We start from the raw sequence: 57,671 nt of genomic DNA, 5'->3' as shown, positions 1-57,671 counted from the left end.
GATTGCCGATCCACACCGCTTTTTTCCCGTAATCGGCTAAAGATTTTTCAAAAGTTACGGTTATAGCTTTAGCAAACGGCGCCATCAGCTTATTGGCCAAGCCGGGAATTATGTCTTGCTGATGGATTAAAACCGGCACGCCGAGGAGCCAAGCCGCCCAGATCACGGGCACACTAATAAAACTGCCGGCGCTCATTACCAAATCCGGCCGTGATTTCAGCATGATGAATAACGCCTGAAAAAAACCCAGTTTAATTTTAATAATATCAACTAAATTTTTCAAAGAAAAATATCTGCGCCATTTTCCGCCGCTTATCGCCTTAAACTTAATACCAGCCTTTTCCACCATCTCACGTTCCGGACCGAATTTCGTACCCAGCCAGAAAAATTCAAAATCCCCAGACGTCGGACGTCTTTCAAGACGTCCGACGTCTTGATTTTTCAACTCCTCCACCACGGCCAAAAGCGGCGCCACCGACCCGCCGGTCCCACCGCCGGTTAATAAAATTTTATAAATTTTTTTATTTATATTATTCATAAAATATAAACCGAGTATTTATCTCTCAATAATCAAAAACTTTTCTTCGGGAATAACCCGCACTTCAAATTTTCCGCCATACCTTTTTAATCGCTCAAGTTTATCCGCTAGTTCTTCCGTGTAATGGCAAATAATTTTTAGCGGCAGAATGCCTAGACCTTTATCATAAGCGTCATCGTCGTTTTCATAATAATATTTTGCCAAAACCAACGCGCCGGCCGATGAACCGGCTACAATTTTATCTTTCCATAAATTTTCTAAATTTGATATTTTCTCTAAATATTTTTTTAAAATACTTGTGTTACCGCCGCACATATAAATTGCGTCAGCCTGTTTTATTTGTTCAATAAAAACGCTCGCATTTTCATCGGCTAAAATTAAATCAAAAGCCTTTTGCGGCGCGGCGGAGAAAAACCTATGTCTGTCTTTTCCTAACTCTTCCTGCCAACTGTCTTTTTCTTTGGCATAACAAACGATAAGAATATTATTAGAATCCGGCAAATTATTAGCTATTTCAAAGAAAAAATTTTTATTAGCTATGGTATCTTTCTTAGCGGCCCCGCCATGCAAAATATATTTTGTCATATAAAATTAATAAATCAGCATTATTGCGTCTAACCCCTGGATTCCCGCCTACGCGGGAATGACAAATAACGAGATTGCCTCGCTCAGTTTGAGAAAAATTATTTTTATCGCGCATACGAAATTGTAGCGACCGCAGGAAGCCCAAATTTCGTCTAAGCTGAAAAAATAATTTTTCTCAAACTGAGCATCAACCCTTTGACAAACACCTACCTCGTCTGCTTGCTGATATTAATCAATATGCCGACCGAAGCCAGGGCCACAAGCATGGCCGAACCGCCGTAGCTTACCATAGGCAAAGGCACACCGGTCATGGGCATAATATTAACCATGCCGCCAATATTTATCAAGGCCTGCATAACAATCCAGCTGACTATGCCGATGGCTAAAATCTTACCGAAATCATCCGGCGCTTTTTTAGCGATAACCACACCCCTAAAAAATAAAGCCAAATATAATAAAATCAAGCCTACGGAAAAAACAAAACCGATTTCTTCGCTGATAATCGGAAAAATAGCGTCGTTTTGCGCCTGCGGCAAATAAAAAAATTTCTGTCTGGAAGCGCCTAATCCCCGCCCCCAAAAACCACCGGAACCAACGGCGATTAAAGATTGATTGACCTGATAACAAATTTCCTCTTTGGAAAAAGACGGATCTAAAAGGCACTTAAACCGATTGGCCTGATAAGGATAAACGTTTACCATGATAATTAAAGCTAAGAGCCCCAGCAAAATTAAAACTATCAAATGTTTGATACTGCCGCCGCCGATAAAATAAACCGCCAGCGAGGCTAAAGCGATAATAGTTAAAGTGCCCATATCCGGCTGTAATATCATGAGCATTGCGATAACCCCCAAAATAACCACAAACGGCCCGATGCCGCGCGACACCTCGGCCAACTGTTTTTTCCGGCCCTCCAGCCAGGCCGCCAAATATAAAAGAAAAGTTATTTTAACGAATTCAGCGGGCTGCAAGGAAAAACCGAAAACATTAATCCAGCTCCGAGACGTACCCCAGGTGCCGGCCAGGCCGGGAATAAAAACCAAAAGCAAAAGGCCGATAGAAGCGATTAACATCCATAAAGCGTATTTGCGCCAAAGCTGATAATCAACGCGCGAAAAAAACCAAGCGGCCGCCAAGCCCAAAACCAGGCCGAAGAGCTGATGCTTAAAAAAATAATAGCTGTCCTGATGGGCGCTGTAAGCCATAACCGATGAAGCGCTGGAAAGCATAATCAGGCCGAAAATAACTATGGCGCCGACTATAAAAACAAGCGGCCTGTCTGATTCATGCTCGCCTTTGTAATTAATTAATTTATTTAATAGGCTTATTAATGAATTCATAATAATTGGTTGAGCTAAATTTTATAAATTTAGCTCAACCATCATGTTGTATATTTTTACATTGTCTTGTCCAATAAAAATACCACCAGCCCCATGGCCGCGCTGACGCCGGCGATCACCCAGAAGCGCATAACGATTTTAGGCTCGCTCCAGCCGATGGCTTCCAGATGATGATGAATCGGCGAAGAAATAAAGATTTTTTTTCCTCTGATTTTCTTGGATAATTGCTGGATGATGACGGAAAAAGATTCTATAACGAAAACCAAGCCGATAACCGGCAAAATCAAGGCCGAATTAGTCAGCATGGCGATGACGCCTAAAGTAATGCCTAAACTCATGGCGCCGGTATCGCCCATATAAAATCTGGCCGGGTTGATGTTAAACCATAAAAAAGCCAATAAAGCGCCGACGATCACGCCGCAAAAAGCGGCTAAATCATATTTACCGGTAGAAAAAGCAATCACGCCGAAAGCGGCGAAACAAAAAAGCAAAACGCCGCCGGCCAAACCATCAAGGCCGTCGGTTTCATTAACCGAAAAAGCCGTAGCCACTAAAACAAAAATAAAAATCAGCATATACGGCCAGCCCATTTGATAATCGCCGAGAAACGGCACATGAAAAACGTCCCAGCCCAATTTAAAATAAAACCATAAAGCGCCAAAGCAAGCGATAATGGTGTAAATCAATAAGCGATGCCTTACTTTCAAACCGCCGCCGCCCAGAATGCCTTTACCCCTAACGTCCAGCCAATCATCAACCAAGCCGATTAAGGCCGTCGCTACCAAAGCGCCTAAAGGCAAGAGCGTCTCCTTGCGGGACAGAAAATTAAGATAGCTGAAAATATCCGCGGAAAAAATTTTCGGCAGATAATAAAACATCAGCGCCAGAATTAAAACCGTCAGCCAAATTAAAATGCCGCCCATGGTCGGCGTGCCGTCTTTATGGGCATGCATTTTAGAATAAATCGGCGTCGAGCCGTTGGCTCTAATTTTCTTGCCCAGATTATATTTATACAAATAATGAGTCAGTAAAGGCGTCCAAAAAATAGCAACCACAAAAGCCAAGGCGGTTAAAAGCAAAACTTTGATAATATAAAAGTCAAACATAATTTTTATTGTTTTATCTGAAATTAACTGAATAAATAGCCAAAGTGCCGGCGATTAAAAATAAGTTAATCAGCAGAGAAAACCCCAGCAATAAATGAATTAAAAAATTATTTTTTCTAAAAATATTTAAAAGCAATATAAAATTAATAATGATAAAAGCCAGCCCTAAAGTCGGAATAATATAAATATCTTTAGCGTCGCCGATTAAATTTACGCCCAAATTCACATTATAATGTAAAACCACTAAATTTTGGCTTACATTATTATTAACATAAAAAGCCAGCAGCCAGTTAATAATATTTAAAGCCAGCAGAAACAGCAGATATATTTTGACAAACATAAAACTAACCAGGCCAAAAACTGCTTGGGCCAATTTTTCGCGGCTAAAATATATATAATTCAGTATTTTCTGGCCGTCAATCGCCATATATTTAACTTAACATACTTTTGCTTAAAAATAAATCCCTTATCCCGGACTATTGTTTACTTAATTTATAATTTTATGTTATAATATGATTAGACTAAATCTTCTTTGATTGCGCTACTTAACCTTTTTAAATAATTACATGCTGTCAAACCAACAACTAAAAAAAATACTGGAAAAATCCGATATCATGCCGCCGGAAGAATTTGAAAAATTTTCCGCGGAAGCGGAAAAATACGGCAAAACTCTGGAAAATTATTTAATTGAAAAAAAGATAACAACCGCCAGCTCTTTATATGAAGACGCGGCCAACTACTTTAAAGTGCCTTTTATCAATTTAAAAGACCAGATTATCAGAAAAGATGTTTTATTCAGCATCCCGGAGCCTATCGCTGCGACTCATCAAATAATCGCTTTCGCCTCTGATGATAAAGAAATAAAAATTGCCACTTTAGACCCGGAAAATATTGAAATTTTTGAATTTATCAGAAAAAAAACCAATTTAAAGCCGGTTATTTATTTAACCACCCCGGAAAGCCTTAAGGAAACCGTAAAGCAATACCATAAAAGCTTAAAGGCCGAATTCAAAGAATTGGCCGATACCAAAATAAACGACAGCGATGAAAATCTTAAAAAATTAGCGGAAAATCTGCCGATTGTCAGAATCGTTGATACGCTCTTGGAATACGCGATTTTCGAAGGCGCGTCGGATATTCATATTGAGCCGGAAGAAAAAGATATCATAGCGCGCTACCGCGTTGATGGCATTTTAAGAACGGTCATGACCTTGCCGAAAAACGTCCAGCCGGGAATTATCGCCCGCATAAAAATATTGGCTAACTTAAAAGTTGACGAACATCGCTTGCCGCAAGACGGTCGCTTTAAAATAAGCGCCAAAGAATATAAAGTTTCTTTCAGAGTTTCTATTATTCCGACTTTTGACGGAGAAAAAATCGTCATGCGCCTCTTAAGCGAAAAAGCCCAAGTTTTAACTTTAGAGCAATTAGGGCTTCAGCCTTCAGCTTTAGAATCTGTCAAAAGGAATATTGCCAAGCCGCATGGCATGATTTTAGTAACCGGGCCTACCGGTTCGGGAAAAACCACAACGCTTTACACGGTCATGAATATTTTAAACACGCCGGAAGTCAATATTATGACTATTGAAGATCCGATTGAATACCGCATGCCGCGCGTCAACCAATCCCAAGTCAACCCGAAAATCGGCTATACTTTCGCCGCCGGTTTAAGAGCTTTTTTAAGGCAAGACCCGAATATTATTATGGTCGGAGAAATCCGCGACCAGGAAACCGCCGAAATCGCCATCCATGCCGCCATGACCGGCCATTTAGTGCTGTCAACTTTGCATACTAACGACGCCGTAACCACCCTGCCCCGCCTCTCCGACATGGGCATACCGGCCTTTTTAGTGGCTTCAACCACTAACATCATAATCGCCCAAAGATTAGTCAGAAAAATCTGTCCCAATTGCATCCAAAGCTTTAAATTAGATAAGCAAACCGTAATTGAATTAAAGCAGCAGCTTGATCTGGAAAATATCATGCGGACGCTTGAAGAAAAGAAAATTATTGTTAACGCCAAGCAAGGCATAGAAGCTTTGCTGTTTTATCGGGGCAAAGGCTGCAAACAATGCTCCAACTCCGGCTATAAGGGCCGGCTTGGCATCTACGAAGTTTTAGAAGTCACCAAGGAAATGTCGGAATTGATTTTAAGAAAAGCTTCGCCGTCCGAGCTTAAAAAACAAGCGGAAAAGCAAAATATGCTTACTATCATTGAGGACGGATTTATTAAAGCCAAAAACGGCATTACCACGATTGAAGAAATTATGAGAGTAACTAAAGAATAAAGACTTTAAAACCTTTTTTAGAAAAAGGTTTTCCCCCTCCGGGGATAAATAATATTTTCAAAAAATATAATGTATCGAATAAAATTTTATAGCGAGCAAACCTGCCTGCCGGTAGGCAGGGCTCTACGGCCATAAAATTTTTATTCGATTATAATTTATGACCGTAATTTTACCCGAGCAAAACGAACCGGCCGATCAGCCGGAAAAAACCGCCGAAACCGCGCCGCCGACCAGCCGGGAGGAAAAGCCGATCGGCCAGAAAAAAAATATCATGGGAGCAATTAATCATTTTTTAGAAAAATTTTCTTCCATACCAATCTCTGAAAAATTATTTTTTGTCCAGCACTTAGGCATAATGCTTAAAGCCGGAATTTCTTTGTCGGTGGCGCTAAAAACTTTAACCAAGCAAACCAGCAATAAAAGATTCGCCAGAATAATAAGCGACGTTTCAAAAAACGTGGAAAAGGGCGTAAGCTTTACCGAGAGCTTAAGGCCGCACGAAAAAGTCTTCGGCCAGCTGTTCATCAGCATGATTGAATCCGGAGAAATTTCCGGAAAGCTGGAAGAGGTTTTAAAAAGATTATATATCCAATTTAAAAAAAATCACGAGCTGGTTTCCAAGGTTAAAGGAGCGCTTACTTATCCGGCGGTGATTTTATTCGCCATGTGCGGCATCGGCGTTTTTATGATGATTTTCGTAATCCCCAAAATCACCGCCATGTTTAAAGATTTTAACGCCGAACTGCCGTTAGCCACGAAATTATTGATTAAATTATCCGACAGCTTAGTCGCCAACGGCCCGCTTTACTTTATCGGCCTGGTTGTTTTCATATTAATTTTAGTCCAGTCGATAAAAACAAAAAAAGGCAAATATTTTTTCCACGGCCTACTTTTAAAATTGCCGATTATCTCTCCGATCATTAAAAAGGTAAACCTGGCCCGTTTCGCCCGGACTATCAGCTCGCTTTTAAGAACCGACATTATGATCATTAAAAGCTTCCAGATTACGGCCAATGTTTTAGGCAATGTCTATTACCGCGACGCCTTAAATGATATGAGCGACAAAATCAAAAAAGGCGGCACCATCAATGAAGTTATCGGCAATTATCAAAAATTATTTCCGCCCGTAGTCGTGCAAATGATCGCCGTGGGCGAAGAAACCGGCGAGCTTGATTATATTCTTGAAGAATTGGCCGAATTCTACGAAGGCGAAATCGACCAAACCATGGACAATCTGCCGGCGATAATTGAGCCGATTTTAATATTAACCCTCGGCATCGTCGTCGGCGGCATGGCCATAGCCGTAATTATGCCCATGTACTCTTTAACGTCAGCCATCTAAATGGCTAAGCCAAAATATATTATGCAACTACGCCGAGACAATAAAGGCACGATGCTCATGGATTTATTGGTTGTTATTGGCATTATCGCCCTGCTATCAACCATAGCCATGCCTTATTTAAGGAAATACCAGCCTAATTTAAAACTTAGCGCCACCGCCCGCGATTTAACCACAGACTTAAGATACGCCCAGCAGTTAACCGTAACCGAGCAAAAAATCCACCTTGTGGCTTTTAATATAATGAATGATAAGTATGAAATATTAAAAATAGACTCTGCTACCACCACGGTTAAAACCGTCATTCTTGATCCTGAAGTGAGTTTTAAACAAATCACTGATTTAACCAACAACCAAGTTGTTTTTAATTTTTACGGCGGCGTCAGCCAGTCCGGGCAGATAGTCTTAACCAATACCAATGGCGTCGATGCCACCATTAATATAAAACCGTCAGGCTATATCCAGCTTGGGCAATAAAGATATTCACCCTGGTAAATTTTCCGCTTATTTTTTCTGCCCGGATATAAATATAATAATAAAAAATACACATGGAAAACTTTAATTTTATTAAAATATCCAGCCGGAAAAATTTTAAACTGAAAAAAATATTCATTAACCAAGCCGGCATGAGCCTTTTAGAAATAATGGTGTCATTATCTATTTTAGTCGTCACCTTTATTGCTCTAATGCAATCATTTCCCATGGCTCTAACTATTAATAAAACCTCGGAAAATTCCACAAAAGCCTCATATTTAGCTCAAGAAAAACTTGAGGAGCTGAATTCGCTAGGCTATAGCGGCATCGCCGTCGGCACGATTGAAGCCAAACATCGCCTCTCCGATAGCCAAACTGATTATTTATACTATTTCCAAAGACAAACTATAGTTGATTATGTTGACAGCAATTTGCAAAAAAGCCTTTCGGACGCCGGCTTGAAAAGAATTTCCGTAACAATTTATTATACCAACGCCTTATCAAAAACTGAAAAAAGTTATTCAACGGTCACCTTAATAAGCCAGTGGTAAAAATAAAATTATGTATAATATGAAACGGGGCTTATCGGTTATAAATATAATAATCATCATCGGCTTGATATCTCTGGCCTATTTAAGCTACACGCGATATTTGGATAATAAAATTAAACAAATTTTAAATAATCCTGATTACCCGCCCAAACATGTAGCTTTAACGGATGCGGAATCAGCGACATCAACCGGTTCGCCCATTAAAACTCCAGCGATTCCCGCGAAAACCGCGCCGCCGAAAATTCAAACTCCCGAAGCGGGAGAAACCGCGCCGGCGGCGAAAAAAGGCTATTATGAAAATAATACTTATTTTTATCAAATCAGTTTTCCCGAAAACTGGCCCATAAGAGTCCGGGCGGAAAATAACGTTTCTCTCGGCACAGTGCCGCCGAAAAACGGCCAGGGCGCCATAACCATTGAAGTGTCGCAAGGCGGAAGCAATGAGCTTGAACAAGCTAAAGCAGAAGCTAAAAAGTATCCGGGAATAATATCAATAACCGAGGAACCGATTACTTTGGCCGGAATCAATGGTGAAAAAATCATCTTAAATAACCTTATGGCTAAAACCAAAAGTATTAATATTTTATTAAAAAAATCAAATTTAAATTATATTATCCAATACAGCGAGGAGTCGTCGGAATTTACCGCTCAAGTTAATAAAGCTTTAACAACATTTAAGTTCACTAAATAATGCATAAGCCAATAAAAAAAATCTCGACCGCCGGCTTTACTCTTTTGGAAATTATTGTCAGCATTTCTTTGTTTACTATTATTATTATTCTGGTAAGCGATATTTTTTTAGTAACTCAGCGCGCCTACAATAAAAATTCCGACATCGCCGAATTAACGCAAAACGCCCGAGTTTCTTTTGACAGAATCTCCCGCGAATTAAGGCAATCAGCTAATATTATTACCGCTCTGCCGGCAACCGACGACGATCCTGGCAATCCGCCGGTTAATCAAATTTTCTTCCAAGACGGCCATAATATAAACCAAATAACCTACCTTAGATATTATCTTAGCGGCGCTGATTTAATGCGTGAAAATAAGGCTTATTATTTTATTCAAGAACCATCGGTCTACGTTGCTTATAACAGCGTCGACCAAGGCGGCGCGGCGCCTTTGGAAACCATAATTGATGATCGGGTGGTTGGAGAATATTTTACCGAGCTAGAATTTTGGGGGGCTAACGGCTTAATTAACATTTCTTTAAATTTGGCAAAAAATCAAAATATATTTACCATAGAAACTTCAATTTTTTCAAGAAACCAATAAAATATGAGGGCCAGAATATCCAATAATATAAATAAATATTTTACCGTAAAACAAAGCCGAGGCATGGCTCTTATTTTAACCATTCTTTTAATGTCTTTGATTTTATTTTTATCTTTATATCTTCTAAGCTTCACCTTAACTGAAAACCGCATTGCCAAAAGCCAGTCGTGGGGGGCTAAAACCTATTATTTGGCCGAAGCCGGCATTCAAGAAATGGTCTGGCAATTAAAAAATAATTCCGCCTATAAGCAAAATTTTGAAACCAACCCCAGCTGGACAGCCAGCTTTACCCGAACCAACCCTTTTGGCTCCGATAACGGTTCTTACACTGTAAGCATAGCCAACAGCGGCTTGGCGCATGGCGTAATTACTTCTACCGGAACGATAAATATCGGCAGCGGCAAAACCAGCCAGCGCATAGTGAAAACTTATGTTTACCGAGCCATGGGGCAGACCGGCGTGCAAAATAATGCCGGCTACGCCGATGGCAACACCGATATTACGGCCAGCCAAATAAATATTCTAGAAGGCGGCTTGCATTCAAATATAAATGTGCTGGTTAAATTAATCAGCACGGTAAATATAGATGATAACTTGGATGTCGTGAATAATTATAATAAAAGCGATTTTTCAACCGTTAACGTCGGCGGAACCATACATTCCAAGGAATATCCTCCGGAAGCGGCGTCCATCGCCATGCCGGCGGTTGATTTTGATTCAACCAGCCCGAATTCGCTAAAAAACAGGGCTACAGTAGTTTACACTAAAGCGCAATTTGATAATTTAATCGCGGCTAACCCAAATTTAATCTTAAACGGACCGATCACCTATGTGGACGGAGACATTGAATTAAAATGTGATCGCGAAATAACGGTCAATGGCCTCTTAGTATCAAGCCGAGATATAAATATTGGCAAATTCTCATGGGGCTGCCTATTCCAGTGCGGCCAAAGCGACATTACGGTCAACCATGCGTCAGGAGTAGCTTCCGGCTTGCTGGCTAAAAGAAAAATAAATTTTGACCCTTGCACGGGCGAAGTAAACGTCAACGGAGTAGTTTATGCCAGCGACGAATTTAAAACTTTAAGCCTGCCGCAGGAATTCAATATTATTGGCGGCTTAATCGGCCGCAAATTAACCATGACCAGCATCTGGCAGCCGATAAATATAACCATTAATAACCAATATTTAAGCGAAGTTTTAGGCGTAACTGAATTTTCTCCGATTATTACTGTTGAGCACTGGGAAGAAGAATATTAGAATTTGCTGATTTATGCTATAATTTATATTAGAATTAAACAATTGATTATGCTATTGACTAGCAACTCAACCCGCCCAATCGGTTTAGATATTTCCGATTTATCATTAAAATTAGTCCAGCTTAATAACCGCCGGGGCAAAATAAAAATTCAAGCCTTAAGCAAATTAAACCTGGCTCAAGGCATTATTGTCAATGGCGAAATAAAAAACAAGCTTGAGCTTATTAAAGCAATTAAAAAAATAATATCCGATCCGCTCTACGGTAAAACTATCTCCGAAGAAGTTGTCGCCTGCCTGCCTGAATCAAAAACTTTTATTAAATTAATTGAGGTGGAAAAATCGCCTAATCCCCTGGCTGATATTATCGGCTCGGAAATTGAAAAACATGTTCCTCTGGCGCTTAACGAAATCTACTTTGACTGGCAGATTATTGAGGAACTGGCCGATAAATATTTTGTGCTAATCGGCGCCGCGCCTAAAAACATAGTCAACCAATATACTGACTTGCTTGATGAAGCTAAACTATCGCCCATCGCGCTGGAAATCGAGCCCCTAGCCATCTGCCGCTGCCTTTTAAAAGAAGAAACGTCAAATTTAAAAATAACAACCTTTGGAAATAATGCTAAAACAGACGCTAGCCTGAATTATGGCCTGATTGATATCGGCGCCAATCACACCTGCATGATTTTTTATTCCGGCAACGCCATACTTTTTACCGTCAGCATGCCTATTACCGGAGAAGAAATCACTTCTAAAATTTCGCGTTCTCTAAATCTAACCAAGGAACAAGCGGATAAAGCAAAAATTATTTGCGGCCTGGACGAAAATAAAGCTAACGGGGTAATTAAAGACATACTAGCGGATAATTTAAAAAATTTAGTTGAAAAAATAAAAGAAGCAATTTCCTTTTATGAAAATTATTTTCATCAGCGCGGGCCATTAAATAAAATCTTACTGTGCGGCGGCGGAGCCAATATACCTAATCTGGAAAAAATTATCGGTAAAGAGCTTCCCGTTGAAGTCAGGCTGGCCGACGCCTTAATTAATTTATCCGAGGCAAAAAATAAATTAGATGAAATCTTTACGGAAAAACATACCCTTGACCTTAAGTCGGCCAAATTTGATACTGGCGATAAACAAAAAAGTTTATCGGCCAAACAAAACTCCAGCTCTACTTTTACTACCGCCTTCGGGCTGGCTCTAAGAGGAATTTTCATAGATGAATTATAGCCAGGCAATTACAAAATTACTATGCTTACTCTAAACCTTATTTCAGAGGAATTAAAAAAAGAAATCAAGCTGCGGCATCTTTACTTATTTATAAAAAAAATCAATCTGACTTTGATTATTATTACCATTGTTATTGCCATTATCCTTTTAGCCGCTAAAACCATACTCCAGTTGAAATTCAATGACGTTGTTGACCAAACAACTTTAGTGACCCGAAACAACCAGGGCTATAATGATAAAATAAAAGGCATAAACAGCAAAATAGATTTTGTGGCAACCATACAAAACGGCTTTATCCCCTGGTCAAATCTATTGAAAACCGTGGCCGACATAACGCCTGAAGACGTTAGTTTATATTATCTTAAAATTAATTCTGAAGAAAAAACAATAAAAATTAACGGCCGAGCCGACCTGCGCGACAGTTTGCTTAATTTTAAGCAAAAAATGGAAACTACAACTATTTTTGAAAATATTGACCTACCCGTCAAAAATATCTTAGAAAAAGAAAATATTAATTTTGAAATTAACGCCAAAATAAATTTAGCAAACTTACTAAGCGCATATGGACAGCAGTAAATATTTAAAATTTAATCTAAAAAATAAAATCACCGCCAGCCTGGCCGGCTTTCTAATAGTAATTTTATCTTTGATTTATTTTATTGTCATCCCTACCGTCAGAGAAATTAAAGCCATGGGCCAGTCGATAGAAGCGCAAAGAGAAGATTTGGAAAAAAAATATATTAAAGGCCAAAGCTTAAAGCAATTAACTAAAAACTTAAATGAAATTGAGCCTAAGCTTGAATTATTAGATCAAATTTTTATCAATAAAAATCGCGAGCTGGAATTTATTACCAGCCTAGAGGATAAAGCCGAGAATAACCAAATAAGCCAGAAAATAAATTTAAGCCCGCCTCAAGCAACGAAAAGCCAAGATTTCCAAAAAATTGACCTCCAGCTTTCCACAACAGGCAAATTCACCAAACAACTAAAATATTTAATAGATTTGGAATCTTTAAATTATTATATAAATATGAAAACGTTGGAGTTGTCATCTTCGGGCGGCAGACAAACAGCGCCAAATATTAAAAATAACGGCCAAGAAACTCCAGCTCCCGAGAATGAACCCAATAACATTAATCTATTCGTCATCGCTGACACTTACTGGAAATAATATGATAATAATAAAACCGATTAAATTAACTCCTAAAAAATTATCCAGCCTAACGGCAACGGCGGTTATCATTATAACTTTAATAATTTTAACTTTTATATCATTATTTTTATATAAAAATTTTTATCAAACCATAACGCAAACTAAAGAAATTTTAATCCTTAAAGAGAAAGTGGCCATAGATACGGTTAATATAGACAAATTTAATATTATAATAAATAAATTAGCGGAAAAAACCGCGCCCAAAGAATTAAAAAATATTGTCAGCCCTTTCCGCTAGATAACTTCCTATAAAAAAACAGGCGCTTCGGCAATCCGCGGCGCCTATTTTTTATTATAATTCCGGCGCCATGCGCCTTAATTTCTCGATGAGCGGGGGCAGAATTTTCAAAGCCGCCGCTATTTCCGCCTCGGTATTATTTTTCCCAAAAGTAAATCTAATAGTGCTATGGGCGATTTCATCTTTTACGCCCATGGCTTTAAGCACGGGCGAAGCTTTTAGGCTGGCCGAAGCGCAGGCCGAGCCGGTAGAAACGGCCAAGCCTTCTAAATCCAAAGCGATTAAAATCGCTTCGCCCTCGGCTTGGGCAAATGAAATATTGGCGTGGGACGGAGTAGAATTTTTTATATCAGTATTAATAATGACTCCGGGGATCAGGCGCTTAACTCCGGCGATAAATTTATTTCTTAATTTCAGAATTTTCTTGTTATTTTTCTCGCGGTTTTCGGCGCAGATTTTAACCGCTTCGCCCAGGCCGACTATGCCGGGCACGTTAAGCGTGCCGCTTCTTAGATTTTTTTCATGGTGCCCGCCCAGTTGCCGGCCGTTAATCGGCGTTCCGGCTTTAACTAAAAGCGCGCCTATGCCTTTAGGGCCGTAAATTTTATGGCCGGACAGGGATAATAAATCAACGCGCAAATATTTCAAACCGCAATTTAAAAAATTTAAGGCCTGCACCGCGTCGGTGTGAAAATATATTTTATTCTTATTATTATCTTTTATTCTGGCGCTATTTATTTTTTTAATAATCTCTCCTATTTGCCTAATCGGCTGGATAGCGCCGACTTCGGAATTAACGTACATTATGGAAACAAAAACCGTATTGTCTTTCACCGCTTTTTTAAAAATTTCCAAATTTATTACGCCGTTTTTCCCGACCGGCAGATAAGTAACTTCAATGCCCTTGGCTTCAAGCTGATGGAAAGGCTCTAAAACCGCCGGGTGCTCTATGGCCGAGGTGATAACATGCAATTTTTTGCCTTGATTATTTCGGCTTAAAGCGCCGACCACGCCGAAAATAGCCAGATTGTCCGCCTCGGTCGCGCCGGAAGTGAAAATTATTTCTCTCGGCGCGCAATTTAAAACTTCGGCCGTTTGTTCCCTGGCCTTATCAACCGCGGCTAAAGCCGCCTGGCCGAAGCTATGGAGCGAAGAAGGGTTGCCGTAAGTTTGGCTGAAATACGGCAGCATGGCTTTTAAGACCGCTTTATCCACCGGCGTTGTGGCGCTATGATCGAGATAGATCGGTTTTGCTCTTTTATTCATAAAATCATAAAAATTAATTAAATTTAATTTTACATTTGAACGGCTTTAACCTCTTTTACCTCTTTCACCGCCTTCGTGATTTCCGCCTCAATCCCCTGCTTTAAGGTTATGGAGGACATGGGACAATGAGCGCAATGGCCCATTAATTCCACTTTTAAAACGCCTGATTTAACGTCAAAATCAACGAAATGCACATCGCCGCCGTCCATCTGCAAAGACGGCCGGATTGTTTCTAAAACTTTTTTAATTTCATCTTCCGTGCTACTTTCTTTAATTTTCTTGATTATTTTTTTAGACATATTTTTACGTTATGAGTTATGCGATTTGTTATATTTCTCTATTGCCTGGTGCAACGCCTCAACGCCGAGCATTGAGCAATGCACTTTAACCGGCGGCAAACCGCCAAGATTCTTAACTATCTGATCTTTGGTTATCTCTAAAGCCTTTTTAAGCGTTTTGCCTTTAACCATATCGGTTAAGGCCGAAGAAACCGAAATCGCGGCCGCGCAGCCCAGGGTCTCAAATTTAATGTCTTTGATTATTTTTTCGCCTTTTTTTACTTGCCTCGCCGTAGCTTTAGCGGAGGCGGGTTTTCCGATTTTCAAATAAATTTTCATGACATCGCCGCAAGACGGATTGCCTACCTGGCCGATAGCGTCGGCGCCGCTAATCCTGCCCTGGTTATGGGGATTTTTAAAATGCTCAATGACTTTTTTAGAATATTGCATAAAAATTAGTTAAAAATTTAAATTTTAATATATCTTTACTGGCGTGCCGATCGGCGCCCAATTATATAAAAATTCCGCCGGCCCTACTCCTAGCCTGACGCAGCCATGCGAAACCGGCGCGCCTAAATGATTTTCCCCTTCTTTAACCCCGTTCGGCCACTCGGGCAATTCATGAATTCCGAAATAACCGTTTTTTAAGCTCATCCAGTAAGGCATCCACAGGCCGTATTTTGACCAGGCGCGCGGCGCTTTGCCGTCTATTTTAAAATTTCCCAGAGGAGTGCGCATACTTGATCTGCCTGAAGAAATTTTAAACTCTCCCATTCTGACGTCATTTAAAAAATAATACAATTTTTGCTCTTGGCCCGTGTTTATTTCTATTTTTTTAGTTAATTTTACTTCCCCTGGCTTTGTCGGATCGTATTCAGCATTAACCTCTTCACCATCCTTAAACCCATCGCCGTCAGTATCGGGATTACTTAAATCAGCATGAAAATTTAACTCCATTTTATCCGATAACCCATCGCCGTCAGCATCATTATTTTCTAATTTTACTTTTTCTGGATTATGCGGAGAATAACCATTATTTAATTCTATCCAATCGCTACGGCCGTCGCCGTCGGTATCAGCCCTAAACGGATCAGTATGATATATTTTAATTTCATCCTCGTCTGGAACGCCGTCTTTATCGCTGTCCGGGCCGGCCAGAGCCGAGGCCGGCAACGCCAATAAAAATAAAACTGAAATTATAAATATTATCCTCATAATAATTGTCCGAGCTTAATATCTTTCAGGGTTGAGTTAATCGCCTGCTCGACTTTGGTTAAAACCAAAGTTACCTCGCATTTGCATTGATTACTGCAAAAAATTTTTTCTTTGTTGCCGGTGCAATGGAAGGCGCTTAATTTACCCTCTAAGGCTATAATTATATCATAAATATTAATTTGCTTAACCGGTCTGGCCAATTTATAGCCGCCGCCGGCTCCGATTTCAGATTTCACCAAACCGGCCTTTTTCAGTCTGGCGAATAATCTTTCCAGATATTTTAAAGAAATATCCTCCTCTTCGGCGATTATGGCCAAAGAAACGCTGCCCAGCTTTTGGCGCTTGGCTAAATTTATCATCGCCCTTAGGCCGTAAGTTGAACGAGTGGAAAAAATCATAATTACCCCGTTAAATAGCGCCCCGCGCTAATTTTGCCGAAGACAAAATTATTTAACGGGGTGAATTCCTACTAAATTAGTTGGTATTAATATACTAACATACTATAATTAGCTGTCAAGCCCTGCCGGCCGGCCTGCAAACTTGACATTAAAATGAACTTTTGTTATATTTAAATAGTCAAAAATATTTTTATTTTTGATATTTTATTTTTAATTTTTTATAATATGGCACATAAAAAAGCCGGCGGTTCTACAACCTTAGGCCGCGATTCGCAAAGTCAGCGCTTAGGCGTAAAACTTCAGGACGGAGAATACGCCAAAGCCGGATCAATTATTATCCGCCAGCGCGGGACAAAATATCGGCCGGGCAAAAACGTCCGAATCGGCAAAGATGATACTTTATTCGCCGGCATCGCCGGTTTGGTAAAATTTTCCACCAAAAAAATCAAGAGATACGATAATCGCCTGGTAATGGCGAAAACCGTCAACGTAGTAGCGCAAAAATAATCTTAAAGTTATAAAAAAGACAGCGGAAACGCTGTCTTTTTTTATGTAATATTTACTTTTTCTGCTAGTATAAAATATTACAAATTTTTATCATCTCTCCTATACTAGAGGGAAAGGAACCCGTGCCGCGAAATATCGGAGTGCGATTCCCGGCGGTTCTGCCTCAATGTGAGAAACAAAGCGAGTATGCCCGCCCGAGGCTAAACTCCACCGACGTGACCACTCTGCGTATATTTTTACAGAGAAAATCGTCTATTCATTAGAGGAACTAATTGTATATGAGAGAGGAAAAAATAATATAAACATTTTATTAGTCTTATTCTATACAATAGGAAAGGGAAATCATTTGCTTAATGATTTATTTTATATTTTTAATTCTTATGAATTAAAATTCCTAAAATGTATGCAATAATCAATAATGTTAATAACCCTATCCCAACTTGATTAGCTACTTTTTTACCACTAGCAAAAAACAAACCAAAATATAAACCTAAAATCGCTAATCCATACGGTATTAGCATTTTAACCATATAATTTAAGTTTTTATACTGTATATATGTACCAGATTGATTAAAAAATAAAATTGAGAGAAAAAAAACAATTACCGTAAAACATAAAATTATCAATCCTATTCTTTTATTTTTTGTTAAATCATTCATATTATTTTTCTTTAATTTTATTATAAATTGAACGAGCTATATCTACGGCCCCATTTACGATTGTACGATAGAGATTGGCTGCTTGAGATCCTACAGCGGATTTTGTAGCAGAATTTATTGACATACTTTTTATTGTACCATTTACTGTCTTTGTTCTCATTGATTCACCTATTGCGTTCATATTTCCGCGGCCAGAAGATAGCCCTGGAACTTTTGCATTCGGTAATACACCTTGCGTTAAACCACCTGCACCCGCAGTAATAAGAGTATTGGAGCTAAGCTCGTTACTATTAATACCACCTTCCTGTTTTCCTGTTGCTATATTAATTCCTTGTTTTGTTAAATCTCCATAAAATCCTCCCAAAAGCCCTGTTATAATAGCGGCAGAAATTGCATTTGATGCGCCAAGTGTTTCAGGAGAATTAATAGCTCCCCATCCTATAATTCCTCCAGTTACAAACGAACCTGAAAGTTCAGCTAATTGGGGAGTCTGCCCATTTATAATAGAGCTAACACCCTGAACAACTGCCCCAACTAATCCTCCTCCCAAAAAACCGATAGCATCATCTACGACAAAAGCTTTTCCTGTTAAGTCTTTTTTGTTTATCGGATTATTTACTACATAACTATAACTATTTAATTCTTGCGGATTAGATAATAATGCGGCCATATCTTTATCATATTGCTGTTTAAATATCGCTTTATCTTTTCCAACATCAAAAAACATCGGATCAATAGATAAAAATTGTCCGATGTTTCCATCTTGATATCTCGCATTCATATAATTGAGTCCAGTTTCTGCGTCATATTCATGACCGGTAAACTTTTTCTTTTCATCAAATAAACCGTTCTTTTCATCGAGCCGTATTCCGCCATACGGATAATAATCCAATAGCTGTACAACGTCGCCGTTTTCATCAGTAATTACATTTGACCCGCCAAGGTGATCGGTATGGATATAATATGTGCTGGTCGCAATTCCATTACCCTCTATGGTAGCGACTAATTGATTATTAGCGAAGATATTTATAGTACTAGTCCCCGTGCTTGAAATATTATAATACTTATTTATATAAGTAGTCGTCGCCACCCCGTCAAAGGCCCAAATTCGATTATCCTCGTGGTCATAACCATATCGCAGGGTAGAAGTGCCGTTAGTAGCCTCTATGAGCCTATTGCGGTAATCCCAGGTATAATCCCAGATTCCGTCGCTGGTTAAATTGCCATTATGGTCATAGGCGTTTGTCGCGCCGTCAATCGAGGTGGCGGCATGAGGATTGGCTTGGCTGGTGCCGGAATTGCCTTGATAGAGGTAATTCCCCACATCTAATTTATTTGTAATATTACCGATGGCGTTATATGAGTAGGTTTCCAGAAAATTGGTGGAAGAGGCCATGGTACTGGAAGCTCTAGTTAATCTGTATAAATCATCATAATTAAATTCAATAATTTTAGCCCCGTTATTATTGGAGTAGTCTTCAATTTTGGCAATATTGCCTATATCGTCATAAGTATAATTAAAATTTTGGATGTTGTTTGAGCCGGCCATAATAAACGAAGCCGTGCTCGTGCTCCAAGCGCCCTCGGTATCTTCTTCATCCCAAAATTTAACGCGCCAATAACAAGCATAACCGCCCATTTCCGAGAGAGAGTCGCCGGCATAAGATATATCCGGAGACCTGCTGCCTTCGGTGGTAGTCGCCAGAGGAGATTTATCGCTGTCCCACATTAAACTGGTCCAGTCAGTGCTTGAAGCCGAAACCTGAAGCTGGTAGCTTACTGCGTCATCACCGGAATCAGAATCATTGTAGATTGCTGAAAATTCAGGAGTTAAGTCTGTTACATCCGTCGGATTAGATTGGCCCTCTGTTAGAAGATTAGTAGCGGCCGACGACAATAATGGCCAAGAAAAAATAAATAAAAAAATATATATTTGCAAAGAAAATCGTCTATTCATTTGAGGAGCTAATTATATATGAGAGAGGAAAAAATAATATATCTATATATTACCCAGCCTATACAATATAGGGAAGGGAAATCATTATTATAACCAATCGCTGAGTAAGCTTTTTAACAACTGACTCAGATGCAACAATCTTTCTGATTCTTCTTTTTCAATCGCGTTTTGACCAAAAAATATTATTTTCAACTTCGGATCAAAATTTTCCAGATTAATTTGATGATCTCTGATAAAACTCAATAATTGATTAACATTATAATCATATTCATCTTCTGGACCGCTATAAAAGCACGGATCAATTTTATTAACAATTTTGACAACTTCCGTATAAAGTTTATTATATTGTTCTAAAGTACTTAAGTTCTTCATATAATTTATTTAATAATTTTTGTTAATAGTTGAACTACCTTAGGATAGAAATCAGATTTTCCATATATAGTAACAACCTTACCTGCTTGATTTAAGACTACAGCTGCTTTCTCTGTCAACCTATATATATTACCATTCCCTTGTCTAAAGGTAATTAACGGATTTTTTACAGTATCTATAATTTCGCTTGGGCTTACCCCTCTTGTAATCGCCTGATCCAGGCCATGATAAGGATTTGGTGCGCCTTCTCTGAAAAAACCAGTAATTTTGCCGGGGGTATTTCCAATGACTTCTCCAAACCCTTCCACTTTAGAACCTATTTGCATACCGCTTTGTTTAACAGTTCCTGCAACTACAGCACCAGTGCCAAAATTGTTATTTTGTTTGTCTGGAGCAATTGTTCCGTTTGTATAACTCTGGCCTTTGTCGAGATCTCCACCGGCAGGACTTGGTTTAAATAAATCATATGCATAACTTGCAACGGCAAATGGACCTGCTATTCTTGATAATCCTTTTCCGAGAGCTTCAAAAACAACACTAAAACCAGAGTCTCCATTAGGATCTCTGTATTTTAATGGGTTATTCGTAACGTAGCTATAACTATTTAATTCTTGAGGATTGCTTAACACTTCTTTAAATTCTTTCCCATATTTCTGTTTAAACTGCCTTGTATCTATCCCGATATCATTAACTAATTTGTCTTGAGAAACAAACCTTCCTATAGCAGGATTTTGATAACGGGCAATCATATAATTGAGTCCAGTTTCTGCGTCATATTCATGCCCCGTGAATTTACGTGCTTCATCAAAATCACTTTCTTTTTCATTAAGGCGTATTCCCCCAAACGGATAATAATCCAATAGCTGTACAACGTCGCCGTTTTCATCAGTAATTACATTTGACCCGCCAAGGTGATCGGTATGGATATAATATGTGCTGGTCGCAATTCCATTACCCTCTATGGTAGCGACTAATTGATTATTAGCGAAGATATTTATAGTACTAGTCCCCGTGCTTGAAATATTATAATACTTATTTATATAAGTAGTCGTCGCCACCCCGTCAAAGGCCCAAATTCGATTATCCTCGTGGTCATAACCATATCGCAGGGTAGAAGTGCCGTTAGTAGCCTCTATGAGCCTATTGCGGTAATCCCAGGTATAATCCCAGATTCCGTCGCTGGTTAAATTGCCATTATGGTCATAGGCGTTTGTCGCGCCGTCAATCGAGGTGGCGGCATGAGGATTGGCTTGGCTGGTGCCGGAATTGCCTTGATAGAGGTAATTCCCCACATCTAATTTATTTGTAATATTACCGATGGCGTTATATGAGTAGGTTTCCAGAAAATTGGTGGAAGAGGCCATGGTACTGGAAGCTCTAGTTAATCTGTATAAATCATCATAATTAAATTCAATAATTTTAGCCCCGTTATTATTGGAGTAGTCTTCAATTTTGGCAATATTGCCTATATCGTCATAAGTATAATTAAAATTTTGGATGTTGTTTGAGCCGGCCATAATAAACGAAGCCGTGCTCGTGCTCCAAGCGCCCTCGGTATCTTCGTCGTCCCAAAATTTGATGCGCCAATAATAAGCAGGGCCGCCCATTTCTAAAGGGGTGATGCTATTATAAGATATATCCGGAGACCTGCTGCCTTCGGTGGTAGTCGCCAGAGGAGATTTATCGCTGTCCCACATTAAACTGGTCCAGTCAGTGCTTGAAGCCGAAACCTGAAGCTGGTAGCTTACCGCGCTATCACCGGAATCAGAATCGGTATAGATGGCTGAAAATTCAGGAGTTAAATCTGTTACACCTGTCGGATTAGATTGGCCCTCTGCTAAAAGATCCGTAGGCGATAGCGGCGGATTACCGGATGCCGTAACAGTTACTGATAAATAAGGATCATTGGAACCTGCGTTACTGGTTAAAAATAAGGAATAACCATCTTCAGTATTATTAGCAACTGGAGCCACATCTCCAACGTCATAATATGATTCTCTGGCGGATAGAAAAGTAGTTCCCCTCATATTAATTCCGGCCTTTCCGGCAGTATTGAAATCCCAAGTAAAAAATCCATCGGGTGTTAACGAACCCCAAGATTTATCCGTTGACCACGCAGTAGTTCCGGCGTCATTGAATGAATCAGGATCAGCGGGGTCCGTATGGCTAGAATTATATATATTATATGCCATGTTGCCAGCGTTATCATTCCTTCGTTTACCGGTATAAGCCGTAAATGAAGCAGCGGTTACGGCATAGCCGGGACCAATCGCGGAAGTATCTATATTGGCAAAATATCTCTGCACCTGATAATTTCCGTCGCTGGACCAATGGCAAGTAACATATTGGTTATAAACAGTTCCTGAAGTGGCGTCGTGAGCCGTAGAAAAATTAGAACTTTGAGTATAAATTGACTTATCAGAAGAAGTATAATAATCAGTCGCGAAAGCTTCCTGGCCAAAAATCTTTCCTAACCAGCTGACTTTAGTTTGGCCTAAAAAGGCTTCAATTGTAGTAGTCGCCCCATGGACAATTTCATAAATTCCATCTTCGCCTTGATAAAAATGATCCCCCGAATAAAAAACTATAGTTTTAGTATTTTCTTTTTCTTCTACAATCTTCGCGTTCGTATATTGGCGGCCATTAAATAAAAAATTGCCTTCAAGTTTTTTGTCAGAAATATAATCGTAGCTCATAATCCGACCTTTATTCTCAATGGAGCCGTCTTCTTTAATTTCAATCCAATCTTCTTCTCTGCTTTCCAGAATATCGCTTTTATTATCTACTTTTAATTGATATGCCTCGGGTACGCCCGTTTTATCTATTTGATTGTTCTGATCTTCAAGAATATCAAGGAGGGAGTTAGAAGAGCCCCCTGAATTAGGGATATTTTCCGGAGTTGTCATAGATATTTTAAAGTCATAACTTTCAATCTCCATATAAAACGCCGGCTTATCGCTTTTACCCATGCTTGCCATAATAAATTCTTCCGGGCCGGCGGTTAATTTATTTATTAAGCGATATAAGTTATTTTCATCATATGTATAGGCGCTTGAAGTATAGTTCGCTAAGACTTCATAGGTTGTGTCACCTTGCGGATTATAATCAAAGTCGCTAACTATATCAGAAAATGCTTCGCCATTTTCTTTTTGGTCGACTGCTTCCATAAGGCCCGCGTTATTGTATGCATATCTGACTTGGGAGTTATCAGGGTAAGTAATCAGCGTTTGCTGTCCCCGCCTGTCATAATCGTATGCCGTTGAATAATCCACCGAATTTATATTACGAGTTTCTGTTTTAATTAAGCCGAGCGCATTATACGTGTAACTGCTAATCGCCTCGGAGGAAGTAATATGGCACAATCTTCCCACTCCTTCGGTGCAGTTATCGTAGCCATATTCAACCTCTGTTCCGGCTAATCCCAAATAATTTTCGGTTGATATCCTATTTATATCATCATAGGTGTAGTCTACAGTTTGATTTTTTCCATCAATCCTTTCAATTAAATTACCTGAATCGTCATAGGCCATAGTTACAGAAGAAAAATACGAGTCGCCAGGAGCATGCAGATCCTCGCTGTTCAATAACCTGCCTAAGTTATCGTAAGTAAAATTCCTTTCATTGCTTAAAGCGTCAGTGATTTTAGTCAAATTACCAAGTAAATTATACTCATACAGCGTTGAGTAAGTGCTCGTGCCGCTGTGCTCATCAACCTGAATTAAATTGTCATACGCGTCTTTATATAAATCTTTAGTATTATTAAGAGCATCAGTTATGGTAACTCGCCATTGGTCATATGCATAAGTGGTTGTGCTAATTACATTAGACGAAGTGGCCACCCTTCCTAATGGATCATAATAATTAGCCATATAGAGAGCGCTATTGCTCGTAACGCCAGAAGTTGAAGTCCCGGTGGAAAAATAAGGCAAGGTCTCAATTTCCAAGAGGCCCGCGTCATTGTAAGTAAAATCTTTTACGGAAAAATTTGAATCTTCAGCCTCTTTTCTCTCCTGCACAACCCTATCCAGACCATCAATATAAGTATATTTTTCTATACTTGTCGCGCCATCCAGATAGTCAACCTGTTTGACGCTACGAGGAGACAGCCAATGATAGTAAATATAATTTGTTTTTGTAGCCAAGGATGAGGGCGAGCCAATATCAGGCTGTCTCTCCTCGGTGATCCTATCCAAGCCATCATAGATAACTTCAAACACCCGATTATTAGGATCTACTGTCTTTTTAATTTTTCCGGCGGAATAATCATAATAATAATCAGCGGATTGAGATAATGGATTAGTGCTGGTTGCTTTATATAAATTATAAACATCATATGTATAATTAATCGCTTTGTCGCGCGGATCTTTCTCCTGGGTTACCAAACCGTAAGTATTGTATGTTTTTTCAATATCAATATAATCGTTTCCCGATTTCCATTTTTCTTCCTTGGTTAAATTACCGTAAGCAACATTTCCTGACGATAGGTTATCGTAATAGTATTTTGTTTCTTTTATTTTGCTGTCGCTTTGGTTATACGTTGTTTCTTGCGAAGGTAATCCGACGACATAAAGAGTGGTGCTTGCCGCATAAGAAATTATCGTCGACGCTTTATCGGCGCCAGCGTCCGTGAATGTGCCGTCATCACTGCCCGTTACCTCTCCCCAGAATACTTTTTCAGTAATATTGCCATACGCGTCATCATAATCATAGGTAGTCGCCTTATCTTTGTGGTCGGAATCACCATCGTAAATATAATCAACCGAACGAGTTAATTTTACAAAATCTCTTTCATTGCCCAAAGCGTATTTTTCCCATTTATTAATACTCTTTGAATAAAGCTTGCCGTCGTTGTTATAAACTTCGGTGCGATATACCCTGCCTATTTTTGATACATCATCGCTAAATTCTCCGGTAGTTGAAGCCGTATCGTTGCCCTGATGATAATAGATATTTGTAATATTATTGTTCCCGTCAATTTTAACAATTTTATTAAATCCGGCCAACTTATTGTCATACTCGCTATTATAATAATAATCTCCTCCCTGATATTCATAAGTAGTAGTCGCTATATTGCCTAAACCGTCATCCACGGCAATATTTTTCACTGTCTGCATAACTATTGGTAAATTTGGATTTAAAATATTGCCAAAAGAATCAAGATATCCGGGAGATCCTTTGTAATAAATTTTGGTTTCCGCCCCTTTACTATGATTTATTTGAGAAAGCAAATCCGCCTTATGATTATCAGAGATATAAACCTTTTTTGTTTGCCCGTTTCTACTATATAATATATCATCTAGGCCGTCGCCGTTTACGTCAGCCAAACGAGCTCCATTATCAAAGCGGCCGTAAGCGTTAACACCAATAAAATCCACAGGAATTATATAGCCGGCATCTAGAACCCAGCTGCCCGAAAGCACACCTTGATTAATATAAACAGCGTATGAGCCATCATAGCTTCTTAACATATCAATAAGACCGTCTCCATTAACATCGGCAAACCTAACGCCGTTGTCATATCCTATGTTTGATGCAAAGTCTAGAGCAAAACCGCCTATGCCCGCATAAAACCAACCGGTCCCATCACCTTTATTTATATAAACTTCCCTGGTACCGTTAATACTTCTTAAAATATCAACCAGCCCGTCGCCATTGGCATCAAGAAGCCTAACTCCCATATCTTCCCCCCTATAGCTGACAAACGATGTATGCGAACCTGGAATTTTATAGTTATTATTTTCGGTCCATCCCGTTCCGTCACCGTCGTTAATATAAACTTTTTTTGTCTGATTGTCTCTGGCAAAAATTATATCGGTTAAACCGTCGCCGTTTACGTCAACCAAGCGAACGCCGGCATCCTTATATCCGGAAAAAATAAAATCTTCAGGAATAGTATAATTACTGTCATAAATCCAGCCCGTATCGCTTCCGCTTTTAATGTAAACTTTATTCTCGGATTCCGTGCTTTGGAGTATGTCCGCTAAACCATCGCCGTTAACATCGGCTATACGAACGCCCAGGTCATTACTGTATTGGTTAGTAGAATAAACAGGCATATTATAATCTGTTACGGTCCAGCCTGTTCCATCACCGTCGTTTGTATAGACGTAAGGGTCAGTGATTACATCAATCAGCCCATCACCGTTAACCTCCGCAAAACGGGCGCCAACGTCTTTACCGTCGCTTTTTACAATATCCGTAGGTATGGTATAACCATCATCATGCGTCCAGCTTTTAGTTTTAGCCTGATAAGCAAATTCATCTTTCGGAAGCGTGATTGTGCTATTCTGTTCATTGATGCCCGATTCGGTAATTGAATCTAGTAAGGACTTTTTATCATTATCTCCGGTTATATAATCTAACTCATATTTTCTCGCCCACGCGCCATTAATATTCGCTTTTATTTCATAAATTCTATAGCCAGTCTGAACTTTAAATCCGGAATTATGTTGTTTGATAGCATCATCCCTTGATTCCCGTAAAAACTCAACTTCAAATATACCATCAGTTGTATTATTGCCTGTATAAATTATTTTATATGGATAAATTTGTCCATTGTCATTATAATATTCATATTTAATATAATTATTATTTCTGTCTCTTACTTCTTCCAGCATCCATTTAAATATATTAGTTGAGGTGGCGGAGTCAAATTGCTTTGTGCTGGTAGCATGGCCGAATTTATAAACAGTGCCGTCCTTAGTTGTGGCTGTCCATTTTTCAGCATTTATATATTCATATTTAATAAAATCTCCATTTTCCGATTTTGCTCCGTATTCACCTGACATAGTAAAATAATTATTGCCATCGCTCCATGCTCCTTCGTTATTTTCGTCGTCCCAAAATTTGATGCGCCAATAGTATGTCGCTCCGTTAAAAGGCAAGGGAGCAGAGCTAGCGTAAGAAATATCATTACATCTGCTTCCCTCGGTGGTAGTCGCCATAAAAGTTTTACCGCTATCCCACAACGTACTAGTCCAATCCGTGTTTGAAGCTGAAACCTGAAGTTGATAATTAACCGCGTTATCGCCGGAATCAAGATCATTGTAGATTGCTGAAAATTCAGGAGCATTATCAAATACGGCGGATGGATTAGCTAAATTTTCAACTAATAAATCAGAGGGAGTTGATGGCGCGAGAGGCATGGTATAAGTAATTTCATAATAAGGGTCATAATCCGTCCCCGTGTATTCGGAAGAGTGAAGATGAGTATAATAATATCCTGTTTGCGGTAAATTATTCATGTCATATGTCTTATCTCTTAACCCCAACATTGTATATCCGGTCTTGCTAATATTAGCTTCCGGGTCAGAAATACTCGCGGTATATTCCGTTTCGTTGGCATCGCTTGTAGAAACTTCAAAATTCCCTAAGTCCGCGCTTCCATATTGATCATAATCAGCGGCTGTTAATGAAATCGGGCTGGCCTGGCTAGTAGTAACAACGGCCAAACTGGTTGTGCCTGTGCCAGCGCCGCCTTCTTTATAAACATGCAAAGTAGCTTCGGAAATAGTGGTATCGTCAGGTAGAGAAGATGTGTCCGCGGGAATATTCGATCTTCCAATATAATACAAAGTAGCGTCTTTACTGACGGTTGGCGTAAGATAATTTTGTGTATAGCTTGCGTCATTGCCTGTCGTAGCGTTACGGCATGTATTCCAATCTGCGTTAGCCTGATTTGTCCTGCCGTCTCCGGATCCAGAGTAGATAGTGCTTGTAGCCGCAGTTGCTCCAACCCCGAATATCATCCCGATTAAATTATTTCCGGTTTGTTTTTTAAATGCTTCAACAGTAGTCGTGGCTGTTTCAGAATGATGCCATTCATTACCTACTTTAATAAAAGGGGTGCCTGAATAAAACTGTCCGACTATCTCTTCTTCGCTTCCTACCTTTTTCCCGGTTTTGTAAAAGCGGGCATTGCCGGTTCTTTTGGATAAATCTTCTTCAATAAATTTACCATCTCTTTCTATTTTCCCTTGGCTTACTTTTTTATCAGAGATATAATCATACACCATTATTTTACCTTTGTTCTCTAGCGTCCCGTCCTCTTTTTTAACTACCCAATCAATCTCCTTACTCTCTAAAATATCGCCTTTTTTATCCACTTTCAGTTGATATGCTTCCGGGATATCGGTTTTGTCTATTCGATTATTTATGTCTTCGAGGGTGTCAATTAGCAAATCAGAAAATGACTCCGGCTCAGTCTCAATAATATTTTCCGGAGTTGTCATGGAAATTTTAAAATCCCATACATAAAATGCTGGCGTGTCGCTTCTCCCCATACTCGCCATAATCATTCCTTCAACGGTAGAGCTTGCTCTTAATTCACCGCTCATTGAAGAATAAAAATATTCAGTAGAAAATAAATCCTCAGATCCCTTGCGGTTAATTCGTTCAATGTAAGGAATATTGATCGACCAACCATAGCCAAATGGACTGTCAAGATCTTCCGATTGATTGTTATATGATAAATTTAAATCCGGCTGTATTCCGTTTCTTCCGGGAGGAACTACAATCGGGTAGTTAAAAATAAAAGCGCCGGTAGCCGAATCCGTTTCAATATTTAACTTACCTTGATTAGTTTCTCTTTCATAGCCATACATAGGATCTCCATCTTCGGCAGACGACAGCCATGGCCAAGAAAAAATAAATAAAAAAACCAGCATAAAAAATACTGGGCTGGCAACAAATTTATTGCTTTTAGGCATAATTTTATTGGCATAATAGCAACTTTCAATTGCTATTTTACTCTTTTTATTTATTACATATTATTGTACAAAATTGGGATGAAATTTTTATAAATATTCTACTTCTTTAATTTAACGCAGGCTCTGATAAACTCCACAAACAGCGGATGCGGGTCCAGCGGCCGGGATTTAAACTCCGGGTGAAATTGAGTGCCGAGCATCCAGGGATGATCGGCTACTTCAACGATTTCCACCAAATCATTTTTTTTATTAACTCCGGCTATTTTCAGCCCGGCCTCCTTTAATTTTTCCCTATATTCATTATTGAATTCATAACGATGTCTATGTCTTTCCGATATATTTAGAGTTTTATACGCTTTATAGCTTAAGGAATTTTTAATTAGCTCCGCCGCATAAGCGCCTAATCGCATAGTGCCGCCGTACTGCTTATTTTTAATCAGGTCTTTCTGCTCATCCATGGTGCAAATAACCGGATTTTTCGTTTTAGAATCAAGTTCAGTGGAATTAGCGTCTTTCAAGCCTAAAACGTACCGGGCGAACGAGATCGTCAGTATTTGCATGCCTAAACACAATCCAAAGTAAGAAATTTTGCGTTTCCGCGCGTATTCGGCCGCTAGGATCATGCCCTCGGTGCCGCGCCGGCCGAAACCGCCAGGCACGATAATACCGTCCAGTTTGTCGAGTTCTTTCAGATTTTTTTTATCTTTTTCATATTTTTCCGCATCAAGCCATAAAATTTCCGGCCGGCGGTTCTCTGCCCAGGCCGCATGATTAATTGATTCTATCACGGAAATATAAGTATCGCGGCAGGATTTAAAATTAAAATATTTGCCGACAATGCCGATGGTAACCGTTCGTGATATTTTTCTAATTTTCTTTGAAAGGCCGGTCCATGCCCGCAAATCCTTTTTTCGCGCCTTAAGACCCATGGATTTCAATACTATTTCACCGAAATTCTCTTTCTCGAAATTAACCGGCACGTCGTAAATAGAATAAATATCAGGAGCGGAAATAATCCTTTCTTCAGGCAAAGAGCAGACTATGCTAATCGTGCGCTTAATACCTGGGTCCACCGGCCGATCGGCCCGGCAGAGGATGAAATCAGGCGCGATCCCGGAAGAATTAAGCGTCCGGATCGCGAATTGAGTCGGTTTTGATTTCTGCTCGCCTAAAAGTTTCGGAGTGGGCAGATAACTCACCATGATAAAAAATACTCCCTGCGGATCTCTAGCTTTCATCATCCGGGCGGCTTCCAGAAATAATAGCAGCTGGTATTCCCCGACCGTGCCGCCGAATTCAATTACTGTTATTTCCGCGTTATTCTTGGCCTGGCAAAGTTTTATCCGCCGGATAATCTCATTCGGTATATCGGGAACGACCTCGACGTCCTCGCCTCCGTATTCAAGATTCCGCTCGCGCCTGATCACTTCCTGATACACCTGGCCGGTGGTAATATAATTATCCCTAAGACAGTCATTGCCGGTGAACCGTTCGTAATTTCCAAGATCCTGATCCGCTTCAACTCCGTCCTCGCCTACAAAAACCTCGCCGTGTTCCGCCGGCCGGATTGTGCCGGCATCGACATTAACGTACATATCACACTTGATATTAGCCACCCGGTAGCCCCGCGACTGCAGGATATTCCCTACCGAAGCCGCCGCCACGCCCTTGCCCACGGAAGACATAACGCCGCCGACGATGAAAATATATTTTGCTATTTTACCTTTCTTTTTATTGGCCATATGAATTATGTTTTGTTTGGGATAAATTTGTAAAATTTTCGTGCGAGGACTGCCTGCCTGCCGGCAGGCAGGTTTGAGCCCGAGTAATCTCGGACAAGTTCTCTGCCTGCCGGCAGGCAGGCGCAGTAGAAAATTTTATAAATTTATCCCAAACATCATGCAATTTACAATAATAATTATTTACTTCTTATTTAATATTTCCGCCGCTTTAGCCATCTGCGGATCTATATCTTTATTAAAATCTTCCACGGTAAGGTCAACTTCAACGTCGGGCGCTATGCCTTCATGATTAATATTATAACCTTTGGGCGTCAGCCATTTAGCCACGGTAATTTTCACCGACGAACCGTCTTTCATATCCTCTAAAGTCTGCACCGAACCTTTGCCGAAAGTCTTCATGCCCACGACAGTCGCTTTGTCATTGTCTTTTAAAGCTCCGGCAACGATTTCCGAGGCCGAAGCGCTGCCCTGGTTAACCAGCACTACGGTTGGAAAATCTTTCAGCCTGGCCCGGCCGCGGTGCAAATATTCATTCTTTTTTTCCGGGCTGAATTGCTCGGTTACCACCGCGCCTTGGTCAACCCATTCGCTGGCCACGTCAATCGCCGTTTCCAAATATCCGCCCGGATTATTCCTTAAGTCAAGAATAAGGCCTTTAGGATTCTTTTCCACCGCTTCCGCGGCCGCTTTTTTAAACAGCTCGCTGGTGTCATCATTAAAATTAGTTATGGTAATAACAAATATTTTATCATCGCCCATTTTTGTCCTAACGCTTTTAACCACGATCGGCTGCCTGATTATTTTAAAATCTTTGGTTTTTTCAAAACTCTCCCTAAAAATCGTCAAAGTGACTTCCGTGCCTTTCGGCCCGCGGATCTTATTAACCGCTTCATCAATCTCCAAGCCGGCCGTTGATTCGCCGTTAATGGCGTAAATCTTATCGCCGGACTGCAGGCCGGCTTTTTCCGCCGGCATATCGGCCAAAGGCGCGACAATGGTTATAATATTATCCTTCTTCCCTATTTCCGCGCCGATGCCTTCAAACGTCCCGGCCAAATCATCGGAAAATTCCTTGGCTACTTTAGGCTCCATAAAAACGGTGTAAGGATCGCCGATTGACTCAACCAAGCCCCTAAGCGCGCCGTAAAACATCGCTTTATCATCCAGCTTGTCTTTATCAACATATTTGTCTTTAAGCTGGTCCCAGACGTCCCAGAATAAATTAAAATCAACATCAGCCGTCAATTTATTGGCCGGCGCGGTAATGTATTTATTATAAAGCTTGCCGGCGTAAACCGCCTCTTTTACGCTCGCCCGTTTAATAAATTCATTTTTTTGGGCTAACATCATGCCGGCGCCGAAAGCCGACCCCAGCAAAATCAGGCCGAATAAAATAACGCCGGCGATTTTCCAGCGCTTGCGCCTCTTAATCTCCGGCGCGGCTACGGGTGAATTAATATTATCCATAAACAATAATCATTTAATCATTACTCTTACATATTATCACAACTCGGCTTGTTTTGCCAAATTAGGCGCGGGCATTGAAAAATAAGCGGATTTAGGCTATGATAATAATAAATAATATGGATTATATTAATAGCTTGCGCTAAATTTATTTAATTTTCGAGCGAGGACTGTTTGAGGCCGAGTAATCTCGGCCGAGTTCCCTGCCTACCGGCAGGCAGGCGCAGTAGAAAATTTAATAAATTTAGCGCAAGCTTTCATAGATAATAATAAGTATAATCTATATATCAATTTTTATGTCCAATTTCATAATCAACGGCGGTAAAAAACTTAGAGGAACGATAAAAACCAACTCGGCCAAAAATTCGGCCGTAGCCATTCTTTGCGCCCTGCCCATGATTAAGGGAAAAACGGTTTTAACCGATATGCCGCGCATTGAAGAAGTAAACCGGATAATTGAAATCTTGACTTCTATCGGCCTGAAAATAAGCTGGATCGGACCGCATACTTTACAAGCCGTCAACGACGGTAAAATCAGCCTTAACAAAATAAATAAAGAGTCGTACGAAAAAACCAGATCGGCCATATTGCTGATCGGCTCTTTGTCTTCCATTTTTAACAAATTTTCCCTGCCGAAAATCAGCGGCTGTAAACTAGGCAAGCGCACGGTCAGCCCGCATATCATCGCCTTAAACCATTTAGGCATTGCGGTGAAAAAAACCAATAACTTATTCCATATCAGCCGCGGCCGAGCCAAAGGTTCAAGCTTCACCATGTATGAATCAGGCGACACGGCCACCGAAAACGCCATCTTAGCCGCGGTTACGCTCCCCGGCAAAACAAAAATAAATCTGGCTTCATCAAATTACATGGTTCAGGATTTATGCTATTTTCTAGCCCGAGCCGGCGCGAAAATAACAGGCATCGGCACCACCAAACTGGAAATTACCGGCGTAAAAAAACTTAAGCCCGTTAAGTATCCGATCATGCCCGACCCGATAGAATCCATGGCTTTTATCGCCATCGCCATCACCACGGCCTCACGATTTAAAATCACGGCCTGCCCCATGGAATTTTTAAGCTTGGAATTGGAAAAATTAAGAGTCATGGGGCAAAAAATAAAAATCAGCAAAACCTATAAATCGGTTAACGGCCGATTTGATCTGGCCGATCTGGAAATAATCCCCGCGAAGTTAAGCGCTCTGCCGGATAAAATTTACGGGCGCCCTTTCCCCGGCTTGAATATTGATAATTTACCCTTGTTTTTACCCATCTTAACCCAAACTTACGGGCAGACTTTAGTCCACGACTGGGTTTATGAAAATCGGGCGGTTTATTATCTTGAACTCAATAAGCTCGGCGCCAACGTCATACTCCACGACGCTCATCGGGTAACCGTCACCGGGCCGACTAAATTAAAGCCGGCCGAAATTATCTGCCCTCCGGCTTTGCGCCCGGCCATAAATCTTTTAATCTGCATGCTCGGCGCCAAAGGCAAGTCCGTCCTCTATAATTCTTATTCAATCGACCGCGGCTATGAAAATATCTGCGAACGGCTGAATAAGCTTGGCGCGGACATTAAAAGAGTAAATTAAATAAATTTTAAATGACTTTAAACACCAGGCGGATCTTAAGCATAATTTTCATATCAATTTTCATTATCGCGACTCCGGCCATCATGCTTTACGCGGCCGGCTACCGGCTGAATAAAAACGGCTTTTCCGTCCAAAGAACCGGCATGTTTATCATTGACTCCAAGCCCAAGGGGGCGAAAATATTCATAGACGGAAAGCCCCAGGAAACTTTTGCCAGCTCAATATTCAATAAAAATGATTTTATCGCCACGCCGGCTAAAATAAAGAATTTACTGCCCGGAGAATATAATTTAAGGCTTGAGCTAGACGGCTACTGGAGCTGGCAAAAAAAATTAACCGTTAACCCCGGGGCTTCAACTTTCGCCGAAAACATTTATTTATTTAAAGATAATCTGCCGGTGCAAATTGCCTCGGCCGATAGCGGATCAATTAACTTAGCGCCTGATAAAAATCAAGCGGTTATTTTATCCGCCGATTTAATAACCTTTTTAAATCTATCTGACGAATCGGAAAAATCAACTAAACGAAACGGCTTGCCCGGAAAAAATATTTTTTGGTCCGAAGACCAAAATAAAATAATAATTGATAATTATCTCTATAATTTAGCTAATACTAGCGACGCCATAAACTTAAAGAAACTAACGCCGAATTCCTTTAATTATAAATGGAGCGGTAATATCCTGTACTATCAAGATAAAAATTCAATTTACCGGCTGGATTCATCCAATTCGCCGAAAAAAATCATTAGTGATAAAATTTTTAATGATTACTTAGTAAAAAATAATTATCTATATTTGATTATTAAATCCGGCCAAGCGATTAATCTTGAAGTTATAAATACCGCGACCGGCCAAAATCTAAAAAATATAAACTTGCCGGCCGCTCCAAATTACTCTTTTATTGATGAAAAACAAAATTTGCTTAATATTTACGATAACGACCATAAAATTCTTTATTTAATTGACCCTTTTTCCGCCTACCAGCCATTAGTGGAAATTATCAATAATATAAAAACAACCTTTTGGATAAACTCCAGCAACCTGCTCTACGCCAATGATTTTGAAATTTGGCTTTACAATTTGGAAACAAAAAATAAAATTTTGATAACCAGAATTTCCGATACCATTAATAACGCTATCTTGCACCCAAGCAAAGACTATATTATTTATTCAACCGAGCGAACAATCAACGCCATTGAACTGGATGAAAGAGAAAAAAGAAACAGTACTGAATTAATAAAATTCGATGCTATTAATTCATTTTTATTAACTAATGACGTTATTTACTTTTCAGAAAAAATTGGCAACTCGGAAGGGTTATACAAATTTTTAATACAATAATAAACAAAAAAAACACCCCGCATTTGCGGGGTGTTTTTTAATATTTTAATTTTATTTTAACTGCCAACTCCATTTATCCAGTTCGTCTCTCTCGGTTTTAGAAATAAGATAAATATTATCGCTGTCGCCTCTTTTAGTATAATACAAAGCGTTGCTGGCTCCGCCAATCATTAAAACATTTTTTATCCCATCGCCCGACGCTTCTACAATTATAGAATGCTTATCCAAGCCGGTATCGTTAAAAACTTGAGCCGGAATTTCTACGGCCTTTAAATTTGACATAATATCTAAAACCGGTTGAATTTTTTCCTGATTGACGGAAAATTTATTAGGCAATATACCGTTCCATTTTCCATCTTTTAATTCTACCGTAAATTCCCTATTCGGATATTGAAATCTTATTTTATTAATTTTTTCCGTTGGCGTTGAAAAAATAGTAGAATCGCGCCAATCAACCGGATTAAAAGCGCCGGGCAAATCGGCTTTAACCGCGTAAGTAACGGCCGACCCGGGCAAAGAAATATAAGAGCTTACGTAATCGCTTGACCTAGCGCCAACAATAAAATCGGCGGACTGCTTATCGGCCTGATAAATTTTTATTTCCAAGCCCGAAGCGTCGGTTTTAAATTCGCTTTTTCTATCTTGATTGTTGCTAACCAGCTCAACTTCAGAATCGGCGGCCGTTTTTAATTCATCGAAAACCTTAGCCATAACCGGGACATCAACATAAAAATCTTTGCTATTATCATATTTCCATTTTTGGCCTTGCTTAGCCAGAGTTAAAATTTTACCCTGATCTATAATTTCTATTTTATCAATTAAGCCAACATTTATTTTAGCTAAAATATTCTTCGGCTTGCCTAAATTATTCTGCCATTTTTTTAAAGGGCCCTGATAGGCGTAAGCCAGGGCGATTAACGCTAGCAGCACAACACCTAAAATTAAAGTCTTTTTATTCATAAAAAAATATTAATAATTTTTATATTTGATCTTCAAACCTGGCTTTTCTTCTTAAAAAATATCTAACCATACCGAAAAGCACGACGATAATCGTTAAGCCGAAAATATTGGCATACCTAACCGCCGTTTTAACCGCTTCGCTTATTTCTTTAAGCGGACGCTCGGCTACGCCTTTTGAGCGGATAGAAATCAAGTCGCCGCCCAAGCTTAAGCCATCAATAACATTTTGAAAAAATACCAAATTGTCCGGATAATTTTGCAAAAAATTATCCCTGATAAAATCACTATCGCCCATTAAAATTAAACGGCCGGCCTTAGAGCTCGCGTTATTAAACGGGCTCTTAAAGTCGCCGGTTAAAGCCACGGCCAAATTGAATTTCCCTCTGACTCCATCATTAATTTGCGCCTGGGGATCTAGTTTAAAATTATCAGCCACGGCCATGGCCTGATTAGAAGTCTGGGCTAAATAAGAAACCGCTATATCCTTAATTTTATCAGGCACAACGTCAATCGTGGACGCCCAAGGTAAAACCAAGCCTTCTAGCCTTGAGACGGCCGGATTGTTCTGGTCAAACCCCGGCTTTATAACCTTAGGCCAGTAAGGGTAATTAACAGTAAAAGTAACAAAGCCTTGGCTGAATGACGCCATGCCGTTATTTATATCCAGCGCTAAATTTTCATTCAGCTTAAGGCCGTAAGACTCTAAAATTTTGTTTAAACCGATATCGTTTTTATTGGCTACTAGCCCTTGCCCTACCTTAACTCCGTCGGCCATAATAACCAGCGAACCGCCGCGCAGCAAAAAAGCGTCAATCGCCTTAAGCTCATCATCGTTAAATTTTTCTTTAGGGCCGATAATTATTAAAGTGTCCAAATCGCCGGAGATTTTTTTATCCGCGGCATAATTAATCGCGCTGACATTATAAATTTCTCCCAGCTTTTTATAAGCCGCGCTGACTTCTTTTTCAACATCGGCGGCGCCATTGCTCTGCCAAAAACCGATATTAGCGACCTTGGCGCTGGTTAGCTTTTTAACGGCCGAGGTAATTTGATATTCCAAATCTTTAGTGTCCTCAACCACCGGAATGGCCTGGGATTTTTCCCCATATTTAATCAACATGCCCAAATAACCGTTGATAACTTGATATTTGTCTTTTTCCAAAGCATTAAATTGCAATTTTGGTATGCCGGCCAGATATAATTCTTGCTCGGTTGCCTGGTCGTCCAGAGGGTTAATAAACTCCACTTTAATCTTGCCGCCGGAATAATTAACATATTCGTCTAGAATATCGCCAACTTCTTGGCGCAAATTTAAAAATTGCGACGGTAAGTCGGCGGAAAAATAAACCTTGATATTAATAATGTCTTTGGCGCCGGCCGCGGCGGCTTTACTGGCTTTAGAAAGCGAATAATCCTTATTTTGCGTTAAATCAAAGCGATAGAAAATATTATATGAAAAAAAATTCAGCACGATTAAAATGCCGATTACTATAACGACAGTTAAGCTTAAGTTAGTTCTTTTAAAAAAATTATTTAAATTCATAATAAACATTTATATTAATTGATTGGGATAAATTTTGTAAAATTTAGCCCAATCCTCATGCGATATATACAATACTTATTTCCACGCCCTGTTCTCTATCACTCTAACGTTTAACCATAAAAACAAAAATATAAAAGAAACATAATATATGACATCTTTAGTATCAATCACGCCTCTGGCGATATTATTAAAATGGCTGCCCAGACCGATAAACTTCATAACCGGAGCGAAAGCTTGAGGCGCGCCGGCTAAAACAAAATCCGCGCCGACGATAAAAGCGGCGAAACAAGCCGTTAAGCCGATAATAAAAGCGATAATCTGGTTTTTTGTCAGGCTGGAAATAAATAAGCCCAAAGCCAAATATGAGCCGCCTAAAAACAAGGCGCCTAGATAACCGCCGATAACCGGCCCTAAATCCAAGTTGCCTAAAAAAACAATGCTTAACGGTATGGTTAAAGAAAGCGATAAGCTAACGGATAAAAAAGTTAAGGCGCTGAAAAATTTAGCTAGAACTACCTGCCAGTCGGTTACCGGCAGAGTCAGGAGCAGCTCAATCGTGCCGCTTTTCTTTTCTTCGGCCCAAAGGCGCATGGTAATGGCCGGCGACAAAAATAAAAAAATCCAAGGCAGAAGCGCGAAATAATTTCTCATTGAAGCTTGAGCCGCCAAGAAAAAAACATTAAAAAACAGCCAGTTGCCGGCCACTAAAAAAACGCCGATAAAAACATAAGCGATCGGCGAATTAAAATATGACATTAATTCTTTTTTAAAAAGAGTGTAGATAGTTTTTAAATACAGTGATTTTTGCATAACGCGAATGATTTTATTTAGTCAGCTCCCTGAAGGCATTCTCCAGACTGGCGCTTTTTTTAGAAAATTCCAAAATACTCCAATTATTTTTCATGACCGTTAAAGACAAATATTCGCGCAAATCCACGCCGGCCGCCGGCTCAATTTCATAGCCGTAAATATCCTCGGCTTCTTTATCTTTAACTTTGACATTGACGACATTTTCCATTTCTTTAAGCTTCTTCTCCACCTCGCCCTTTAAGCCTCTGATTTTCACGTAAATTATTTCCGCGCCGCCGGACTTTTTCATAAGCTCCGCCGGGCTGCCTTGCCCGACAATCTTGCCGTTATTAATAATAATCACCCGGTCGCAAGTAGCGCTTACTTCGCTTAAAATATGCGTGGAAAATATGACGGTTTTTTCCCGGCCGATGGTTTTAATCAAATCGCGTATTTCCACTATTTGGTTCGGGTCTAAACCCGTTGTCGGCTCATCCAATATTAAAATATCCGGCCGGTGCATTATGGCCTGGGCCAAGCCGACCCGCTGGCGAAAGCCCTTGGAAAGCTCCTCAATCGGCGCTCGCAGGACTTTGCTTAAGCCGCAAATCGCCACGACTTCCTTCACTCTGCCCTTAATCTCGTCTTCGCCGAGCCCGCGAATTTCCGCGATAAATTTCAGATATTCAAAAACTCTCATATCTTCGTAAAGCGGCACGGTTTCCGGCAGATAGCCGATTTTTTTTCTGGCAGACAGCGAATCCTTGGCCATATCCAAGCCGTCAATCAGCACTTGGCCGGAAGTCGGCGCCCAAAAAGAAGTAATAATCTTCATGGTAGTGCTTTTACCGGCTCCGTTCGGGCCTAAAAAACCTAAAATTTCTCCTTTAGCGACTGAAAAATTAATATCATCCAAAACTGAATTCTGGCCGAATTTTTTCGTTAAATTCTTTATTTCTATCATAAAAAAATCGCAAACTATTAAGTTACAATTTATATTTTATATTATTCATCTAAATTCATCAAGTATAGCGACTAAAACCAAAAATTTACCGCCGCGAAAAACTCTTAAGCCTATTTTATCCCCGGGTTTATACTTTTGCACGACCGACAGCAAAGTCGCCTGGCCCTGCAGTTTAATGGCGTTGATTTCCGTAATTATATCGCCTTCCTTCAGTCCGGCTTTAGCCGCCGGAGAATCAGGCAAAACCGATGGCGTTCCATCCTGGCTGATTGATATCCAAGCGCCGCTGTTAAGAGCTAATTTATTGGCTTGGGCTATTTCCGGAGTCAGCATAACATATCTAAGGCCCAGCCGCGGTCGGACAATGCGCCCGATTTCACGCGCGCTTTTTATGACCGGTTTGGCGTCATTTACCGGAATGGCAAAGCCGACAGACGACCCGGCCTGATCAAGCGCCACATTAATGCCGATAATATTGCCTTCCAGGTCGACTAGCGGCCCGCCGGAATTACCCGGGTTGATTTCCGCGTCAGTCTGGATGACATTATCCAAAGCTTCGGCGTTAGTTCCGGTCTGGTCCGAGGCCTGGATGCTTCTGCCCAGCCCGCTGACTATGCCTTTGGTCGCGCTGTTCTGATATCGCCCCAAAGCATTGCCGATAGCGATAACCGTGGAGCCGATCTGCAATTTATCGCTGTCGCCTAACTGCACATAAGGCAAATTTTTATCAAAAATTTTCAGCACCGCCAAATCGTTGATCGGATCTTTGCCGATCAGCTGGGCGTAATATTGCTTGCCCGTATTTAAAATAATTCTAAATTCAGCGGTTTTTTCGTCGACCGAGCCGACTACATGCTTATTGGTTAAAATCAAACCATCAGCCGAAATTAAAAATCCCGTGCCCGAACCTTTTTGCACAATATCATTTCTTTGAATTTGCCCGCCGACGCTTAAATTCATTGAAGCGGTAATTTGCTTATCCATGACGATAATATTCACTACGGCCGGCATAACTTTTTTAATCGCCCTGATCGTCGCTTCCTGATCGTCAAGGCGCAAAGTATCGGCGATAACTTTGGCGATATTCGGATTATAATTATAAACAGACAAAGCCGCGGCGGCGGCGATTACAAATACCAAACCGCTTATTAAATATTTTTTTATTTTCATATTGATAGTTAATGACTAAAATTTATCATGCCAAGTGCTTAAATCGCCCGGGGCATTTCTCTTTTTCACCGGCGGCTGACTTTTTCTAATAACCGGTTTTTTTGAATCTGTTTTATCTTCAGGCCGCTCCGAATTACCGTTATCATCAGGAATAAAATCGCCGGCTATAATAGCTTCTTCACGTTCTTTTTCCCGCGCGCCTTTTAGCATTTCTTTTAACTCTCCAGGAGTAAATATTCTTTCCGCCATATTTTTTTCTTAATTGATTTATCCCTATCATTATACTAAAAAAAACATAACATAACAACACCCCGGCGCATATTTAATCATGTCGGGCCTTTAACCATAAAAAACGCCTATCTGCCGCGGCCAAGCTAACAATAGCTAAAAATATCCAACAGGGTTTACAAAAAGCAAAAAATATTTTATGATAACAATAGTCCCGAATTTTCGGGATTTTGCTTATGATTTATAAATGTCATGTTTTTTCGGGGATCGTCCAATGGTAAGACAGCGGCCTTTGAAGCCGTTTATCTTGGTTCGAATCCAAGTCCCCGAGCCAAGAGAGAATAACTTCCACTAAAATTAATCAATAACCCATCGCTTATGATATACATATTTATCCTGGCCGGCGTCGCCAGTTTAGCGGCCGTTTTCTTAACGCATTATTTTTTATTCCAAGCTTTGGTCAATTTTTTTAATATCACCGGACAAATTTATTTAAATGCTTTAAAAATTATTTTTATTTTATTGCCTATTAGTTTTATTTTGGCTTCAATCTTAATCAACCGCTTTGCCAATATTTTCGTCCGCCTTTGCTATACTATCAGCGCCAGCTGGTTCGGTATTATGCTTTATCTCGTTTTAGCTTGCCTGTTAGCGTATTTCATTTTATATTTAGGCAAACTATTTTCTTTCAGCCTTAATGAAAAAACCTTAATCATCGGCTTATTTTTAGCCGCGGCCGCGGTAATAATCTACGGCATTATAGCGGCGCAAAATATTAAAATAAGAGAATTAAATATCGCCCTGCCCAATCTGCCCGCCGAATGGCGGGGAAAAACCGCGGTTTTTATCAGCGACTTGCACTTAGGCGCGATTGATAATTATGAATTCGCGGCTCGCGTTACCAGGCAGATTGACGATCTACGGCCGGATCTGCTTCTGATCGGCGGAGATTTTTTCGACGGCCAGGCCAACGTTGACTTAGACAGGTTAGCGCAATTTTTTTCAACCATAAAAACGCCCCTGGGTAAATTTTTTGTTACCGGCAACCATGAAGAATTCGGCAACAACGCCAAATTCATTGATGCCATTACCAAGGCCGGCATTAATGTTTTAGATAATAAATTAGCGGAGATAAACGGCTTGCAGATTATCGGCGTTGATTACAAATCCGCTTATAGCAAAAGCGACTATGAAGCTATTTTAGCTAATCTGAAAATAGATAAAAATAAGCCCAGTATTTTATTAAGGCATGTGCCGGATAAAATGGAGGTGGCGCCTAAATTCGGCGTTTCGCTAGTCCTTTGCGGCCACGCCCATAAAGGCCAGCTTTTCCCCATACAAATTATTGAGTATTTCTTATACGACGGCTTTCAATACGGCTTAAAAAAATCCGGCGCCACCACGGTCTATACTTCTTCGGGCGCCGGCACCTGGGGTCCGCCCATGAGAATTTTAGCCGACCCGGAGATTGCGCGGATTAAATTTGAATAAAAAAAGCCTGATATAAAAAATTGTTTTTTATATCAGGCTTTTATTTGTTAAACTTTAGAATACTTCCCTACCGCCACTAAACTGGCCAAAACATTAACCAGGCTCGCGGCCAAAAATTCCAAGCCGAAAATCAACAAAAAATTATTATTAAAATAATCCAATAAATTAACTTCAAAGCCGGAGAAAAATGTTTCCAAATAAGGCCGAGTCAGGCTTAAAAAAGGATAAATGATTATTATTATCATAATCACTCCCAGCATGGCGTAAATCATGCCGGAAATCAAATAAGGGGCGCGGATAAACCAGGTGGAAGCGCCCACCAGCTTCATAATGCCGATTTCCCGCTTATGGGTAAAAATGGCCACGCGCACCGCGTTGTAAACCACCAGTATTGTTATTAAAATAAACAGCGAGCTGATAAATAGGCCGGCCTCGCTGGCTTTTTCGGCGATATTATTAATCTTCGCGAGTATGGCCTTATGGTCGTCAAAATTTCTTGACTCGATTATATCATTGTCAATTTTATTCAAATCAACAATCAGCTCATCGTAATTATTAATATTTTTGGGCTTGATGATTAAGCTCGGCGACAGCGGATTTTTACCGAGTTCCAATAAGGCCTGCAGTATTTCCGGATCATTTTTATGTTTTTCCCTGAAACTTTCTATGGCGGATTGCTTATTGACATAATTAACTTCCTTAACCGAATCAAGATTCTCAATCTGGCTACGCAAAGCTAAAATAATATTTTCCGCGGCATCGGATTTTAAATACAAGCTGATGTCAACTTTTTCCTTAACCGCGCCGACCGTGGCCGAAGTTAATATTTTAACCGCCAAGAGCAAGTTAACGGAAAATAAAGCCAAGGTGATAATTATCACCGTAATAATTGATAGCCAGATATTGCGGGCTATGTCCTGAAAACTGAATTTTATAACTCTTAGAAAAGACAGTAAAAACATACAAATTAAATTTTTTATTTTTGATACAATGTTAATTTTCCCGCAAATCTACAGATACTATATAAATTCTTAAATTTATTATTCGTGATATTCGTAGCCGATTTGTTGATTTGTGGGATGCTATAAAACATATTTTCCAACCGCCTGGTCGCCGACGATTAATCCGTTTTCTATGGTAATTACCCTTTTTCTCAATTTATTAACCACCTCTCGGTTATGAGTCACGAGCACAACCGTCGTGCCGAACTTATTGATTTTCTGTAAAATTTCAATAATTTCATCGGCGTTGATTGAATCAAGGTTGCCGGTCGGCTCGTCGGCCAAAAGAATTTTCGGCCTATGCACTAAGGCGCGGGCGATGACGGCGCGCTGCTGTTCGCCGCCGGAAATCTGCAGCGGATAGCGATGCATTTTATTCTCCAGCCCGACGATTTTTAAAACTTGAGGCACGATGCTGTTTATTTTGCGCTGCGGCTCGCCGCAAACCTGGAGAGCGAAAGCGACATTTTCAAACAACGTTTTTTTATGCAATAATTTAAAATCCTGAAAAACCACCCCGATCTGCCGGCGTAAAACCGAAATTTCCGCTTGGCCGATATCGGTAATATCCCAGCCGCCGACAACAATTTTTCCTTCATCGGCTTTTTCCTCGCTGATCAAAAGCTTAACCAAAGTGGTTTTGCCTGTGCCCGATTGCCCGACGATGGAAACGAATTCTCCGGGCTTAATATGTAAATTTACTTTATGGAGCGCTTTAATGTCCGGCGGGTAAATTTTCGTGATATTTGATAATTTGATCATAATTTATTATTTTTTATTTTATCATCTTCAGGGCGTACTTTAATAATTGCTCGGTCTGGTCAAAACTGTTTTGCCGGCTGTCTACGCCCATGGTTACGGCGATTATTTGCCTGCCTGATTTATTTTTCGCCCGCGCCATCAAGCAATATTGGGCCTCGTCAAGATAGCCGGTTTTAGAGCCGGTGATATCTAAACTGCTTACCCCTAAAAGTTTATCCGTATTGGTTATGGTATGAGCTTTTTTGGTGTTTACCGTGGCAAATTTATACTGATGCATAACGCTGGCTTTTTGGATAATCGGATGAGTATAAACTTCTTTAGTTATTATAGCATAATCAAGCGCCGAGCTCACATTCTCCGGGGATAATCCCGTGGGCTCGATAAAATGCGTGGCAGTAGCGCCCCAGAGAGCAACCTCCTGATTCATTTTTAATATAAATTCGTCTCTTTCAAGACCGCTGACGCGCACTAAAGTTTCAACCGCGTTATTGGCCGAGCCGACTAAAGCCGCGTAAAGTAAATCTTCAATGGTTAAAGTGTCGCCGTCTTGCAATTTCAGCCTGGCCGATTCCCATTTATTAACGTATTCATAATTATATTCCTCATCTTTAAGGCTGTAAGCCACTTGGCTGTTTAAAGTCGGCCGGGTATCTAAAAAAACTTTTATGGCCACCAGTTTTGTCAAACTGGCCAAAGGCAAAGTGCTGGTGGCGTTTTTCTGCCAGAGTGTTTCGCCGGTTTGCTCATCCATGGCTATGGCCGATTTAGCCGTAATTAAGAGCTCGGCCTTAGCTCCGGACTCGGCAATATCCAAAATTTTATTATTTTCCGGAACAATGCTGATTGGCTGAACTCTGATATTAATTATGCCCGCGCCGGTAGAAGCTATTTTTTTAAAAGCTACATAATCCAAATCAATAACTCTGTCCGGGTGGAGTTTTCTTTCCGGGCCGAAATCATTTATTATGACGTCAACGAATTTATTGTTAGCCGTGTTAAAAACGCGCAGTTTTGAACCTTTGGGAAAATCCGGCGAAGCCGCGAATAAACCGCCTTTATATTTATACCAGCTGGCCCGGCCTTGGACCAAAGCTTCCGGATTGGCGAAAACCGCCAGGCGGGCGAACGGCAGATGGATTAAAGAGCGCGCGAATGATTTATCCGGATAATCAACCGTGGGCAAAGGCCGCCAGGAAGAATAATTTTTATCATAATAATAAACTTGCTTATAATAATCCGAGGTCTTATCATAAGATAATTGGATATAAAAGGGCTTCTTATTATCGTAAGCGGCTTTGTTTCTGAATTCAAACTGATAAACCTTGCTGATTCTTTCTAATTGCCAGGGATCGTCGATGGCTTCATTTAATTCAACCGCGTCCACTCCGGTAGATTGGCTTAATATTCCGGGAGTTAAAGAGAGCTTAATCGTTTCTGCAAAAGCGCTGACCGTATAGCCTTTGGCGATCGTCTGCTTGTCCAAATTTATAAAATAAGAGCGATTGGCTGTGATTTCGGCCGCTTCAGCCGCATAAACAAAACTACCGGCCATGGCGGTCAGCGTTAAGGTTAGTAAAAAAATTGTTATTACTCTCGCCGTTTGACTTTGCTTCAACATACAAATATAATTATAGCATACTTAAAGATGAATTTTCAATTTTCCCTGCACAAGGCAGGACTAACAATTGAAAATTTATTAATTTAATCATTCATTGAAAATTGGTCATTGGGATTTGAAAATTATCATTGCGGGTATAGTATAATGGCAGTACGAGACCTTCCCAAGGTTTAGGCACGGGTCCGATTCCCGTTACCCGCTCCCTGTTTGGCTTATGCTCCGCAGGATAAATATTAGATAAGCCGCAATTATTCCGGCTCTCGCCCGCCGCAGTCTCGCGCGCAGGCGGGTTCCCGTTACCCGCTCATATGCTTAAACAATCCAAATATGTAAAAATTCAAGTCAGCGTGCCGGTTTCATCAGCGGAAAAAATCCGCCAAGCTTTAAGCCGCGCCGGCGCCGGCATCCAGGGAAATTATGAATTTTGCAGCGGTTCCATCAGGCAGATCGGCCGCTTTAAGCCGATAAAGGGCGCGCGGCCGGCTATCGGTAAAATCGGCCGGATTGAAAAAGTTGAAGAAGAATTAATCCAGGTCATCTGCCGTAAAAATCTAGTGGAAAAAGCAGTTGCTGAAATTAAAAAAGCCCACCCTTACGAAGAGCCGGCTATTGATATTATTCCCAGATATGATATAGTTTAAAACTTGCCGAGATAGCATTTTATAAGGCTTAAATAAAAAGCGCCGATGTAGCTCCCCCTGCGCTTATGCTCCGGGGGCAAGTATTTATAAAGTAAAATATTGGAGCCGCGTACTACGCGCTATAAGGCTCCGGATAAAGAGCGCCGATGTAGCTCAACTGGTAGAGCAATGGTATCGTAAACCATAGGTTGTCGGTTCAATCCCGACCATCGGCTCATAAATCAATAAAAAACAGCCCTATAAACCGGGCTGGTTTTTTATTTTTAGAAACGATTTTCCTAATTGGCTAATATAAAAATTTTAATCTTGGCTAATTTCTCGCCGACATATTGATCTAAAGTTTTCGCTCCGACAAAAAGATATTTTATGCCTAACCGCCCGTTTTCATTATCAATAAATTGCGCGATATAATAGCCGTCGCCGCTAAAAATTATATCGCTGATCTGGCCGGAATTTAAATTAAAAACCGCCGGCCCGAATTTTTCCGCCGCACTCTCGCCGTCATAATAAATTACCTCGCTATATTCATCGGCGTATTTGTTCAATTGCTCTAAATTATCAACGTTTTTTAAAAGCTCGCTTATTTTTTTTATCCTGGATAGCCCCACTTGATTAAAATCTTCGTCCGCGGCGAAGGCCACGGCAAAAGCTTCGCTGGGCGAATTAATCGGCAAACTATATTTTCCGCTTAAATTTTTTAAAATCACCCATTTGGCTAAACTATTCTTTTTTCCCGCTAAACTTAGATTAGAATAATTATTATTTTTTATATCGCGGAAATCATAATAATTTATTATACCTTGGCTGGTAATTACCGCTGGCACGGGTAAAACGCGCGCCGCTCTGCCGATAATATTATCATCATTATCAAATCTTAATACCAGCAGGCAAAAAACCGCGTAGCCGATAATTAAAGAAAAAAATAAATATAACATCCCGTAAGCAAAATTCCGCTTAACAATAGAAAAAAATTCACCTAATTTTTTATTTAAATTCTTTCTGAAAAGTTTTATGGCTTTCTGCCGTTTTATTTTTCTTTTTTTCGCGGCCGCTATCTTGGATAATTTAATTTCTTGCTTTATTCTTTTTATTTCTTCATCTCTTTTTATTTTTTCCAAACGTTTATTATCTTCAATTATTCTTTCTTCATTTTTTATTTTTTCTTCCAGCCTTAATTTCTCGCTCCACTTTTTGGCTTCTTCAGCCTTAGCTTTTTCCTCGGCTTCGAGCTTGGACTTTTTAGCTATCTCTTTTTTAACTGATTCTTCCTGCTTGGCTTTCTCCCGGCCGGCTTTTTCTTCGGCTAACCGCTTAATTTCTTCAGCTTTAGCCTTTTCCTCGGCCAGAAGTTTGGATTTTTTAGCCATTTCTTTCTTGGCCGATTCTTCTTGCTCGGTTTTTTCCCGCCCTACTTTTTCTTCTTCCAAACGCCTGGCTTCTTCGGCCTTGAATTTTTCCTCGGCTTCGAGCTTGCCCTTTTCAGCTATCTCTTTTTTAACTGACTCTTCCTGCTTGATTTTTTCCATTTTATCCGCCTGATTATCTAACGCCGGCGCCGGCCTCTCTAGCATACTCTTAACTTTTGATTTAAAGTTAGAAATTCTATTTGATTTAATCCCGTCAACCTTGTTAGAAGCCGAAGCAACCGCGGCCGGAGCTTTTTGCTCTTTAGCGGATTCCGAATCTTTTTCCCCGATATAACTTAATACTATCTTGCGATTTTTCTTTATTTCTTCCGGATTTAATTTTTTTATGCCATCTAAATTTTTTTCCATATACACTTGATTCTATTAAAGAAAATTTTTTATGGCCGTAGGGCTTTGCCCGCTATAAAAATTTTCTTTAATACCGTATAATTTTTGAAAGTATTGAAAACTTTTTCTAAAAAAGTTTTCAAAAGTTATTTAAAAAAATAATTCAGCCATTTTTCCGGATTAAGCTTTTTGGCTTCCGGTTTTGTTTTTTCATAGCCGGGAATATTAAAGATTGAAACGCCGGAAGAGGTACCGGCCGAAGTATCGCCGGCATCCGTCTTTATCACCGTTAATTCTTCGCCCGGCTTTTTCAGGCCTAGATTAAGCCTGGCCTGCTCTTCGGCGAATTGATCCGATTCCAAATAGGAAACAAAATTTTTTAAATCAACATTTTTATTCTGCAAACCGGAAATTTCCTGCTTAAGCTCGCTTATTTCTTTATTAATCCTATACTGCTTAAGCGTATTTTTAGCAAAGGGAAAACTTATTAAAATAATGGCCGCCAGGCCGAGCAAGGTTAAAAATTTCTGATTTAAAAATATTTTTTTAAAATAATTATTTTTGCGCCGATTCATCATAATAGGGCTTTAAAACTTTATTCTCTATTTCCTAATTTTTATAAAAATGGCTAAGACAATATTATTATACCAACAATCAGCCAAAATATCAAAGCATAGTTTAAATTTAAATAAGCTAAAATAATTCCCGGCCAAATAATTTCCAAACAGGCGAAAATCAATATGGCGCCGGTCAGAACATAAAACAATTCATGAAAAAAATCATTGATGAAATTTTTCGTACCGCTGGGTTTAATCTCGTTTACCTCGTTAGAAATTTTCATAATCATTAATTCTTAAAATTTTACCCGCGAGAAAAACTGCTAACGCGTAATTTCTAACGGGGTTCATATTATTCGGCAGGCTGCCGGCTAAAATATTTTTTAAGTTTTTGCCGCAATGAGGTGCCTAAAAGGTCAACTTTAATCTCCTTTATAATTATTTCGCCCGCGGCCGGTTCCTCGGCCTTAAGAGAAGGAATGGAAATTAAAAATTGATATTTGCCATTCTCTTGATAAGCTTTGGTCAAATCAAATTCGGCCGCGGCGGTTTGCCAGCCGCCGGAGCTAACCGGCGCCTGATAATTCGTTAAAACATAATTTATTTCTTCCCCGTTGATATCCAGATTGCCGTCTATATTTTTAAATCTCGGGTCAAATAAGCCATTTTCCAAAAAACTAAAAACGCCGTCGCCGGAAATAATTATATCATTTTTAGGCAACTCTATTTTAGTCGGCCGGTTTGAAATTTTTACCGACAGCTGCTTATAAGTTTCATTAACGTCTAAAAAAACTTCGCCTGCTTTAATCTTTCCCAGGCTGGCCGGATTAATGGTTTGCGCGTTGATTAACCGGCTATTAGTAAACAGGGCCAGATTGGCTTTATTGCCCTCTGCCAGCCAGACTTTATTGATTAAAGCGAACCGGCTTTGCTTAGTAGTTATGCCTTTAGTTATTACATCATCGCTGGCGATAACGCTAAAGCGATAAACGCCTTCGGGCAAATCGGCTATTTTAACAACAGCTTGGCGCTCGCTATCGCCGGCTTTTTTATCGGCCGCGTAAGCGGAATAAACCGCGCCATCTTTAGAATAAACTTTAATTTCAATCTGGTCGCTGGCTGAATTAATATTTAAATCAATAAAATTAAAAACGTAATCAAGCTCTTCATTTTTTACATAAGTATAAAATTGGTAAGAGCCGCGAAATTTATAATCAATTAAATTATTTTTTGGGCCGGGCTCATAGCCGTCAAGCAAAAAATTATCTTTTATACTATAATTATATAAAGCGATCTCACCTCTCGGCGGCAAATTATTCAAAAATTTATCAACCGTATCATATTTTTTTTCGCGCTGAAACAAGCTAGCTCCATTTTCCCCGGGCGCGGCCGGCCAAGCCAAAGACAGCTGGTCAATAATTTTATTCTGCAGAGGCTTAAGGTCGTAGCTCCAGGCATCTTTATTGTTTAAGAGGCCGATTTCCATAATCGGGAAAGCGGTAGTATTTTTAAACGTTACAGTCACTTTAGCCCGCTCAAATCTCCGCGGCGTCTTCAGGGAAAAATAAACCGGTCCGCCTTTAATCTCCGCGTCCGTTTTATTAATTATAACTCTCTCACTCGGCGTAAGCTTGCCGATAAAATAATTCGGTCTAAGAAAATTATAGTCATAGCTAACCTGACCGCTAGGGACAATTTTCATATAGCCAAACCAGCCGATAATTACCGCTAATATCAGCCACAAAAAAATCCTGATTATTAAAATATTTTTTCTCGCCATTTAATTTATAAACTATTTAATATTTCCAAATACTCTTTAGCCGTTTTCTCCCAGCTGAACTTTTTAGCCTGCTCTAATCCCCTTTTGATTAATTTATTCCTTAAATTTTCATCGGTTAAAACTTCCCGCATCGCCAGCGCCAGCTCGCTGATATTATAAGGGTTGACCATCAGCGCCGCGCCGCCGGCAACTTCCGGCAAGCTGGCGGCATAGCTGGCTATTACCGGCAAGCCCGAAGCCATGGCTTCAAGCGGCGGAAAGCCAAAGCCTTCATAAAATGAAGGGTAAATAAACACGCTCGCCGAATTATAAAGATAAGCCTTATCTTCAGCGTCCACATAGCCTAAAAATTTAATGTCAGCCTTAAATTCCGACTGCTCCAGCTCTTTATAGATTTTTTCAGATTTCCACCCTCTGCCGCCGACTATTACTAATTTATAATCTCGCAACTCGTAACCCTGCCCGTCCGGTAGGCAGGTTCGTAATTGATTATACGCCCTGATAATCCCGTCAACATTCTTCCTCGGTTCCACCGTGCCCAAATACAATATATATTTATCCGGCAAATCGTATTTCCGCTTAATAGCCGCCGATTTATCGCCGGCTATTTTAATGTCCGTGAATTCAGCGCCCAGCCCGGGATAAATCACTTTAATTTTATCCGGACTTATGCCGCACAATTCCACTATATCCCGCTTAGTATGTTCGCTCACGGCTATAACATAATCAAACCGCTTAATCAATTTTTTAACATTAATCATTTTATGCCAAAAATTTTTGCGCCGGCTAAAAAACTCCGGGTATCTTAAAAATGACAAATCATGAATAGTAATTAAGCTTTTTCCGGCGGAAGACATGCCGATAAAATTTATATGCGGCATAAAAAAAATATCAGCTTCCAGCTCTTTATCTATTTTAGGATAATTAAAAAATTTAAAAAATAAATAATTTAATATTTTATTGGGATAATTATATTTTATCACTTCTACGTTTTTACCGGCAAACTCCGGCATGCTAGCGCAATCGCCGAAACAATTATAAAAAAGCCGGTATTCATTACGATTATCCAGCCTTAAAATCTCCTTTATTAAATTAAACGCGTATTCGGACACGCCGCTATAGCGCGCGTCCATCAGAGTTCTTATATCTATGGCGACTTTCACCCCGTTAGAAATTTTCTGATTTTGTTGCTCCATATTTTTTGAACCCAAAAATTTCAAACCAAAATTTCTAACGGGGTTCATCTAATTATTTTTATAATTTTCCCATGATGCTTCAATATATTTAGTAATTTCATCTTTAAATCTAGCGACGGAAAATTGCTCGGCATGCTGTTTTATAATTTCCGGTTTAAATTTCGCGCTGTCAAAACTATTTATCGCCTCGGCCAAGCTGGCAACGGTTTGCTCGTTAAAAAATACTCCGCTAACGCCGTCTATAACCGTTTCCGTGGCTCCGCCCCGCTTATAAGCGATTACCGGCCGGCCGGAGGCCATAGCTTCTACCGCGGTAATGCCGAAATCTTCTTCTTGAGGATAAATAAAGGCTAAACAATGGCTATACAGCTCGGCTTTAGCCGCGTCGTCAACCCAGCCCAAAAATTCTATGTTTTTATCGCCGTTGGCGATTTGTTTCAATCTGGCCAAATCAACGCCGTCGCCGAAAACTTTTAATTTTTTAGCGGTTTTTTTGCAGGCTTCAACGACCAAGTCCACCCTTTTATAAGGCGCCAATCTGCCGCCGATTAAAAAATAATCGCCGGCTCGCTCGGCAATTTTAAACTTATCCGTTTCCACCGGCGGATAAATCACGGACGATTCCCTTTTGTAATATTTTTTTATCCTTTTGGCCACGAACCGCGAATTGGCGATATATTCATCAACTCTGTCGGCGGCCAGCCTGTCCCACATTCTGATATAATTCAACACCAAAAAAATTACCTTTTTAAAATACTTATTATATTTTAATTCCTGAATATACTGATGGGTATCGCTCCAAAGGTAGCGCGTCGGCGTATGGCAGTAGCAGATATGCAGAGTATGGCTGGAAGTAATTACGCCTTTAGCGAATGAGCTAGAGTCGGAAATTACCAAATCATAACCGCTTAAATCAAAAAATTCCACGGCCATGGGCATAAACGGCATATACCACTGATAATGCGTAACGCCGCCGGGAAGCCTTTGAATAATAGAAGTCTCTATCCGGCGATGGCGATAATATTTATCCGCGTTTTTCTTTTCGTAAAGCAGAGTATAAATCGGCGCCTCGGGAAACATCTCGGCTAAAATTTTTAAAACTTTTTCCGCTCCGCCGTCTTGCGCCAAATGATCATGGATTAAAGCTACTTTCATATGTAAAAAATTAATTTAAAAAATTTGGGGCTGAATATAGTCGTTTCAGCCCCTCCTCCGCATATAGCGTCAGAATTTTTCTTACTTAGATAGGCTCATCGCCCAGCCACCCGCTACACTTAGAGCACTGCCTGCGCTTCATTCTTCTGCCAATTTTTCGGCCATAACGATCTTCAATGTCCATTTCTACAATAACCGGTACATGGCAACAATGTACGTGCCCACATTTACATTTTTCTGCCATTTTTGCCTCCTTTTTTCTGATGGTTTATTCAACTTTCCTGCCCCTTATAACCGCTAACGGTGTTCTTAACATAATGGCGATATCAAATAACAAAGACCAATTTTCAATATAATAAATATCCAGTTTAACCTCGTCTTCAAAGCTTAAGTCGCTTCGGCCGGAAATCTGCGCCAGGCCGGTGATGCCCGGCTTGATTGATAAAACTTTTTTATGGTGGCGCTCGTATTTAGCCACTTCTCTGGGCTGATGCGGCCGCGGTCCGACTAAGCTCATGTCGCCGCGCAAAACATTAAAAAATTGCGGCAGTTCATCAATGCTCCAGCGCCTGATAAATTTACCGGCGCCGGTCAGGCGCGGATCATCGGCGATTTTATAAACCGGGCCGGTTTTAATGCTTTTTTCTTCAATTAATTTTTTTTCCAGCTCCAGAGCCTGGTCGTTGCCGTAATCTTCGCCCACGCAATAATGATAGATCATTGACCTAAATTTAAATAATTTAAAAGTGCCGTTTTTTATAACTCGCTCATTTTTATAAATAACCGGTCCGCGGGAATCAAGCTTGATTATAACGGCGGTAATAATAAAAACCGGGCTGAAAATTACTATAAACAACAAAGATAAAATAATATCAAAAATTCTTTTTATAATTCTGCCCCAGCCCTCTAGGGGCGTTTTTTTAACTTCCACTACCGGTATGCCGGCGATTTCCGAAACTTCGGTCTTTAATACTTTAGCGCCAAGCAAATCGGCGGCATATTTAAAAATAATATGATTTTCATCGGCAAAGTCAAATAGCCGGATGGCCTCGGCTTTGCTTAAATTCGGGTCGCTCTGTATGATTTCATCAACTTCGCCGGCTTTTAAAAATTCGGCTAAATCCTCCCCCGCTTCCAGGCTGAAATTTTTCAAGCGCTTTACAACTTCATAGCCTGAATTTTTTCGGCCGGAAAATTCATGGATTAAGGCGTCGGCGGTATTGCTATCGCCAACCAAAACGATTTTATGCACGCCGATGCCGTATCTTAATAAAATTCTTTGGACCAATCTGATAATAATTCTGGCAAAGCTGATATAAACTATGGCTAACAGCCAGCCGGCTAAAACTATGAAGCGGGAAGAAAAAAGCTCCCTAAAAGCGAAAATCATAATTACTATCAGCATCAACCCGGTTGAACAAGCTAAAATCACCCGATAAACTTCGGCGGTTAAACGGCGCGAGGCTTTTATGCTGTATAAACCGGCTAGAGCGAAAATAATCAGCCAGGCGAAAGCGATTAACAATAAAATTTGGAAATAATCGCCGAACGGCAAACTGAAAATCACCGGCCTGATTTCCGTGGCCAGGCTGGCAAAACGCAAATAATAAGCCGAGATGCCGGCTAAAATAATCATTAAAAAATCCAGCGGCACGAGCAAAAATGAAAAAAATAATTCACTTTGTTTCATAAATAACGAATAACGCATAACTGATATTTTTTTGTTATGCGTTACGAGATAAATTTTGCAAATTTTATATTCCGCTAATATCAAGGCAAGCTATAAGCCGGATTCTGTTTAAATGATCATCTATCTAGCCCTGGCGTTGCCGCCAGAGTCAAGCGAGCTACTTTTTTCCACTTCGCTGAAGCTTCGTGGAACAAGCTTCTCTTTCGAGGGCTTGTCCTCCGTAGCCGCGCATAGTGCGGCGAAGGTGGATTTGCTCTTGCTCCAGGCAGGGTTTACCACGTCTCTCCGTCACCGGAGGACGAATCCCGTAGTTTGAGTTAATCGGATATCCTAAATAACGCAAACACCGGAAAACTTTTCACCTTTCGTCCGCCGAAAAGGCGGACTAGTATTGTCTCTGTGGCACTTTCCCTAAGATTACTCTTGGTGGACGTTATCCACTGCCCTTTTCCAGTGTAAAAACACTTTTGGAGTCCGGACTTTCCTCTCCGATAAACGTCGGAGTAATCATCCGCTTACCTTGATATTAGCGAAATATAATGAACAAATTACACTAAGATATTAACATTAAATAAAGAAAAAGTCAAACGAAAAATTTAATTTTAAAAAATAGGCTACGAGTAATTTAGTCGTAGCCATAAAGTTATCTTTTAATTTTCAACTGACAACGGTCATAATCGCATCTGATTATCAAGCTTGATAGCCCAAGCCAACAGCATTAGTGCGTTTCTAACTCGCAGACTCATTCCTCCTCCTAGCCAATTACGAAATCTCAAGGGCGTACGGATATCTATACTAATCGTAGCATCACCGTCTGGCAGAAAAGTTACATTCAGTACGCCTTCACCAGTTCCATCATGGTCATCATGCAATCTTTCATATGATTCACCTGATGAAAGTTCCGGCATCCAAAAAGGGGTTTCCAAAACACGGCGAGCATCTTTAACCAATTTTTCAATACTAACTTCTTTTTTCATCGACACACCCTCCTTAATTAAAATTTTTATTTAATTTTAAGTGACAGTGGACAATAGAGGATTTGAACCTCTGACCTTTCCGATGTGAACGGAACGCTCTAACCAGCTGAGCTAATTGTCCCTAATTTATTTTCCCGCCTTATCTAAAGCTTGATTAACCAACTTATCGGCCAGCTCATTTTTCTCCCGCCTGATATGCTTAAAAACAATTTTTTTAAATCCTAAAGAAATATTATACGCCTGGACGAACAAAGGCGCAAGCTGCTTGTCTTTAACTCTGTATTCCCGATTTAATTGCTTTACCACTAATTCAGAATCCAAAAAAACTTCCAATTCTAAAGCGCCCAATTCTTTAGCCTTAGCTAGCCCGGCAACCAATGCTTTATACTCGGCCTGATTATTAGTAGCCTCGCCGATATATTCGGAAATTTCAGCCGCCGCATCCCCTTTTTCATCCAGAATAACCGCGCCGATGCCGGCCGGACCAGGATTGCCGCGCGCGCCGCCGTCGGTATAGATTGTCAGTTTATTGTATTGCATATAAATATGATCTCCCGGGCTGAAAAAAATTGTTTTGATCGCGCATATGAAATTGTAGCGATTTTTTGCAAAAATTATAACTACAAAATATTAAAATAAAATAATTTTTGCAAAAACGCACAAATTTCATCTAAGCAGGAAAAACAATTTTTTTCAGCCGAGTTGTTTGTGAGATTGCTTCGTCGCCTATCGGCTCCTCGCAATGACAGCTAACATTTCTAATATCCACGATTTTCATCTGCGCCGTCCGCCGGCCGTTAAATTCATTAAATTCCAAATAATAAACCGCGTCAACCTTATCGCCGATTTTTAAATCTTTTAAATTTTCCGCCTGGGAAAAAGCCACGGCCCAGATTGAGCCAAACCTGAATTTAATATGCTGGGCGTTAGCTCCCATATTAATTTTATCGGCTATTTCCAGGCCTTTGCTTAAAAATTTCGGCTTATCATTATCTTCGCCGAACGGTTCAAATTTTTCCAAAGCTTCCAACAACTCGTCGTTGATATCCGGCAAATTAATTTCCGCTTCAATCAAAATCTTAGAAACCAATTCAACTTTAGCCAAGGCTTTACCGGCAATTTTTTTCATTTCTTCGGCAAATTCTTCCAAAACTTCCTCATTTTTCAAGGTAAAGCCGCAAGCCGCCGCGTGGCCGCCGAATTTTTCCAAATACCGGCCGGACTCTTCAATCGCTTCCATAATATTAAATTCATCAATGCTTCGGCCCGAACCCTTTATCTCATTTTTTATTTTAGTAATTGCTAAAACCGGCCTGGCATACTCGTCGCATAAGCGTCCGGCTACCAGCCCGACTACGCCTTCCGGCCAACTCTCGGCCGAAGCATCGGCAATATTCGGCGAACAGACTATTAAAATTTTATCGCCGGACATTTTTTCTTCAATAATCTCCCGGCAATAAGCGGTTATATTTTCGGTTATTTTCTGCCGGTCGCCGTTTTTTATGTTCAGCTTTTTAGCGATGGCCAGCGCCTCGTCTTTATCTTTAGTGATTAAAAGCTCATAAGCCGTGTTGGCATGGTCTAAGCGGCCGGCCGAATTTAACCTCGGGGAAATTTGCCAGCCGATATGGAATGAATTTATTTTTTTATTTCCATAGCCGTTGGTTTGCGCTATTTTTATCAATTCGTCTATGCCAAGCCGTTTCCGCCGGTTAATTATTTCTAGACCTCGGCTGACCAGCGTCCTGTTTTCGCCGAGCAGGCTTACCATATCGGCCACCGTGCCGATAGCCACCAAATCCAAAACTTTTTCCGCCAATTTGTTTTTTAATTGTTCGTCCAGTTTGGAAAGTTTAATTAAGCCTTGAATGAATTTAAAGGCCACGCCCACCCCGGCCAAATCTTTATAAGCGTAATCTTCGGCCTTGGGATTAATGATCAGGCAATCAGGCCAATCATTTTTATCCGGCGGCGGCTCATGATGATCGGTAATAATAATATCCAAGCCTAAACTTTCAGCATAAGCGGCTTCTTCTTTATTGCGGATGCCGTTATCCACCGTAATTATCAATTTAGCTCCGATTTTAATTAATTGGTCAATCGCTTTCTTATTTAAGCCGTAGCCTTCCGAGGCCCGGCCCGGGATATAAACGCCGGCGCGCGCTTTAAAAATATTTAAAATTTCAATTAAGGCGGCCGTAGCTGTTACGCCGTCAGCGTCATAATCGCCGTAAACTACTATTAAATTTTGCTCTTTAATATGCTTAATGGCTAAAGCCGCGGCCGCTTCCATATCCTTAAACAAAAACGGATCGGACAAGCCGATTTTATCAGGCTGAAAAAATGATTCAATCTCCGGCTTATCGGTTAACCGCCTATTAAAAAGCAGCTGAAGTATAATTTTATTATATTCAGGATTTTTTTTGATAAAATCATTATCTATAACAGGTTTAAGCT

The 57,671-nt window shown here is 40.2% G+C and carries 51 protein-coding genes, 4 tRNA genes and 1 other RNA gene (2 of these 56 only partly in view); 19 read left to right on the top strand and 37 right to left on the bottom strand.

The annotated features are described in order from the left end of the window. The 5 genes from murG to WC639_00705 form a co-directional block, all read right to left on the bottom strand. Nucleotides 1-538: the start of an undecaprenyldiphospho-muramoylpentapeptide beta-N-acetylglucosaminyltransferase gene (gene murG / locus WC639_00725; protein MFA6306319.1), read on the bottom strand. Its footprint begins 584 nt before the window's first position; only the first 538 of its 1,122 coding nucleotides appear in the window; it begins with the start codon at nt 536-538; the stop codon falls past the left edge of the window. Nucleotides 539-556: 18 nt separating this feature from the next. Further along, on the bottom strand, nt 557-1,123 hold the full coding sequence (locus WC639_00720) for a Type 1 glutamine amidotransferase-like domain-containing protein (GenBank protein MFA6306318.1): 567 nt from the start codon (nt 1,121-1,123) through the stop codon (nt 557-559). Nucleotides 1,124-1,329: 206 nt separating this feature from the next. Beyond that, entirely contained in the window at nt 1,330-2,463 is a 1,134-nt protein-coding gene (gene ftsW, locus WC639_00715) for a putative lipid II flippase FtsW (GenBank protein ID MFA6306317.1), read from the bottom strand. 56 nt (nt 2,464-2,519) lie between these two features. Further along, complete coding sequence (gene mraY / locus WC639_00710; GenBank protein ID MFA6306316.1) at nt 2,520-3,569, bottom strand: phospho-N-acetylmuramoyl-pentapeptide-transferase; 1,050 nt, start codon at nt 3,567-3,569, stop codon at nt 2,520-2,522. A gap of 13 nt (nt 3,570-3,582) precedes the next feature. Next, complete coding sequence (locus WC639_00705) at nt 3,583-3,996, bottom strand: hypothetical protein (protein ID MFA6306315.1); 414 nt, start codon at nt 3,994-3,996, stop codon at nt 3,583-3,585. A gap of 139 nt (nt 3,997-4,135) precedes the next feature. Between WC639_00705 and WC639_00700 the strand changes: the two genes are divergently transcribed. The 11 genes from WC639_00700 (at nt 4,136) to WC639_00650 (ending at nt 13,437) form a co-directional block, all read left to right on the top strand. Beyond that, the gene (locus tag WC639_00700; protein ID MFA6306314.1) at nt 4,136-5,857 is read left to right on the top strand and encodes a GspE/PulE family protein; all 1,722 of its coding nucleotides are present in this window, start codon (nt 4,136-4,138) and stop codon (nt 5,855-5,857) included. 157 nt (nt 5,858-6,014) lie between these two features. Continuing rightward, a complete protein-coding gene (locus WC639_00695) occupies nt 6,015-7,199 on the top strand; it encodes a type II secretion system F family protein (GenBank protein ID MFA6306313.1) in 1,185 nt (394 codons plus the stop codon). Nucleotides 7,200-7,220: 21 nt separating this feature from the next. Continuing rightward, complete coding sequence (locus WC639_00690) at nt 7,221-7,673, top strand: hypothetical protein (GenBank protein ID MFA6306312.1); 453 nt, start codon at nt 7,221-7,223, stop codon at nt 7,671-7,673. Between the two features lie 71 nt (nt 7,674-7,744). Next, nucleotides 7,745-8,221 (top strand): hypothetical protein, encoded by a 477-nt coding sequence (locus tag WC639_00685; GenBank protein ID MFA6306311.1) that lies wholly within the window; start codon nt 7,745-7,747, stop codon nt 8,219-8,221. A 10-nt stretch (nt 8,222-8,231) separates the two neighbouring features. After that, nucleotides 8,232-8,912 (top strand): PsbP-related protein, encoded by a 681-nt coding sequence (locus tag WC639_00680; protein ID MFA6306310.1) that lies wholly within the window; start codon nt 8,232-8,234, stop codon nt 8,910-8,912. Further along, entirely contained in the window at nt 8,912-9,496 is a 585-nt protein-coding gene (locus WC639_00675) for a hypothetical protein (protein ID MFA6306309.1), read from the top strand. The genes WC639_00680 and WC639_00675 overlap by 1 nt, the downstream gene beginning before the upstream one ends. A gap of 3 nt (nt 9,497-9,499) precedes the next feature. Further along, nucleotides 9,500-10,756: a hypothetical protein gene (locus tag WC639_00670; GenBank protein MFA6306308.1), complete on the top strand. Its 1,257-nt coding sequence runs from the start codon at nt 9,500-9,502 to the stop codon at nt 10,754-10,756. Nucleotides 10,757-10,804: 48 nt separating this feature from the next. Next, nucleotides 10,805-11,986, top strand: a complete 1,182-nt coding sequence (gene pilM, locus WC639_00665) for a pilus assembly protein PilM (protein ID MFA6306307.1) — start codon at nt 10,805-10,807, stop codon at nt 11,984-11,986. 21 nt (nt 11,987-12,007) lie between these two features. After that, nucleotides 12,008-12,562 (top strand): PilN domain-containing protein, encoded by a 555-nt coding sequence (locus WC639_00660; protein MFA6306306.1) that lies wholly within the window; start codon nt 12,008-12,010, stop codon nt 12,560-12,562. Continuing rightward, nucleotides 12,549-13,157, top strand: coding sequence for a type 4a pilus biogenesis protein PilO (gene pilO, locus WC639_00655; GenBank protein ID MFA6306305.1), 609 nt, complete (start codon nt 12,549-12,551; stop codon nt 13,155-13,157). The genes WC639_00660 and pilO overlap by 14 nt, the downstream gene beginning before the upstream one ends. A 1-nt stretch (nt 13,158) precedes the next feature. After that, nucleotides 13,159-13,437 (top strand): hypothetical protein, encoded by a 279-nt coding sequence (locus WC639_00650; GenBank protein MFA6306304.1) that lies wholly within the window; start codon nt 13,159-13,161, stop codon nt 13,435-13,437. Between the two features lie 54 nt (nt 13,438-13,491). On the opposite strand, the gene WC639_00645 is transcribed toward WC639_00650, so the two are convergent. From WC639_00645 to WC639_00625, 5 genes are read right to left on the bottom strand one after another with little or no spacing between them, the layout of a single operon-like run. Continuing rightward, the gene (locus WC639_00645) at nt 13,492-14,703 is read right to left on the bottom strand and encodes a cysteine desulfurase family protein (protein MFA6306303.1); all 1,212 of its coding nucleotides are present in this window, start codon (nt 14,701-14,703) and stop codon (nt 13,492-13,494) included. Between the two features lie 29 nt (nt 14,704-14,732). After that, nucleotides 14,733-15,002, bottom strand: coding sequence for a NifU family protein (locus tag WC639_00640; GenBank protein ID MFA6306302.1), 270 nt, complete (start codon nt 15,000-15,002; stop codon nt 14,733-14,735). Nucleotides 15,003-15,011: 9 nt separating this feature from the next. Continuing rightward, nucleotides 15,012-15,431 carry an iron-sulfur cluster assembly scaffold protein gene (locus WC639_00635; GenBank protein ID MFA6306301.1) on the bottom strand — a complete coding sequence of 140 codons (420 nt, stop codon included), beginning with the start codon at nt 15,429-15,431 and terminating at the stop codon, nt 15,012-15,014. A gap of 24 nt (nt 15,432-15,455) precedes the next feature. Beyond that, a complete protein-coding gene (locus WC639_00630) occupies nt 15,456-16,196 on the bottom strand; it encodes a L,D-transpeptidase family protein (protein ID MFA6306300.1) in 741 nt (246 codons plus the stop codon). After that, nucleotides 16,193-16,594, bottom strand: coding sequence for an Rrf2 family transcriptional regulator (locus WC639_00625; GenBank protein MFA6306299.1), 402 nt, complete (start codon nt 16,592-16,594; stop codon nt 16,193-16,195). Before WC639_00625 ends, WC639_00630 begins: the two co-directional genes overlap by 4 nt. 225 nt (nt 16,595-16,819) lie before the next feature. Here WC639_00625 and rpmA point away from each other — a divergent pair, with 225 nt between their 5' ends. After that, entirely contained in the window at nt 16,820-17,101 is a 282-nt protein-coding gene (gene rpmA / locus WC639_00620; protein ID MFA6306298.1) for a 50S ribosomal protein L27, read from the top strand. Nucleotides 17,102-17,472: 371 nt separating this feature from the next. On the opposite strand, the gene WC639_00615 is transcribed toward rpmA, so the two are convergent. From WC639_00615 to WC639_00590, 6 genes are all read right to left on the bottom strand, one after another. After that, nucleotides 17,473-17,760 carry a hypothetical protein gene (locus tag WC639_00615; protein ID MFA6306297.1) on the bottom strand — a complete coding sequence of 96 codons (288 nt, stop codon included), beginning with the start codon at nt 17,758-17,760 and terminating at the stop codon, nt 17,473-17,475. A gap of 1 nt (nt 17,761) precedes the next feature. Next, complete coding sequence (locus WC639_00610; protein ID MFA6306296.1) at nt 17,762-19,717, bottom strand: RHS repeat-associated core domain-containing protein; 1,956 nt, start codon at nt 19,715-19,717, stop codon at nt 17,762-17,764. Between the two features lie 87 nt (nt 19,718-19,804). After that, nucleotides 19,805-20,089 carry a hypothetical protein gene (locus tag WC639_00605; protein ID MFA6306295.1) on the bottom strand — a complete coding sequence of 95 codons (285 nt, stop codon included), beginning with the start codon at nt 20,087-20,089 and terminating at the stop codon, nt 19,805-19,807. Nucleotides 20,090-20,094: 5 nt separating this feature from the next. Continuing rightward, nucleotides 20,095-28,797, bottom strand: coding sequence for an FG-GAP-like repeat-containing protein (locus WC639_00600; protein MFA6306294.1), 8,703 nt, complete (start codon nt 28,795-28,797; stop codon nt 20,095-20,097). Nucleotides 28,798-28,895: 98 nt separating this feature from the next. Then, nucleotides 28,896-30,539, bottom strand: a complete 1,644-nt coding sequence (locus WC639_00595; protein ID MFA6306293.1) for a CTP synthase — start codon at nt 30,537-30,539, stop codon at nt 28,896-28,898. A gap of 180 nt (nt 30,540-30,719) precedes the next feature. After that, nucleotides 30,720-32,006, bottom strand: a complete 1,287-nt coding sequence (locus WC639_00590; GenBank protein MFA6306292.1) for a S41 family peptidase — start codon at nt 32,004-32,006, stop codon at nt 30,720-30,722. Between the two features lie 293 nt (nt 32,007-32,299). Here WC639_00590 and WC639_00585 point away from each other — a divergent pair, with 293 nt between their 5' ends. Together WC639_00585 and WC639_00580 are read left to right on the top strand one after the other, a co-directional pair. Continuing rightward, complete coding sequence (locus WC639_00585; GenBank protein MFA6306291.1) at nt 32,300-33,598, top strand: UDP-N-acetylglucosamine 1-carboxyvinyltransferase; 1,299 nt, start codon at nt 32,300-32,302, stop codon at nt 33,596-33,598. Nucleotides 33,599-33,609: 11 nt separating this feature from the next. Continuing rightward, on the top strand, nt 33,610-34,938 hold the full coding sequence (locus WC639_00580; GenBank protein MFA6306290.1) for a PEGA domain-containing protein: 1,329 nt from the start codon (nt 33,610-33,612) through the stop codon (nt 34,936-34,938). 51 nt (nt 34,939-34,989) lie between these two features. On the opposite strand, the gene WC639_00575 is transcribed toward WC639_00580, so the two are convergent. From WC639_00575 to WC639_00550, 6 genes are all read right to left on the bottom strand, one after another. After that, nucleotides 34,990-35,898, bottom strand: a complete 909-nt coding sequence (locus tag WC639_00575; GenBank protein ID MFA6306289.1) for a DUF4340 domain-containing protein — start codon at nt 35,896-35,898, stop codon at nt 34,990-34,992. A gap of 19 nt (nt 35,899-35,917) precedes the next feature. Next, nucleotides 35,918-37,441, bottom strand: coding sequence for a GldG family protein (locus WC639_00570; protein MFA6306288.1), 1,524 nt, complete (start codon nt 37,439-37,441; stop codon nt 35,918-35,920). A 75-nt stretch (nt 37,442-37,516) separates the two neighbouring features. Next, nucleotides 37,517-38,251: an ABC transporter permease subunit gene (locus tag WC639_00565; GenBank protein ID MFA6306287.1), complete on the bottom strand. Its 735-nt coding sequence runs from the start codon at nt 38,249-38,251 to the stop codon at nt 37,517-37,519. Nucleotides 38,252-38,264: 13 nt separating this feature from the next. Beyond that, nucleotides 38,265-39,194 carry an ATP-binding cassette domain-containing protein gene (locus WC639_00560; protein ID MFA6306286.1) on the bottom strand — a complete coding sequence of 310 codons (930 nt, stop codon included), beginning with the start codon at nt 39,192-39,194 and terminating at the stop codon, nt 38,265-38,267. Between the two features lie 45 nt (nt 39,195-39,239). Continuing rightward, nucleotides 39,240-40,364, bottom strand: a complete 1,125-nt coding sequence (locus tag WC639_00555; protein MFA6306285.1) for a trypsin-like peptidase domain-containing protein — start codon at nt 40,362-40,364, stop codon at nt 39,240-39,242. A 15-nt stretch (nt 40,365-40,379) separates the two neighbouring features. Then, complete coding sequence (locus tag WC639_00550) at nt 40,380-40,613, bottom strand: hypothetical protein (protein ID MFA6306284.1); 234 nt, start codon at nt 40,611-40,613, stop codon at nt 40,380-40,382. 239 nt (nt 40,614-40,852) lie between these two features. On the opposite strand from WC639_00550, the gene WC639_00545 reads away from it, so the two are divergent. After that, nucleotides 40,853-40,926: transfer RNA gene (locus WC639_00545), tRNA-Gln, on the top strand. 44 nt (nt 40,927-40,970) lie between these two features. Further along, nucleotides 40,971-42,083, top strand: coding sequence for a metallophosphoesterase (locus WC639_00540; GenBank protein ID MFA6306283.1), 1,113 nt, complete (start codon nt 40,971-40,973; stop codon nt 42,081-42,083). A 47-nt stretch (nt 42,084-42,130) separates the two neighbouring features. Here WC639_00540 and WC639_00535 read toward each other — a convergent pair whose 3' ends face one another. From WC639_00535 to WC639_00525, 3 genes are all read right to left on the bottom strand, one after another. Further along, nucleotides 42,131-43,045, bottom strand: a complete 915-nt coding sequence (locus tag WC639_00535) for an ABC transporter permease (protein ID MFA6306282.1) — start codon at nt 43,043-43,045, stop codon at nt 42,131-42,133. Nucleotides 43,046-43,165: 120 nt separating this feature from the next. Continuing rightward, nucleotides 43,166-43,846, bottom strand: a complete 681-nt coding sequence (ftsE, locus tag WC639_00530; protein ID MFA6306281.1) for a cell division ATP-binding protein FtsE — start codon at nt 43,844-43,846, stop codon at nt 43,166-43,168. 13 nt (nt 43,847-43,859) lie between these two features. Next, nucleotides 43,860-45,464, bottom strand: coding sequence for an RlpA-like double-psi beta-barrel domain-containing protein (locus WC639_00525; GenBank protein ID MFA6306280.1), 1,605 nt, complete (start codon nt 45,462-45,464; stop codon nt 43,860-43,862). 130 nt (nt 45,465-45,594) lie between these two features. On the opposite strand from WC639_00525, the gene WC639_00520 reads away from it, so the two are divergent. From WC639_00520 to WC639_00510, 3 genes are all read left to right on the top strand, one after another. Further along, nucleotides 45,595-45,665 (top strand) — tRNA-Gly (locus WC639_00520). Between the two features lie 107 nt (nt 45,666-45,772). Then, nucleotides 45,773-46,105: a hypothetical protein gene (locus WC639_00515; protein MFA6306279.1), complete on the top strand. Its 333-nt coding sequence runs from the start codon at nt 45,773-45,775 to the stop codon at nt 46,103-46,105. A gap of 142 nt (nt 46,106-46,247) precedes the next feature. After that, nucleotides 46,248-46,320: transfer RNA gene (locus WC639_00510), tRNA-Thr, on the top strand. Nucleotides 46,321-46,383: 63 nt separating this feature from the next. Here the strand turns inward: WC639_00510 and WC639_00505 are convergent. From WC639_00505 to recJ, 12 genes are all read right to left on the bottom strand, one after another. Then, the gene (locus tag WC639_00505) at nt 46,384-47,880 is read right to left on the bottom strand and encodes a hypothetical protein (GenBank protein MFA6306278.1); all 1,497 of its coding nucleotides are present in this window, start codon (nt 47,878-47,880) and stop codon (nt 46,384-46,386) included. 125 nt (nt 47,881-48,005) lie between these two features. Beyond that, entirely contained in the window at nt 48,006-48,437 is a 432-nt protein-coding gene (locus tag WC639_00500) for a septum formation initiator family protein (GenBank protein ID MFA6306277.1), read from the bottom strand. 50 nt (nt 48,438-48,487) lie between these two features. Next, nucleotides 48,488-48,700, bottom strand: a complete 213-nt coding sequence (locus tag WC639_00495) for a hypothetical protein (GenBank protein MFA6306276.1) — start codon at nt 48,698-48,700, stop codon at nt 48,488-48,490. Between the two features lie 68 nt (nt 48,701-48,768). After that, the gene (locus tag WC639_00490) at nt 48,769-50,196 is read right to left on the bottom strand and encodes a hypothetical protein (protein ID MFA6306275.1); all 1,428 of its coding nucleotides are present in this window, start codon (nt 50,194-50,196) and stop codon (nt 48,769-48,771) included. A 5-nt stretch (nt 50,197-50,201) separates the two neighbouring features. Then, a complete protein-coding gene (locus WC639_00485) occupies nt 50,202-51,392 on the bottom strand; it encodes a glycosyltransferase family 1 protein (protein ID MFA6306274.1) in 1,191 nt (396 codons plus the stop codon). Nucleotides 51,393-51,440: 48 nt separating this feature from the next. Next, nucleotides 51,441-52,547 carry a glycosyltransferase gene (locus WC639_00480; protein ID MFA6306273.1) on the bottom strand — a complete coding sequence of 369 codons (1,107 nt, stop codon included), beginning with the start codon at nt 52,545-52,547 and terminating at the stop codon, nt 51,441-51,443. Between the two features lie 268 nt (nt 52,548-52,815). Then, nucleotides 52,816-54,237 carry a sugar transferase gene (locus WC639_00475; protein ID MFA6306272.1) on the bottom strand — a complete coding sequence of 474 codons (1,422 nt, stop codon included), beginning with the start codon at nt 54,235-54,237 and terminating at the stop codon, nt 52,816-52,818. Between the two features lie 77 nt (nt 54,238-54,314). Beyond that, an RNA gene (gene rnpB / locus WC639_00470) (RNase P RNA component class A) lies at nt 54,315-54,760 on the bottom strand. A gap of 148 nt (nt 54,761-54,908) precedes the next feature. After that, the gene (locus WC639_00465) at nt 54,909-55,214 is read right to left on the bottom strand and encodes a hypothetical protein (protein ID MFA6306271.1); all 306 of its coding nucleotides are present in this window, start codon (nt 55,212-55,214) and stop codon (nt 54,909-54,911) included. A gap of 47 nt (nt 55,215-55,261) precedes the next feature. Continuing rightward, nucleotides 55,262-55,335: transfer RNA gene (locus WC639_00460), tRNA-Val, on the bottom strand. Nucleotides 55,336-55,340: 5 nt separating this feature from the next. Then, nucleotides 55,341-55,754 carry a ribonuclease HI family protein gene (locus WC639_00455; protein MFA6306270.1) on the bottom strand — a complete coding sequence of 138 codons (414 nt, stop codon included), beginning with the start codon at nt 55,752-55,754 and terminating at the stop codon, nt 55,341-55,343. A gap of 130 nt (nt 55,755-55,884) precedes the next feature. Continuing rightward, nucleotides 55,885-57,671 carry the 3' portion of a single-stranded-DNA-specific exonuclease RecJ gene (recJ, locus tag WC639_00450; protein MFA6306269.1) on the bottom strand. Its footprint extends 16 nt past the window's final position, so 1,787 of the gene's 1,803 nt are visible here — the last part of the coding sequence; its start codon lies beyond the right edge, outside the window — the gene reads right to left on this strand; its stop codon occupies nt 55,885-55,887.

The organism is Patescibacteria group bacterium, from assembly GCA_041662965.1.
Classification (GTDB): domain Bacteria; phylum Patescibacteriota; class Patescibacteriia; order Patescibacteriales; family GWC2-42-12; genus JACPHD01.
The sequence above is the reverse complement of the archived record's forward strand: the minus strand, read 5'-3'. Positions and strand labels throughout refer to the sequence as shown.

What these genes read in the sequence shown, in the direction of transcription:
- WC639_00720 (MFA6306318.1), bottom strand. Translation starts at nt 1,123, where the DNA reads ATGACAAAATATATTTTGCATGGCGGGGCCGCTAAGAAAGATACCATA.
- ftsW (MFA6306317.1), bottom strand. Translation starts at nt 2,463, where the DNA reads ATGAATTCATTAATAAGCCTATTAAATAAATTAATTAATTACAAAGGC.
- mraY (MFA6306316.1), bottom strand. Translation starts at nt 3,569, where the DNA reads ATGTTTGACTTTTATATTATCAAAGTTTTGCTTTTAACCGCCTTGGCT.
- WC639_00705 (MFA6306315.1), bottom strand. Translation starts at nt 3,996, where the DNA reads ATGGCGATTGACGGCCAGAAAATACTGAATTATATATATTTTAGCCGC.
- WC639_00700 (MFA6306314.1), top strand. Translation starts at nt 4,136, where the DNA reads ATGCTGTCAAACCAACAACTAAAAAAAATACTGGAAAAATCCGATATC.
- WC639_00695 (MFA6306313.1), top strand. Translation starts at nt 6,015, where the DNA reads ATGACCGTAATTTTACCCGAGCAAAACGAACCGGCCGATCAGCCGGAA.
- WC639_00690 (MFA6306312.1), top strand. Translation starts at nt 7,221, where the DNA reads ATGCAACTACGCCGAGACAATAAAGGCACGATGCTCATGGATTTATTG.
- WC639_00685 (MFA6306311.1), top strand. Translation starts at nt 7,745, where the DNA reads ATGGAAAACTTTAATTTTATTAAAATATCCAGCCGGAAAAATTTTAAA.
- WC639_00680 (MFA6306310.1), top strand. Translation starts at nt 8,232, where the DNA reads ATGTATAATATGAAACGGGGCTTATCGGTTATAAATATAATAATCATC.
- WC639_00675 (MFA6306309.1), top strand. Translation starts at nt 8,912, where the DNA reads ATGCATAAGCCAATAAAAAAAATCTCGACCGCCGGCTTTACTCTTTTG.
- WC639_00670 (MFA6306308.1), top strand. Translation starts at nt 9,500, where the DNA reads ATGAGGGCCAGAATATCCAATAATATAAATAAATATTTTACCGTAAAA.
- pilM (MFA6306307.1), top strand. Translation starts at nt 10,805, where the DNA reads ATGCTATTGACTAGCAACTCAACCCGCCCAATCGGTTTAGATATTTCC.
- WC639_00660 (MFA6306306.1), top strand. Translation starts at nt 12,008, where the DNA reads ATGCTTACTCTAAACCTTATTTCAGAGGAATTAAAAAAAGAAATCAAG.
- pilO (MFA6306305.1), top strand. Translation starts at nt 12,549, where the DNA reads ATGGACAGCAGTAAATATTTAAAATTTAATCTAAAAAATAAAATCACC.
- WC639_00650 (MFA6306304.1), top strand. Translation starts at nt 13,159, where the DNA reads ATGATAATAATAAAACCGATTAAATTAACTCCTAAAAAATTATCCAGC.
- WC639_00645 (MFA6306303.1), bottom strand. Translation starts at nt 14,703, where the DNA reads ATGAATAAAAGAGCAAAACCGATCTATCTCGATCATAGCGCCACAACG.
- WC639_00640 (MFA6306302.1), bottom strand. Translation starts at nt 15,002, where the DNA reads ATGTCTAAAAAAATAATCAAGAAAATTAAAGAAAGTAGCACGGAAGAT.
- WC639_00635 (MFA6306301.1), bottom strand. Translation starts at nt 15,431, where the DNA reads ATGCAATATTCTAAAAAAGTCATTGAGCATTTTAAAAATCCCCATAAC.
- WC639_00630 (MFA6306300.1), bottom strand. Translation starts at nt 16,196, where the DNA reads ATGAGGATAATATTTATAATTTCAGTTTTATTTTTATTGGCGTTGCCG.
- WC639_00625 (MFA6306299.1), bottom strand. Translation starts at nt 16,594, where the DNA reads ATGATTTTTTCCACTCGTTCAACTTACGGCCTAAGGGCGATGATAAAT.
- rpmA (MFA6306298.1), top strand. Translation starts at nt 16,820, where the DNA reads ATGGCACATAAAAAAGCCGGCGGTTCTACAACCTTAGGCCGCGATTCG.
- WC639_00615 (MFA6306297.1), bottom strand. Translation starts at nt 17,760, where the DNA reads ATGAATGATTTAACAAAAAATAAAAGAATAGGATTGATAATTTTATGT.
- WC639_00610 (MFA6306296.1), bottom strand. Translation starts at nt 19,717, where the DNA reads ATGAATAGACGATTTTCTTTGCAAATATATATTTTTTTATTTATTTTT.
- WC639_00605 (MFA6306295.1), bottom strand. Translation starts at nt 20,089, where the DNA reads ATGAAGAACTTAAGTACTTTAGAACAATATAATAAACTTTATACGGAA.
- WC639_00600 (MFA6306294.1), bottom strand. Translation starts at nt 28,797, where the DNA reads ATGCCTAAAAGCAATAAATTTGTTGCCAGCCCAGTATTTTTTATGCTG.
- WC639_00595 (MFA6306293.1), bottom strand. Translation starts at nt 30,539, where the DNA reads ATGGCCAATAAAAAGAAAGGTAAAATAGCAAAATATATTTTCATCGTC.
- WC639_00590 (MFA6306292.1), bottom strand. Translation starts at nt 32,006, where the DNA reads ATGGATAATATTAATTCACCCGTAGCCGCGCCGGAGATTAAGAGGCGC.
- WC639_00585 (MFA6306291.1), top strand. Translation starts at nt 32,300, where the DNA reads ATGTCCAATTTCATAATCAACGGCGGTAAAAAACTTAGAGGAACGATA.
- WC639_00580 (MFA6306290.1), top strand. Translation starts at nt 33,610, where the DNA reads ATGACTTTAAACACCAGGCGGATCTTAAGCATAATTTTCATATCAATT.
- WC639_00575 (MFA6306289.1), bottom strand. Translation starts at nt 35,898, where the DNA reads ATGAATAAAAAGACTTTAATTTTAGGTGTTGTGCTGCTAGCGTTAATC.
- WC639_00570 (MFA6306288.1), bottom strand. Translation starts at nt 37,441, where the DNA reads ATGAATTTAAATAATTTTTTTAAAAGAACTAACTTAAGCTTAACTGTC.
- WC639_00565 (MFA6306287.1), bottom strand. Translation starts at nt 38,251, where the DNA reads ATGCAAAAATCACTGTATTTAAAAACTATCTACACTCTTTTTAAAAAA.
- WC639_00560 (MFA6306286.1), bottom strand. Translation starts at nt 39,194, where the DNA reads ATGATAGAAATAAAGAATTTAACGAAAAAATTCGGCCAGAATTCAGTT.
- WC639_00555 (MFA6306285.1), bottom strand. Translation starts at nt 40,364, where the DNA reads ATGAAAATAAAAAAATATTTAATAAGCGGTTTGGTATTTGTAATCGCC.
- WC639_00550 (MFA6306284.1), bottom strand. Translation starts at nt 40,613, where the DNA reads ATGGCGGAAAGAATATTTACTCCTGGAGAGTTAAAAGAAATGCTAAAA.
- WC639_00540 (MFA6306283.1), top strand. Translation starts at nt 40,971, where the DNA reads ATGATATACATATTTATCCTGGCCGGCGTCGCCAGTTTAGCGGCCGTT.
- WC639_00535 (MFA6306282.1), bottom strand. Translation starts at nt 43,045, where the DNA reads ATGTTTTTACTGTCTTTTCTAAGAGTTATAAAATTCAGTTTTCAGGAC.
- ftsE (MFA6306281.1), bottom strand. Translation starts at nt 43,846, where the DNA reads ATGATCAAATTATCAAATATCACGAAAATTTACCCGCCGGACATTAAA.
- WC639_00525 (MFA6306280.1), bottom strand. Translation starts at nt 45,464, where the DNA reads ATGTTGAAGCAAAGTCAAACGGCGAGAGTAATAACAATTTTTTTACTA.
- WC639_00515 (MFA6306279.1), top strand. Translation starts at nt 45,773, where the DNA reads ATGCTTAAACAATCCAAATATGTAAAAATTCAAGTCAGCGTGCCGGTT.
- WC639_00505 (MFA6306278.1), bottom strand. Translation starts at nt 47,880, where the DNA reads ATGGAAAAAAATTTAGATGGCATAAAAAAATTAAATCCGGAAGAAATA.
- WC639_00500 (MFA6306277.1), bottom strand. Translation starts at nt 48,437, where the DNA reads ATGATGAATCGGCGCAAAAATAATTATTTTAAAAAAATATTTTTAAAT.
- WC639_00495 (MFA6306276.1), bottom strand. Translation starts at nt 48,700, where the DNA reads ATGAAAATTTCTAACGAGGTAAACGAGATTAAACCCAGCGGTACGAAA.
- WC639_00490 (MFA6306275.1), bottom strand. Translation starts at nt 50,196, where the DNA reads ATGGCGAGAAAAAATATTTTAATAATCAGGATTTTTTTGTGGCTGATA.
- WC639_00485 (MFA6306274.1), bottom strand. Translation starts at nt 51,392, where the DNA reads ATGGAGCAACAAAATCAGAAAATTTCTAACGGGGTGAAAGTCGCCATA.
- WC639_00480 (MFA6306273.1), bottom strand. Translation starts at nt 52,547, where the DNA reads ATGAAAGTAGCTTTAATCCATGATCATTTGGCGCAAGACGGCGGAGCG.
- WC639_00475 (MFA6306272.1), bottom strand. Translation starts at nt 54,237, where the DNA reads ATGAAACAAAGTGAATTATTTTTTTCATTTTTGCTCGTGCCGCTGGAT.
- WC639_00465 (MFA6306271.1), bottom strand. Translation starts at nt 55,214, where the DNA reads ATGAAAAAAGAAGTTAGTATTGAAAAATTGGTTAAAGATGCTCGCCGT.
- WC639_00455 (MFA6306270.1), bottom strand. Translation starts at nt 55,754, where the DNA reads ATGCAATACAATAAACTGACAATCTATACCGACGGCGGCGCGCGCGGC.